54 protein-coding genes and 1 riboswitch (2 of these 55 cut by a window edge) are annotated in these 55,355 nt (G+C 72.4%); of the genes, 34 read left to right on the top strand and 20 right to left on the bottom strand.

Going from position 1 to position 55,355, the window contains the following annotated elements; translation table 11 throughout:
* Both HNR22_RS04785 and HNR22_RS04780 read left to right on the top strand, forming a co-directional pair.
* Window positions 1-163, top strand: partial view of an antibiotic biosynthesis monooxygenase family protein gene (locus HNR22_RS04785; RefSeq protein ID WP_088948353.1) — the 3' portion only. It extends 155 nt beyond the left edge of the window; the window shows 163 of its 318 coding nt (coding positions 156-318); the start codon falls outside the window, past its left edge; the stop codon is at window positions 161-163.
* Between the two features lie 454 nt (window positions 164-617).
* Entirely contained in the window at window positions 618-1,967 is a 1,350-nt protein-coding gene (locus HNR22_RS04780) for an AMP-binding protein (RefSeq protein ID WP_179779254.1), read from the top strand.
* Here HNR22_RS04780 and HNR22_RS04775 read toward each other — a convergent pair.
* On the bottom strand, window positions 1,862-2,617 hold the full coding sequence (locus HNR22_RS04775; protein WP_179779253.1) for a 4'-phosphopantetheinyl transferase superfamily protein: 756 nt from the start codon (window positions 2,615-2,617) through the stop codon (window positions 1,862-1,864). The genes HNR22_RS04780 and HNR22_RS04775 overlap by 106 nt on opposite strands.
* A gap of 15 nt (window positions 2,618-2,632) precedes the next feature.
* Between HNR22_RS04775 and HNR22_RS04770 the strand changes: the two genes are divergently transcribed.
* The 12 genes from HNR22_RS04770 (at window position 2,633) to HNR22_RS04715 (ending at window position 13,883) form a co-directional block, all read left to right on the top strand.
* Window positions 2,633-2,899: an acyl carrier protein gene (locus HNR22_RS04770; RefSeq protein ID WP_088948350.1), complete on the top strand. Its 267-nt coding sequence runs from the start codon at window positions 2,633-2,635 to the stop codon at window positions 2,897-2,899.
* The gene (locus HNR22_RS04765) at window positions 2,899-3,144 is read left to right on the top strand and encodes an acyl carrier protein (protein ID WP_179779252.1); all 246 of its coding nucleotides are present in this window, start codon (window positions 2,899-2,901) and stop codon (window positions 3,142-3,144) included. Before HNR22_RS04770 ends, HNR22_RS04765 begins: the two co-directional genes overlap by 1 nt.
* Window positions 3,137-4,246: a beta-ketoacyl-[acyl-carrier-protein] synthase family protein gene (locus HNR22_RS04760; protein ID WP_179779251.1), complete on the top strand. Its 1,110-nt coding sequence runs from the start codon at window positions 3,137-3,139 to the stop codon at window positions 4,244-4,246. The genes HNR22_RS04765 and HNR22_RS04760 overlap by 8 nt, the downstream gene beginning before the upstream one ends.
* 92 nt (window positions 4,247-4,338) lie before the next feature.
* Entirely contained in the window at window positions 4,339-4,830 is a 492-nt protein-coding gene (locus HNR22_RS04755; RefSeq protein ID WP_179779250.1) for a beta-ketoacyl synthase chain length factor, read from the top strand.
* Window positions 4,827-6,443 (top strand): class I adenylate-forming enzyme family protein, encoded by a 1,617-nt coding sequence (locus HNR22_RS04750; RefSeq protein WP_179779249.1) that lies wholly within the window; start codon window positions 4,827-4,829, stop codon window positions 6,441-6,443. The genes HNR22_RS04755 and HNR22_RS04750 overlap by 4 nt, the downstream gene beginning before the upstream one ends.
* Window positions 6,440-7,678, top strand: a complete 1,239-nt coding sequence (locus tag HNR22_RS04745) for a beta-ketoacyl-[acyl-carrier-protein] synthase family protein (RefSeq protein ID WP_179779248.1) — start codon at window positions 6,440-6,442, stop codon at window positions 7,676-7,678. The genes HNR22_RS04750 and HNR22_RS04745 overlap by 4 nt, the downstream gene beginning before the upstream one ends.
* Before the next feature lie 74 nt (window positions 7,679-7,752).
* Window positions 7,753-8,844 (top strand): 4-hydroxyphenylpyruvate dioxygenase, encoded by a 1,092-nt coding sequence (hppD, locus tag HNR22_RS04740; protein WP_179779247.1) that lies wholly within the window; start codon window positions 7,753-7,755, stop codon window positions 8,842-8,844.
* Complete coding sequence (locus tag HNR22_RS04735; RefSeq protein WP_179779246.1) at window positions 8,841-9,770, top strand: phytanoyl-CoA dioxygenase family protein; 930 nt, start codon at window positions 8,841-8,843, stop codon at window positions 9,768-9,770. The genes hppD and HNR22_RS04735 overlap by 4 nt, the downstream gene beginning before the upstream one ends.
* A 1-nt stretch (window position 9,771) precedes the next feature.
* Window positions 9,772-10,563, top strand: coding sequence for a DUF3050 domain-containing protein (locus tag HNR22_RS04730; protein ID WP_179779245.1), 792 nt, complete (start codon window positions 9,772-9,774; stop codon window positions 10,561-10,563).
* Complete coding sequence (locus HNR22_RS04725) at window positions 10,560-11,531, top strand: thiamine pyrophosphate-dependent enzyme (RefSeq protein ID WP_179779244.1); 972 nt, start codon at window positions 10,560-10,562, stop codon at window positions 11,529-11,531. Before HNR22_RS04730 ends, HNR22_RS04725 begins: the two co-directional genes overlap by 4 nt.
* Window positions 11,532-11,559: 28 nt before the next feature.
* A complete protein-coding gene (locus tag HNR22_RS04720; protein ID WP_179779243.1) occupies window positions 11,560-12,528 on the top strand; it encodes a transketolase C-terminal domain-containing protein in 969 nt (322 codons plus the stop codon).
* Entirely contained in the window at window positions 12,525-13,883 is a 1,359-nt protein-coding gene (locus HNR22_RS04715) for an ATP-grasp domain-containing protein (RefSeq protein WP_179779242.1), read from the top strand. The genes HNR22_RS04720 and HNR22_RS04715 overlap by 4 nt, the downstream gene beginning before the upstream one ends.
* Window positions 13,884-13,968: 85 nt before the next feature.
* Here the strand turns inward: HNR22_RS04715 and HNR22_RS04710 are convergent, their stop codons facing one another.
* From HNR22_RS04710 to HNR22_RS04690, 5 genes are all read right to left on the bottom strand, one after another.
* Window positions 13,969-15,504 carry a ricin-type beta-trefoil lectin domain protein gene (locus HNR22_RS04710; RefSeq protein WP_179779241.1) on the bottom strand — a complete coding sequence of 512 codons (1,536 nt, stop codon included), beginning with the start codon at window positions 15,502-15,504 and terminating at the stop codon, window positions 13,969-13,971.
* Between the two features lie 232 nt (window positions 15,505-15,736).
* Window positions 15,737-16,423 carry an SGNH/GDSL hydrolase family protein gene (locus HNR22_RS04705; protein WP_179779240.1) on the bottom strand — a complete coding sequence of 229 codons (687 nt, stop codon included), beginning with the start codon at window positions 16,421-16,423 and terminating at the stop codon, window positions 15,737-15,739.
* A 138-nt stretch (window positions 16,424-16,561) separates the two neighbouring features.
* The gene (locus HNR22_RS04700; protein WP_179779239.1) at window positions 16,562-16,966 is read right to left on the bottom strand and encodes an MmcQ/YjbR family DNA-binding protein; all 405 of its coding nucleotides are present in this window, start codon (window positions 16,964-16,966) and stop codon (window positions 16,562-16,564) included.
* 52 nt (window positions 16,967-17,018) lie between these two features.
* Window positions 17,019-18,242 carry an MFS transporter gene (locus HNR22_RS04695; protein WP_179779238.1) on the bottom strand — a complete coding sequence of 408 codons (1,224 nt, stop codon included), beginning with the start codon at window positions 18,240-18,242 and terminating at the stop codon, window positions 17,019-17,021.
* On the bottom strand, window positions 18,239-19,792 hold the full coding sequence (locus tag HNR22_RS04690) for a class I adenylate-forming enzyme family protein (RefSeq protein WP_179779237.1): 1,554 nt from the start codon (window positions 19,790-19,792) through the stop codon (window positions 18,239-18,241). The genes HNR22_RS04695 and HNR22_RS04690 overlap by 4 nt, the downstream gene beginning before the upstream one ends.
* Window positions 19,793-20,096: 304 nt before the next feature.
* On the opposite strand from HNR22_RS04690, the gene HNR22_RS04685 reads away from it, so the two are divergent.
* The 6 genes from HNR22_RS04685 (at window position 20,097) to HNR22_RS04660 (ending at window position 26,400) form a co-directional block, all read left to right on the top strand.
* On the top strand, window positions 20,097-21,374 hold the full coding sequence (locus HNR22_RS04685; protein ID WP_179783405.1) for a GDSL-type esterase/lipase family protein: 1,278 nt from the start codon (window positions 20,097-20,099) through the stop codon (window positions 21,372-21,374).
* 64 nt (window positions 21,375-21,438) lie between these two features.
* The gene (locus HNR22_RS04680; protein ID WP_179779236.1) at window positions 21,439-22,650 is read left to right on the top strand and encodes a cytochrome P450; all 1,212 of its coding nucleotides are present in this window, start codon (window positions 21,439-21,441) and stop codon (window positions 22,648-22,650) included.
* A gap of 7 nt (window positions 22,651-22,657) precedes the next feature.
* Complete coding sequence (locus HNR22_RS04675) at window positions 22,658-23,644, top strand: alpha/beta hydrolase (RefSeq protein ID WP_179779235.1); 987 nt, start codon at window positions 22,658-22,660, stop codon at window positions 23,642-23,644.
* Window positions 23,637-24,740, top strand: a complete 1,104-nt coding sequence (locus tag HNR22_RS04670; protein WP_343059682.1) for an alpha-hydroxy acid oxidase — start codon at window positions 23,637-23,639, stop codon at window positions 24,738-24,740. Before HNR22_RS04675 ends, HNR22_RS04670 begins: the two co-directional genes overlap by 8 nt.
* 3 nt (window positions 24,741-24,743) lie before the next feature.
* Entirely contained in the window at window positions 24,744-26,072 is a 1,329-nt protein-coding gene (locus HNR22_RS04665) for an aminotransferase class I/II-fold pyridoxal phosphate-dependent enzyme (protein ID WP_343059681.1), read from the top strand.
* 67 nt (window positions 26,073-26,139) lie between these two features.
* A complete protein-coding gene (locus HNR22_RS04660; RefSeq protein WP_088948331.1) occupies window positions 26,140-26,400 on the top strand; it encodes a hypothetical protein in 261 nt (86 codons plus the stop codon).
* Between the two features lie 156 nt (window positions 26,401-26,556).
* Here HNR22_RS04660 and HNR22_RS04655 read toward each other — a convergent pair whose 3' ends face one another.
* Window positions 26,557-27,993 (bottom strand): glycine hydroxymethyltransferase, encoded by a 1,437-nt coding sequence (locus HNR22_RS04655; protein ID WP_179779233.1) that lies wholly within the window; start codon window positions 27,991-27,993, stop codon window positions 26,557-26,559.
* A gap of 19 nt (window positions 27,994-28,012) precedes the next feature.
* Window positions 28,013-28,102, bottom strand: a riboswitch (ZMP/ZTP riboswitch).
* A gap of 146 nt (window positions 28,103-28,248) precedes the next feature.
* On the opposite strand from HNR22_RS04655, the gene HNR22_RS04650 reads away from it, so the two are divergent.
* On the top strand, window positions 28,249-29,055 hold the full coding sequence (locus HNR22_RS04650; protein ID WP_179779232.1) for an SDR family NAD(P)-dependent oxidoreductase: 807 nt from the start codon (window positions 28,249-28,251) through the stop codon (window positions 29,053-29,055).
* A gap of 60 nt (window positions 29,056-29,115) precedes the next feature.
* Here the strand turns inward: HNR22_RS04650 and HNR22_RS04645 are convergent, their stop codons facing one another.
* The 3 genes from HNR22_RS04645 to HNR22_RS04635 all read right to left on the bottom strand — a co-directional run bounded on the left by HNR22_RS04645 (window position 29,116) and on the right by HNR22_RS04635 (window position 31,280).
* The gene (locus HNR22_RS04645; protein WP_179779231.1) at window positions 29,116-29,616 is read right to left on the bottom strand and encodes a hemerythrin domain-containing protein; all 501 of its coding nucleotides are present in this window, start codon (window positions 29,614-29,616) and stop codon (window positions 29,116-29,118) included.
* A 79-nt stretch (window positions 29,617-29,695) separates the two neighbouring features.
* Window positions 29,696-30,565: an NAD(P)H-hydrate dehydratase gene (locus HNR22_RS04640; RefSeq protein WP_179779230.1), complete on the bottom strand. Its 870-nt coding sequence runs from the start codon at window positions 30,563-30,565 to the stop codon at window positions 29,696-29,698.
* On the bottom strand, window positions 30,549-31,280 hold the full coding sequence (locus HNR22_RS04635; RefSeq protein ID WP_179779229.1) for a histidine phosphatase family protein: 732 nt from the start codon (window positions 31,278-31,280) through the stop codon (window positions 30,549-30,551). Before HNR22_RS04635 ends, HNR22_RS04640 begins: the two co-directional genes overlap by 17 nt.
* A gap of 158 nt (window positions 31,281-31,438) precedes the next feature.
* On the opposite strand from HNR22_RS04635, the gene HNR22_RS04630 reads away from it, so the two are divergent.
* The gene (locus HNR22_RS04630; RefSeq protein WP_179779228.1) at window positions 31,439-31,765 is read left to right on the top strand and encodes a hypothetical protein; all 327 of its coding nucleotides are present in this window, start codon (window positions 31,439-31,441) and stop codon (window positions 31,763-31,765) included.
* 22 nt (window positions 31,766-31,787) lie between these two features.
* Entirely contained in the window at window positions 31,788-32,759 is a 972-nt protein-coding gene (locus HNR22_RS04625) for a non-homologous end-joining DNA ligase LigD (protein ID WP_179779227.1), read from the top strand.
* Between the two features lie 4 nt (window positions 32,760-32,763).
* Here the strand turns inward: HNR22_RS04625 and HNR22_RS04620 are convergent, their stop codons facing one another.
* Window positions 32,764-33,270, bottom strand: coding sequence for an Lrp/AsnC family transcriptional regulator (locus HNR22_RS04620; protein WP_179779226.1), 507 nt, complete (start codon window positions 33,268-33,270; stop codon window positions 32,764-32,766).
* A 105-nt stretch (window positions 33,271-33,375) separates the two neighbouring features.
* Between HNR22_RS04620 and pdhA the strand changes: the two genes are divergently transcribed.
* The 4 genes from pdhA to HNR22_RS04600 all read left to right on the top strand — a co-directional run bounded on the left by pdhA (window position 33,376) and on the right by HNR22_RS04600 (window position 38,819).
* The gene (gene pdhA, locus HNR22_RS04615) at window positions 33,376-34,542 is read left to right on the top strand and encodes a pyruvate dehydrogenase (acetyl-transferring) E1 component subunit alpha (RefSeq protein WP_425488039.1); all 1,167 of its coding nucleotides are present in this window, start codon (window positions 33,376-33,378) and stop codon (window positions 34,540-34,542) included.
* Window positions 34,539-35,555, top strand: coding sequence for an alpha-ketoacid dehydrogenase subunit beta (locus HNR22_RS04610; protein WP_179783402.1), 1,017 nt, complete (start codon window positions 34,539-34,541; stop codon window positions 35,553-35,555). The genes pdhA and HNR22_RS04610 overlap by 4 nt, the downstream gene beginning before the upstream one ends.
* The gene (locus HNR22_RS04605) at window positions 35,552-36,916 is read left to right on the top strand and encodes a dihydrolipoamide acetyltransferase family protein (protein WP_179779225.1); all 1,365 of its coding nucleotides are present in this window, start codon (window positions 35,552-35,554) and stop codon (window positions 36,914-36,916) included. The genes HNR22_RS04610 and HNR22_RS04605 overlap by 4 nt, the downstream gene beginning before the upstream one ends.
* A 223-nt stretch (window positions 36,917-37,139) precedes the next feature.
* On the top strand, window positions 37,140-38,819 hold the full coding sequence (locus HNR22_RS04600; RefSeq protein ID WP_343059679.1) for a right-handed parallel beta-helix repeat-containing protein: 1,680 nt from the start codon (window positions 37,140-37,142) through the stop codon (window positions 38,817-38,819).
* Between the two features lie 103 nt (window positions 38,820-38,922).
* Here HNR22_RS04600 and HNR22_RS04595 read toward each other — a convergent pair whose 3' ends face one another.
* Window positions 38,923-41,022, bottom strand: a complete 2,100-nt coding sequence (locus HNR22_RS04595; RefSeq protein WP_179779223.1) for a PQQ-dependent sugar dehydrogenase — start codon at window positions 41,020-41,022, stop codon at window positions 38,923-38,925.
* Between the two features lie 22 nt (window positions 41,023-41,044).
* Window positions 41,045-42,001: a sugar phosphate isomerase/epimerase family protein gene (locus HNR22_RS04590; protein WP_179779222.1), complete on the bottom strand. Its 957-nt coding sequence runs from the start codon at window positions 41,999-42,001 to the stop codon at window positions 41,045-41,047.
* 819 nt (window positions 42,002-42,820) lie between these two features.
* Between HNR22_RS04590 and HNR22_RS04585 the strand changes: the two genes are divergently transcribed.
* On the top strand, window positions 42,821-44,089 hold the full coding sequence (locus HNR22_RS04585) for a L,D-transpeptidase (RefSeq protein ID WP_179779221.1): 1,269 nt from the start codon (window positions 42,821-42,823) through the stop codon (window positions 44,087-44,089).
* A gap of 132 nt (window positions 44,090-44,221) precedes the next feature.
* Here the strand turns inward: HNR22_RS04585 and HNR22_RS04580 are convergent, their stop codons facing one another.
* Complete coding sequence (locus HNR22_RS04580) at window positions 44,222-45,238, bottom strand: SMP-30/gluconolactonase/LRE family protein (protein WP_179779220.1); 1,017 nt, start codon at window positions 45,236-45,238, stop codon at window positions 44,222-44,224.
* A gap of 184 nt (window positions 45,239-45,422) precedes the next feature.
* On the opposite strand from HNR22_RS04580, the gene HNR22_RS04575 reads away from it, so the two are divergent.
* The gene (locus HNR22_RS04575; protein ID WP_179779219.1) at window positions 45,423-45,809 is read left to right on the top strand and encodes an STAS domain-containing protein; all 387 of its coding nucleotides are present in this window, start codon (window positions 45,423-45,425) and stop codon (window positions 45,807-45,809) included.
* Window positions 45,810-45,864: 55 nt separating this feature from the next.
* Here the strand turns inward: HNR22_RS04575 and HNR22_RS04570 are convergent, their stop codons facing one another.
* On the bottom strand, window positions 45,865-46,257 hold the full coding sequence (locus HNR22_RS04570) for an FKBP-type peptidyl-prolyl cis-trans isomerase (RefSeq protein ID WP_088948315.1): 393 nt from the start codon (window positions 46,255-46,257) through the stop codon (window positions 45,865-45,867).
* 265 nt (window positions 46,258-46,522) lie between these two features.
* Between HNR22_RS04570 and HNR22_RS04565 the strand changes: the two genes are divergently transcribed.
* The gene (locus HNR22_RS04565) at window positions 46,523-47,482 is read left to right on the top strand and encodes a TerC family protein (protein WP_088948314.1); all 960 of its coding nucleotides are present in this window, start codon (window positions 46,523-46,525) and stop codon (window positions 47,480-47,482) included.
* 50 nt (window positions 47,483-47,532) lie between these two features.
* On the opposite strand, the gene HNR22_RS04560 is transcribed toward HNR22_RS04565, so the two are convergent.
* The 3 genes from HNR22_RS04560 to HNR22_RS04550 are packed head-to-tail and all read right to left on the bottom strand — an operon-like array spanning window position 47,533 to window position 49,657.
* Entirely contained in the window at window positions 47,533-48,297 is a 765-nt protein-coding gene (locus HNR22_RS04560; RefSeq protein WP_179779218.1) for a helical backbone metal receptor, read from the bottom strand.
* Window positions 48,294-48,878, bottom strand: coding sequence for a hypothetical protein (locus tag HNR22_RS04555; protein WP_179779217.1), 585 nt, complete (start codon window positions 48,876-48,878; stop codon window positions 48,294-48,296). Before HNR22_RS04555 ends, HNR22_RS04560 begins: the two co-directional genes overlap by 4 nt.
* Window positions 48,875-49,657, bottom strand: coding sequence for an Asp23/Gls24 family envelope stress response protein (locus tag HNR22_RS04550; RefSeq protein WP_179779216.1), 783 nt, complete (start codon window positions 49,655-49,657; stop codon window positions 48,875-48,877). Before HNR22_RS04550 ends, HNR22_RS04555 begins: the two co-directional genes overlap by 4 nt.
* Before the next feature lie 539 nt (window positions 49,658-50,196).
* Between HNR22_RS04550 and HNR22_RS04545 the strand changes: the two genes are divergently transcribed.
* From HNR22_RS04545 to HNR22_RS04535, 3 genes are all read left to right on the top strand, one after another.
* The gene (locus HNR22_RS04545) at window positions 50,197-51,069 is read left to right on the top strand and encodes a phytanoyl-CoA dioxygenase family protein (RefSeq protein ID WP_179779215.1); all 873 of its coding nucleotides are present in this window, start codon (window positions 50,197-50,199) and stop codon (window positions 51,067-51,069) included.
* Window positions 51,070-51,173: 104 nt separating this feature from the next.
* Window positions 51,174-52,052 carry a PDDEXK family nuclease gene (locus tag HNR22_RS04540; RefSeq protein WP_179779214.1) on the top strand — a complete coding sequence of 293 codons (879 nt, stop codon included), beginning with the start codon at window positions 51,174-51,176 and terminating at the stop codon, window positions 52,050-52,052.
* A 294-nt stretch (window positions 52,053-52,346) separates the two neighbouring features.
* Window positions 52,347-53,606, top strand: coding sequence for a hypothetical protein (locus tag HNR22_RS04535; RefSeq protein ID WP_179779213.1), 1,260 nt, complete (start codon window positions 52,347-52,349; stop codon window positions 53,604-53,606).
* 135 nt (window positions 53,607-53,741) lie between these two features.
* Here the strand turns inward: HNR22_RS04535 and HNR22_RS04530 are convergent, their stop codons facing one another.
* Window positions 53,742-54,089, bottom strand: coding sequence for a histone-like nucleoid-structuring protein Lsr2 (locus HNR22_RS04530; RefSeq protein ID WP_179779212.1), 348 nt, complete (start codon window positions 54,087-54,089; stop codon window positions 53,742-53,744).
* 145 nt (window positions 54,090-54,234) lie between these two features.
* On the bottom strand, window positions 54,235-54,858 hold the full coding sequence (locus HNR22_RS04525) for a response regulator (protein WP_246380672.1): 624 nt from the start codon (window positions 54,856-54,858) through the stop codon (window positions 54,235-54,237).
* Window positions 54,859-54,941: 83 nt separating this feature from the next.
* On the opposite strand from HNR22_RS04525, the gene HNR22_RS04520 reads away from it, so the two are divergent.
* On the top strand, window positions 54,942-55,355 hold the 5' portion of the coding sequence (locus HNR22_RS04520; protein ID WP_179779210.1) for a sensor histidine kinase. 318 nt of this gene lie beyond the right edge of the window; the window shows 414 of its 732 coding nt (coding positions 1-414); it begins with the start codon at window positions 54,942-54,944; its stop codon lies beyond the right edge, outside the window.

The following is a 55,355-nucleotide window of genomic DNA, read 5'->3' as shown; positions in this document are numbered from 1 at the left end:
GGAGCAGTGGTTGATCACCAGCGAGTGGGCGAGTCTGGCCGACTTCGAGAGCTGGGAACGCAGCCCGGAGCACCGGGACCTGGTGCGTCCGATGCGGGAGTGCTTCACCGACGCCCGCTCGCTGCGGTTCCACATCCACGCGCAGACGCCGGCGCTCGCCTGACGCTCCGTGGTCGCCGATGATCGCGTTCGATCCATGATGTAGTGGCCTCGCCCTCGGGTGGAGGCCACTATTTCGTGGTACGAGCACGATCTCTCTCGCGGCGGGTCGCCGCGTCGTGCTCCGGCACCAGCCCTCGTGGCCCGACCCGCCACCCTCATCGGTGGCACCATCGGCCGTCCGGCTCGGGCCGCACGACGGTTGTACGAGGGGTCACCCCACGGTGACGATCTGCCGAGGCGCGCGCCTGATCCTGCCCGTCGAACGGGCTGTCGGCAATCCGGCTGGCCGCCTCTTTTGATCCAGCCATTTGCATCTAGCAATGGCCGCGCGGGGCGTCGTATGGTTCCCCGCAGCACCCCGACAAGCGTACGTCCTGGGCATATTTGCCCTATTTCATGCTGGGCGGTGAACGGCAGTGACGACAGAAGATCCTACGGCGACCGACCCAGGATGGGTGGACGAAGTCCTGTTCGCCGGTCGCCCGACCGACATTTGTCTCCGTTTGCCCGAGCCGATCGACCGCGCCACCCTGCACCGGCTGGTAACCGCCGCGCAGGACCGTCTCGTCGCGGCCGGACTGCGCCCCGGTGGCGCTGCCGCGCTGCGGTTGCCGCCGTCGCTGGCGTACGTGGTGAACCTCCTGGCGACCTGGCGCGCCGGGGCGCAGGCGATCCTGCTCGACCACCGCCTGACCGACCACGAGGTGGACCGCGCACTGGTCCGGCTCAACCCGCAGGTGGTCGTCGCACCGGTCCGCAGCGGCGGCGGCGCGTTGCGGATCTTCGTCGACGTCACCGAGGGCGTCTCCCGTTACGCCGACGGCCCGGCGGTCAGTGGCCACGCCGTGATCCAGCTCAGCTCCGGCTCCACCGGACCGTCCAAGGTGATCGGTCGCACCGCCGCCGACCTGGTTGCCGAGGTGCACCGCTACACCCGGATCGACGGGGTGGCACTGCCCGGCGAGCGGATCATCCTGCTGCCCTCGATGGTGCACGTGCTCGGCCTGGTCGGCGGCCTGCTCTACGGCCTGCACGCCGGGGTCGAGCTGGTGCCGCCGGAGCGGCTCAGCGGCGACGCCGTGCTGGCCGCGATCAGCGCCAGCGCGACGCCCGCCACCGTGCTGGGCGTGCCGTTCCACATCGGACTGCTCGCCTCCACCCGACCAACCGGTCCGCTGCCGCAGCTCAAGCGGATGACCACCGGCGGCGAGCTGGTGCCGGCCGCGGTCGCACAGGCGTTCACCGACCGGTACGGCGTGCCGCTGGGCAACATGTACGGGATGACCGAGGTCGGGGTGATCGGCACCGACCTGCACGGATCACACCGACCGTCGATCGTCCCGGCGCCCGGCATCAAGGTCCGCGAGGCCGACGGCGAGCTGTGGGTGTCCTGCCCGGCGTCGCCGTACGTGGGGCTGAGCGACCCGACCCGCTGGGCCGACGGCTGGCTGCACACCCGCGACGCCGGCACCGTCGACCCCGCCACCGGCCTGGTCACCGTGCGAGGCCGCCTCGACTCGCAGGTCTCCGTGGGTGGGATGAAGGTCGACCTGACCGAGGTGGAGGCAACAGTCGCCGAGCTGCCCGGCGTCACCGCGGCGGTGGTCGTCTGGGACGACGGCATCACCGCGTACGTCCAACCCGACGGCCCGCTGTCGGAGGAGACGCTGGACAAGCTCCTCACCGAGCGGTTGGCCGGCTACAAACGGCCCCGGGTGCTGCACCTGCTCGAACGGTTGCCCCGCACCACCACCGGCAAGCTGGTCCGCTCGACCGACGCGCTGCGCACGGCGGCCACGCCGTGACCGGGCCGCTGCACCACCTCGGCGGCACCGTGACCGGGCCGCTGCACCACCTCGACGTCGACCTGCCCGGTGGTGTGCACCGCGACCGCCAGGACGAGATCACCGCCCAACGCCGGGTGGCCGACCCACAGGGCCTCGGCACCGGGCACCGGTCGCCACGGCAGCCCCGGGGGCGGCATCTCCCGGCGCAGTCCTCCGCCGCGCAGGCCCTGCCCGACCGCCTTGCCGACCGCCTCCTTCGCGGTCCACAGCCGCAGGAAGTCCACCGCCCGAGAAGCCTCGGGCCGATCGGCCAACCAGGTCAGCTCGGCGGGCGGGAACCAGCGGCGGGCCAGCGCGAGTGCGGGCAGCGGACGGACGCGCTCCACGTCCACCCCGATCGCGCCGGCACGGCGGGCGGCGACCACCACCAGCCCGGCGGTGCGGCTGACGCTGACCGGCAACCCGACCGACCCGGCCGGGTCATCGCTGGCCCGGACGACCGGCCGCCCACCCCGGCCGTGCGCCAGCACCAGCTCGGCCCTCGGGCGGTCGAGCAGCAGACGTCCCGCCCGGCACAGCAGCTCAGCGGCCGGATCCGGCTGACCGCCGGTATCCCGACCGACCCACACGTAGGCGGTGTCCCGACCGGACGCCGTCAGCTGACCCACGCAGAGAGGGTATCCATGAGAGCCGAGGTCCGCGCCTTCGTCGTCGAGCAGCTCGCCGACATGAACTACGACGTCGAGGGGCTCGACGACGACACCACGCTCGGCCCCGCCGGCGTCGATCTGGAGTCGCTCGCCCTGGCCGACCTGTCCGTCCGGGTCGAGGACCGGTACGGCGTGACGTTCGCCGACGACGAATCGGAGCAGTTGGCCCTGATGACGGTCGGCGAGTTCACCACCATGGTCGCCAACCGGGTCACCGAGGCGACGAGCGACAAAGCCTGATGGACGGTCAGCCCGACCTGGGGCGAGCTGACCTGCTGACCATGCTCGCCGAACTCACCACGAAACCGGCCGCCGAGGTACCCGACCGGATCGGCTCGATGGAGCTGGCCTGGCTGGTGCACCTCGTCGAGCAACGCTACGACCGTCAGCTCGACCTCACCGACGACGAGCTGGCCGGCATCCGCACCGTCGACGACGCCCTGGCGGTGTTCCGGGCGTCGCTGACCACCCCCGCAGATGGCTGAGCCGCGCGTCACCCAGCTCACCGGCGTACACGCGGTCAGTGCCCTTGGTCGGGGCGCCGAGGCGCAGCTCGCCGGCGTGCTGGCCGGGGTGCCGGCGTTCGGCGCGGTACGTCGCTTCGACACCGCCGCCCGCCGGGTCACCGTGGCGGCAACCCTGCCCGAGGTCGGTCCGCTCGGCGACGAGTTGGCCGCCGCGATCGAGGCTGCCTGCGGCTCGGCCGGCCTGGTCGGTGCGCAACGCGAGCAGTGCGCTCTGCTGCTCGCCGTGCACGGCGGACCGGCACCGGGAGTAGGCCCCACCCCGGGCGTTCTCGCCGTCCAACTCGCCGCGGCGTGTGGGCTCTCGGCGCACACCCGGGTCTACACCAGCGCCTGCGTGTCGGCCAGCACAGCGGTGGCCGACGCGGCGACCCTGATCGCCCGGGGTGACGTCGACCGGGTCGTGGTCGCCGCCGGGTACCTGGTGGAGCCGGACCAGTTCGCGTTGTTCGACGCCGGTCGGGCCCTCGCGGTCGACGGGGCGGTCCGCCCGTTCAGCGCCCACCGACGCGGGCTGCTGCTCGGCGACGGCGTGGCCGCGGTGGTGCTGGAATCCAGCGCCGGGCGGCGGCGGGGCGTCGAGCCACTGGCCACAGTGGTGGGCTGGGGGCGGGCCGGGGACGCGTTCCATCCGTGCCAGCCGGACCCGACCGGCGCTGGCCTGGCCCGTGCGGTCGACGCCGCGCTGCGCCGGGCCGGGCTGCCACCGCAGGCCGTCGGTTACGTCAACGCCAACGCCACCGGCACCCCACAGAGCGACGCCGCCGAGGCGGCAGCCCTGCGCCGGGCACTCGGCCCCTACGCCACGCAGGTCCCGGTCAGCTCCACGAAGTCGGTGCACGGGCATGCGCTGGAGGCGTCCGGGTTGCTCGAGCTGGTGGTCACCGTGCTCGCGCTGCGGCACGGCGAACTGCCGGTCAATGCCGGCTGGCTGGCCCCGGACGAGGCGTGCCCCCTGGACGTCATCACGGACCACCCCCGCCAGACGACCACGGCACACGCGCTGACCCTCAACGCGGCGTTCGGCGGCGCGAACACGGCACTCCTGGTCGGCGCGCCATGACCGCCCCCGGGTCCGGGCGGTCGTCCACCTTCTGCCCCGACGAACCCGGGACGGCACCCGTCGCCGCGGGGTCAGCGGAGCAGGGGACCAGGGTGTTGGCGCGGGCGCGGTGGCCCGAGGCGGGCGACGACGGGCCGGCGCCGGGCGTGCCCGGGTTCGTGTCCTCGCAGTTCGCGCCGGTGGTGGTGGCGGTGGCCCAGCGGTGTCTGGGGCGCGGGTACGGGGTTGCCGGCGTGCCCCCGGGGAGGCGGACCGCGATCGTGCTGGTCAGCGCCAGCGGCGATCGCACCAGCGCCGAGCACGTACGGGCGACAGTGGAGGCCGGCGGGCGGATCGGCCCGCTGTTCTTCTTCCAGTCGGTGCCCAACAGCGTCGCCGGGCACCTCGCGGCCCGCTGGGGCCTGCGCGGCCCGGTGGTCTGCCTGAGCCCGACCGGCGACCCGTACGCCGACGGCACCGCCGAGGCGGACCTGCTGCGGTACGACGGCGACGCCGACGAGGTGTTGCTGATCCTGATCGAACAGGCGCCCGACGCGTCGACCGAGGCGGTCGCGGTGCTGCTGGGGGGAGAAGGACGACCATGAGGACACGAGGACTGCGGGCCGCTTTGGCCGCCGACACGCAGGTGGGCGCGGGCAACGTCCTGGCCCGGGTGCTGGCGCACGGCGCCGACCCGGACGGCCCCGGGTTGACCTTCGACACGGCCGTCGACGGGCACCCGGCCGAGGAGCCGCTCACGCTGGGTCGGCTCGACGAGCGCGTCGCCGCTCGTGCCGCCTGGCTGCACGAGCGCGGGGTACGTCCCCGCGACCCGGTCGCCGTCTGGGCCACCGCCGCCGCCGACATGGTGCTCAGTTTCCTGGCGCTGGCCCGCCTCGGGGCGATTCCGGCGTTGATGAACGGCAAGCTCCGCCCGGAGATCGCCGCCGAGTACATCCGTCGGCTACGGGGCGTCGGTGTGCTCGCCGACGACGCGCACACCGCGCTGCTGGCCGGGCACGACCTGGGCGTACCCCTGCTCGGCACCCCCGCGCAGGCCGGGACGGGTGACCCGTCCGCCGCCCCGGCGCACTACCGGCACCACCCGGACGACCCGATCGTCATCACCCACACCTCCGGGACGACCGGGGTGCCCAAGGCGGTGCTGCACTCGCACGCCAGCCTCTTCGCGGCCACCCGGCACCTGCTCACCATGCCCCAGGCGCAGGGCACCACCCGGATCCTCAACGCGCTGCCCGCCCCGCACACCGCCACCGTGCTGATGGTCAACCAGGCGCTGGGCAACTCCGCGCAGATGCTGCTGCTGTCCGAACAGGACGGCGAGCGGGTGCTCGACGCGATCCAACGCTGGCACCCCGACGGCGTCTTCGGCTTCTCGGTCACCTGGGCCGAACTGGCCCGCTTCGACCTGTCCGGGTACGACCTGGACTCGGTGCGGCTGTGGTTCAACACCGGCGACTGCTCGCACGAGCCGCACATCCGGCGGCTGGTCGCGGTCGGCTCCCGGGACACGGTCACCCGCGACGGCGTGGTGCGGGTGCCCGGCTCGGTCTTCATCGACGGGCTGGGCTCCAGCGAGATGGGGCACTCGATGTTCCACATCACCCACCGCGCCGACACCGACCGGTACGGCCGCTGCATCGGCCGCCCGTACCAGTTCACCAAGGTCGCGGTGCTCGACGCCGACGGCGAACCGGTCCCGACCGGCGAGGTGGGTTTCCTGGGCGTCGACTCGCCGTCGCTGTTCCGTGGCTACTGGAACGACTCGGTCACCACCTACCGGTTCCGCCAGCGCGGCTGGTACCTCACCGGCGACCTGGTCCGCACCGACGCCGAGGGGCGCTACTACCACCTGGACCGGGCGGTGGACTCGGTCGACGCCGGTGACGGGCGACGCCTGTTCACCGCGTTGTCCGAGGAGCGCATCCTGGCCGCCTGCCCGGACGTCACCGACTGCACTGTGGTGATCGTCGCCGAGGCCGACGGTGTGGTCACCGACGTGCTGCTGGAGTTGGCCGCCGGCGCCGACGAGGCCGAGGACCGCACCGAACGGGTCCGCGCGGCACTGGGCGCGGACGTCGGCGGCACGCTGCGCCGGGTCGTGCCGGTGCGCTCCGCGGACATCCCGGTCACCGTGACCGGCAAGGTCCGCAAGGTGGTCCTTCGCGAGCGCTACCTCACCGAGGCGAGCTCATGACCGCTCTCATCACGGGGATGGGTCTGTTCACCCCGGTCGGGCGGGGCGTCGAGGAGACCTTTGAGGCGGTGACCACCGGTCGTTCCGGGCTGAGCCGCCCACCCGACGGGCACCCGGTGCGGGAGTCGCTGGACGTCGCCGGCCTGCTGCCCGACATCGACCCGCGCACCGTCGCGTCCGGACCGGAGACCCGGGTGCTGGACCGGATCGTGGTGCTCGCACTCCTCGCCGCCGCCGACGCGCTCGCCGACGCCGGCATCGTGGTCGGCCGTGACGTCGAACCCGACCGGGTCGGGGTGATCGTCGGCGGGGTCGGTGGGATGGCCACCCTGGAGTCGCAGGTGCTGGCCCGGGCCGCGCGGGGTCGGGCGGCGGTCAGCCCGTACCTGCTCACCGGGATCCTGCCGAACATGCCGGCGGCGCGGATCGCCATCGCGCACGGCATCCGTGGCTACAGCTCGTCGGTCGGCACCGCCTGCGCCTCCGGTGCGCAGGCGGTCGCCGACGCGGTCCGGCTGATCGCCACCGGGGAGGCCGACGTGGTGCTGTGCGGGGCCAGCGAGGCACCGCTGTTCCCGACCTTCGCCGACACCTTCGGCAACGCGCGCGCCCTGGCCAGAGCCGGCGACGACCCGGCCCGGGCGAGCCGGCCGTTCGACACCTCCCGCAGCGGTTTCGTGCTGGCCGAGGGTGCCGCACTGCTGGTGCTGGAACGGGCCGAGCACGCCGCGGCGCGCGGCGTCACCGCGTACGCCGAAGTGGCCGGCCACGGCGCGACCACTGACGCGTACCACCCGACCGCACCGCGCCCGGACGGTGCCGGCGCGGCCGCGTGCATCCGGCGCGCGCTGCGCAGCTCCGGTGTGCCCGCGGCGGCGGTCGGCTACGTCAACGCGCACGGCACCGCGACGAAGCTCGGTGACATCGCGGAGACCACCGCCCTAGCCGACGTGTTCGGCGTCGGCGGGGTGCCGGTCAGCTCCACCAAGGCGCTCAGCGGGCACCTGCTCGGCGCCTCCGGGGTCCTGGAGGCGGCGGTCACCGCGCTGGCGCTCGGTCGGGGGCTGCTGCCGCCGACGTACCACCTCGACGACCCGGACCCGGCCTGCCCGGCGGACCACATCCGTGGCACGCCCCGCAAGGCCGACCCGGAGTACGCGGTCACCAACTCGTTCGGGTTCGGCGGTCAGAACGTGAGCCTGCTGCTCGCGCGCGTCGCCGAGCCAAGGAGGTGATCGACGCGGCATCCCGGGCGGGTGCGCCCGGACGGCAACACGGGGGGAAGCGTGTGGGAGGGGTTTCAGGGGACATGGACATCCGTGGTATCGACCACATCGAACTCTACGTGGGGGACGCCCGACAGGCGGCCTTCTACTTCAGCACGGCCGTCGGCTTCGAGATCTGTGGCCAGGGCGGCCCGGAGACCGGGTTGGAAGGGCAGCGCTCGCTGCTGCTCTGCCACGGCGACATCCGACTGCTGCTCACCTCGGGGCTCAGCGCCGAGCATCCGGCGGCGAGATACGTCCAGCGCCACGGTGACGGCATCGCCGTCGTCGCGGTCGAGGTCGACGACGTCGCGTCCGCGTACGCCGAGTTGGTGGGCCGCGGCGCGACCGGGGTGACGCCGCCCACCACCGTCACCGGCGCGGACGCCGAGGTGGTGACCGCCGAGGTGGACGGCTTCGCCGACGTGCGGCACCGGCTGGTGCAGCGCCGCGGCGACCGGGCCGAGTTCCTGCCCGGCGTCATCACACCGGCGACATCCGGTGTGGAGGGTCATCCGCCGGTGCTCGCCGAGATCGACCACCTGGCGGTCTGCGTGCCACCCGGTCAGCTCGACGAGACGGTCCGGCACTTCGAGCAGCTGTTCGACTTCGCGGAGATCTTCGAGGAACACATCGAGGTCGACGGGCAGGGGATGAACTCCAAGGTGGTGCAGAGCCCGTCCGGGCGGGTCACCGTGGTGCTGCTGGAACCGGACCGGGCCCGGCGGCCGGGGCAGATCGACGCGTTCCTCGACCAGCACGCCGGCGGGGGAGTGCAGCATCTGGGGCTGCGCACCGACGACATCCTCACCGCCGTCGAGGCGTTGGGCCGGCGCGGGGTGCGCTTCGCCGGCACACCCGGCAGCTACTACGACTCCCTCGAAGCGCGGGTCGGTCGGGTGGACGCCCCACTGGACCGGCTGCGCGAGCTGGGCGTGCTGGTCGACTCCGACCACGACGGCCAGCTGTTGCAGATCTTCGCCGAGTCGATGCACGTACGCCGCACGCTCTTCCTGGAGCTGATCGAGCGGCGCGGCGCGCGGGGCTTCGGCAGCGGCAACATCAAGGCCCTCTACGAGGCCAAGGAACGGGAGCTGGCCGCGGTGGCGGCCACACCACAGGGGGTGGGGGCATGACCGCTACCGAGTTCGAACCCGCGCTGACCGCCGAGGAGCAGGCGCTGCTGCCGTCCGATGACGACGTGCGGCACTACGCCGAGCACGGCTGGTATCTGTCGAAGAAGGTGTTCACCGACGACGAGGTGGACGCCCTCGCCGCCGCCGCACAGCGCTACTACGACGGTGAGCGGGACCGGCGGTTGCCGGTGCGGCCCCCGAAGCTCGCCTACTGGGAGCCGTCGAAGGGGCCGGTGCAGCGGCACAACGACTACGTCCACCACGAGCACGACGGGCTCGGCGCGATCCTGCGCAAGCCGCTGATCGGGGCGGTGGCGGCCCGGCTCGCCCAGGCCGACGAGATCCGCGTCTTCCAGTCCACGCTGATCTACAAGCCGCCGATCTCCGGCGAGCCGAGCAACATCGTGCCCTGGCACTTCGACAAGCACTACTGGGCGTCCTCGTCGTCGGAGAAGATGCTCACCGCGTTCATCCCCTTCCACGACTGTGGGGAGGAGATGGGCACCATCACCATGGTCGACGGCTCGCACCGGTGGAAGGAGATCGGCGCCGACGACACGGTGGTGCGGCACTTCGCCGACCGGGACCGCAGCCAGCTGGAGGAGATGCTGGCCGAGAACGCCGCGTACAACGGCGCGAGGATCCGCAAGATCCCCATGGTGATCCCCAAGGGACACGTGAGCTTCCACCACTGCCGCACCTACCACGGCAGCGGCCCCAACGTCAGCGGTCGCCCCCGACAGGCGATCTCGCTGCACCTGCAGGACGGCGACAACGCCTGGCGGGAGTATCCGCTCTCCGACGGCACGCTCGCCGCGTACAACCACGACGTGCTGGTCCGCCGCACCCACGAGGGGCGGCCCGACTACGCGGACCCCGACTACTGCCCGGTCATCTGGCGCCACCGCGCCCAACAGGGAGGCTGACATGTCACGCTACGACTGGGGTAGGACCCACCCGGGCATCGAACGGCTGGAAAAGGCGGTGACCGACCGGCGTGACGTGGTGGTCAAGCACCCGCTCTACGCCAACCTCGACACCCACGAGGCGCTGGTCACCTTCATGCAGCACCACGTCTTCGCGGTCTGGGACTTCATGTCCCTGCTGAAGTCGTTGCAACGGCAGCTGACCTGCGTCACCGTGCCGTGGATCCCGACCGGCCCGACCGGCAGCCGCCGCCTCATCAACGACATCGTCATGGTCGAGGAGAGCGACGAGCTGGGCGGCGGTTACATCAGCCACTTCGAGCTGTACGTGCGGGGCATGGTCGAGGCCGGCGCGGACACCACGGCCGTGAACGCCCTGGTCGACCTGCTGCGCGCCGGCCGGCCGGTGACCGACGCGCTCACCGAGGCCGGCGTGCCGGCCGCGTCGGCGAGGTTCGCCGCCACCACCTGGCGGATCATCGAGTCGACCCCGGTGCACTGCCAGGCGGCGGCCTTCGCGTTCGGTCGGGAGGACCTGATCCCGGACATGTTCACGCAGGTCGTCTCGGTCAACGAGCGCAGCAACCGGCTGCACACGTTCGTCGACTACCTGGAGCGGCACATCGAGGTCGACGGCGAACAGCACACCCCGATGGCCATGCAGATGCTCGCCGACCTGTGCGGCGACGACGACACCAGGTGGCAGGAGTGCGCCGACACCGTCAACACCGCCCTCGCCGCCCGGGCCCGACTCTGGGACGACATCCTCGCCGCCATCAAGGGACCGGCGTGACCGACGCCGACCCGGTCCGGCTCTACCGCACGGTCCGGCTGATCCGCCGGTTCGAGGAACGGGCGGTCGAGCTGGCCCACGGCGGGCAGATCGTCGGCGGCATCCACCCGTACCTCGGTCAGGAGGGGATCGCCGCCGGCGTCTGCGCCGCCCTGGGTGCCGACGACGTGATCGCCGGCACCCATCGCGGACACGGGCACGTCCTGGCCCGGGGCGCGGACCCGGCCCGGATGCTCGCCGAGCTGTGCGGTCGGGTCACCGGCCTCAACGCCGGGCGGGGCGGTTCGATGCACGCCGCCGACCTCAGCCTCGGCGTGCTCGGCGCCAACGCCATCGTGGGGGCCTCCGGGGCGATCATCACGGGTGCGGTCTGGGCCCACCGCCGTCGGGGGCGCGACACCGTCGGGGTGAGCTTCTTCGGCGACGGGGCGGTCAACGAGGGGATGCTGCTGGAGGCGTTCAACCTGGCCGCGCTCTGGCGGGTGCCGGTGCTGTTCGTCTGCGAGAACAACGGCTACGCCACCACCATGCCGGTCACCGGCGCGGTCGCCGGCAGCATCACCGGTCGGGCCGCCGCCTTCGGCATCCCGGCCGTCGGCGTCGACGGCCAGGACCCCGAGACGGTACGCGTCGCCGCGGCCGCCGCCGTCGACCGGATGCGCGCCGGCGGCGGCCCCGAGCTGATCGAGGCCCGTACCTACCGCTTCGACGTCCACCACACCTTCGAACACGCGGTACGCCTCGACTACCGCCCGCCCGACGAGGTGACCCGGGGCCGGTCCCGGGATCCAGTGGACATCCAGGGTTCACGGCTCGCCGACACCGACCGCGCCGCCGTGGACGCCGAGGTCGAGGACACCCTCGACGCGGCCGTGCGCTTCGCCCTGGCCAGCCCGCAACCCGACCCGGCCGACGCCCTCGCGTACCTGTACGCCAGCGGCATGACCGCCCGCAACGGAGGTGGCTGAATGACCGCACGCACCGGAGGTGCTTGAGGTGCCCCGACTGTCGTACCGCCGGGCGCTGACCCGGGCACTCGCCGACGAGCTGACCCGCGACGAGGCGGTGTTCCTGCTCGGCGAGGACGTCCAGGTCGGGGCGTCGATGGTGACCACCGGCCTGGCCAAGCGCTTCGGCACCGAACGGGTCCGCGACACCCCGCTGTCGGAGCAGGCGTTCACCAGCTTCGCCACCGGCGCGGCGCTGGCCGGGCTGCGGCCGGTGATCGAGTTCCAGATCCCGTCGCTGCTGTTCCTGGTCTTCGAGCAGATCGTCAACCACGCGCACAAGTTCCCGCTGATGACCGGTGGGCAGTGCGTCGTCCCGGTCACCTACCTGGTCCCCGGCTCCGGCTCGCGCACCGGGTGGGCCGGGCAGCACTCCGACCACCCGTACAGCCTCTTCGCCCACGTCGGCGTGGTCACCGTCGTGCCAGCCACCCCGGCCGACGCGTACGGGTTGCTGGTCACCGCGATCCGCCACGACGACCCGGTGGTGGTGTTCGCCCCGGCCGGCGCGATGGACCTGCGCGACGACGTCGAGGACCTGACCCCGGTGCCGCTGGGCCGGGGCCGGATCCACCGCTTCGGCGACGACGTCACAGTGGTCGCGGTCGGGCACCTGGTGCACGACGCGCTCGCCGTGGCCGAGGAGCTGGCCGACCAGGTCTCGGTGGAGGTGTTCGACCCACGCACGCTGTACCCGTTCGACATCGACGGCCTCACCGAGTCGGTGGCGCGCACCGGACGGCTCGTGGTGGTCGACGACGCCAACCGCTCCTGCGGCATGGCTGCCGAGATCATCGCCTCGGTGGTGGAGCGCGTCCGACTGCTCGCCCCTCCCCGCCGGGTCACCCGCCCGGACGGGGCGGTGCTGCCGTTCGCACCGGCGTTGGACCAGGCCGTGCAACCGTCCCGGGACCAGCTCGCCACCGCCATCCACCTGACCATGAAGGACGAATCATGATCGACCCCAACTACGCGTGGCCGGCGGCCGACCGAGCCTGGACCGACCTGCCGGAGCCGGCCCGGCGAGCCATGGTGACCAGTGGGGCTGCGGCCTGGGAGCAGGTCTTCCACGGCCGGGCCACCTACAACAAGCAGTGGCGGCTGGCCCGCCCCCCGGTCCTGACTGCCGACGCCTGGCGGGAGCTGAACGAGGTCTGCGACCGGCTCGCCCAGTTGATCCTCGACGCCTGTCGTCGTCGGGCGGGCACCGCCGGAGAGCTGCGCCGGCTGCTCGGCGTACCGGCGGGGGAGACCCGCCTGCTGGACGAGTCGGAGCCGCTGAGCGAGGCACTGCTGGCCGCGTACCGGCCGGACGTGATCTTTTCGGCTGGGGTGCCGAAGTTCGTCGAGTACAACATCGACAGCAGCCTCGGTGGCGGCTTCGACGCCGACACCGTCATCCAACGGTTCGCGCGGCTCTACCAGGAGCAGGGCATCCTGGACGACCTGCCGGCGCGGGCCGCACCGTCACTGCTCGACCAGCGGTTCGTGGCGATCCGCGAGGAGCTTGGGCTCCCCGATGGCGCCCGGGTGGCACTGCTGATGGACTTCGACGCCGACTACCCCGGTCTGGACGACCCGCAGACGTTCATCCGAATCCTCGACCCACTGGCCGTACGGGCCCGGGACTTCGGCATCGACCTGGTCATCGCCCCGGTCTCCAGCGCCACCCTGGACGCCGACAGCCGCCTGGTGGTCGACGGCGCGCCGGTCGACGCGCTGTTCCGGCTGTTCGTGCCCAACCGGGTCACCCCGACCGCCGGCCTGGACGCGGTGGCCGGTGCCCTCGCGGCGGGCACGCTGCCGATGTTCGTCTCGGCGGCGGCCTGGCTGCTCGGCAACAAGACCACCTTCGCGTGGCTGTGGGAGGACGTGGACGGGCTACCCGCCGACGACCAGGCGCTGATCCGCCGGCACGTGCCGTACACGGTGCCGCTGACCGCCGCGGTGCTCGACCGGGCGATTGTCGACCAGGCGAAGCTGGTGGCCAAACCGGCCGACGGTTCCGCCGGGCACGGCGTGCTGCTCGGCCCCGAGCTGAGCCCGACGGACTGGGCCGACGGCGTACGGGCCGCCGTCGACCAGGGCGGCGCGATCCTTCAGGAATACCTGCCAACCGACCGGGTGTCGATGGACTTCGTGCAGATCGAGACGGGCGAGACGGTGACGGCGGAGGTGCCGTACTCGCTGGCCCCGTACCTGTTCGGCCGCCACGCCTCCGGCGGCCTGGCGCGGGTCGGCTACCCCGGCTGCGACGGAGTCCTCAACCTGGCCCACGGCGTCCTCCTGACCGGAGTCCTCCTGAAGGACTGACCCGCGCGACCGCTGCGGTGATCAAGAGGTTTCGGTCAGCGAGCACGGCGTGTCGTGACCGAAACCTCTTGATCACTGGAATTCGTCAGACGGCGGGGAGGCGCCACTTCTGGCCGTCGCAGGCGGCCATCGCGCCAATGTACGCAGCAGTCTCGTTGAGGTCCCAGCGGTAAGCCAGGCAGTTGCCGGAGCCCGGGTTCTTGAAGGTGCCATTGGGCAGGGCAACCCAGTCCTGGTCCTTCGCCCCCGTACAGGCGCTGATCGACACGGGAATGCCGCGGCGGGGGTCCGACGACGCCGTGCCGGCGGTCAGGCAGCCGGTGGCGGCGCGCAGCGTGAGCCCGCTCTGCGTCCACTCGTGCCCCGGGTTGGTGCAGGCGCCGAGCACAGGGCCGGGGCGGTACCCGATGGTGCTGGTGCCCAGGCACAACCCGAGGGCCTCGGCCTGCAGCGGACCGTACGCGCCGCCGCCGTTGCCCCGCTGCACCCAGTAGTGGTCATCGAAGTTTCCGCAGGTGTCCATGCGGACGTCGGTGGGGGTGGCGGAGGGCGACGCGATGCAGAGCCCGGAGCCGGCGTTCTTCAACTGGCTGCGCAGCGAACCGGTGGTGATCTGCCACTGTTGTGTGATCCCGGTGTCGCAGGTGTAGATCTTCACGTCGCCCAGCCGCGGTGTCTCCCCGTAGAGGCACTTGCCGGTCTTGGCGTCGCGCAGCTGGAAGGTGCCCGCCGCGTTCGGCACCATGGTCCACTGCTGCTCCGTCGCGGTCGCCGAGCAGGTGCCCGCGGCGACCGGGCTCTGGTTGGCGCTCGCGACCGACACCAGGCAGTTGCCGCTGAACCCGTTGGTGATCGGCAATGGCCGGCCGACCATCCAGTCGGGCGCGGCGTCGATGCTGGTCCTGACCCAGCCGCCCTGGTTGTCGAGCCGGGAGTCGACGGCGGTGCGCCGCGTCTCGGACTCGCCCAGGCAGCCGCCCTGGAAGGAGCGGTCGTGCACGGCGACCACCTCGACGGCGGTGCCGATGCGTCGGACCGACGGGCCACCGGCGTCGCCGCGGCACAGGCTGGCCCCGGTGGGACTGCCGTCGAGATCAACGGTGTTGCTACCCACCGAGGTGACCGTGAAGGCACCGGCGTGCAGCCGGTCCGGGACCCACTCGGTGGCGGTGCGGCCGTAGCCGAGCGCCTGCAACTGCTCGTCGACGGTCGGCGCGGCACCGATGCGGGCCGGTGCGTTGGTGGTGACCGGTTGGTCGAGTCGGAGCAGCGCCAGGTTGTCGGTGGGGTGCGGCACCACGGCGACAGCCGTACGCACCTGGCCTGCGGTGCCGGCCAGGTCGACCCGGCCGACGGTGACCGTGGTGGCCTGGGTCGGCGCGCCGGCCACCGGCGGCTGCCCGGTCTCACTCACGCAACTCGCGGCGGTGACGACCCAGTGCGGGTCGAGGAGTGTGCCCGTGCAGGAGCGCACTGCGGCTCCGAAGTCCACCTTGGCGATGAAGGCGTAGCTGTTGTCGGTGACCGCCTGGCCACCGCTGACCGCCTGCGCTGGTATGGATCCGGCGACCGCCAGCGCAAGTGCGCTGATCACCACTGTCAACGTGCGGGCACGCCGCATGTAGATCTCCGATCTGCCGTCGCCCGCCGCCGAAGCGGCCGCGATCGGCTCCCCCGTGGACGACGGACCGCCTGGGCCGCCGCATTCTCCCGATACTTGTCGACCACCGGCGTCGCTGCGGGTGATCTCGACGGACGTCACTATAGGAGAACAGTGGGTCGGGCGGTGCCCCGTGTGATTCCCGTCGACCGGCCCCGGAGCAGGGGCGGCTCGTGGTGCCGGTTCGGGGCCGTCAGCTCGCGGAGCGAGCCAGGTGGGTGTGCAGGCGACGGAGGGTTTCGGCTGTTGCGATGGCGTCGCTGCGGGCGCTGCCGTGCCGGCCGTCGGTGCTGTAGAGGCTCGGGTCGGCGGTCAGCGGGTGATCGGTCAGGTGCACGTGGACGGTGCCCAGGCGCTCGGCGAGCTTCGCGGTGCGCGCGGACAGGAGGCGCATCCGCTCCCGCAGGCCGGGGCGCAGGGCCTCAGGGACCGCCGGGCTGTACGAGACGTCGAACATCCCCACCGTGACCACGTCGGCGCCGACGTCCCGCAGCGCGTCGATCATCGCGGTCAGCTCGGCGTCGACCGCGTCCGCGTCGTACGCCGGGCGGAAGGCGTCGTTGCCACCGCAGACCACCAGCGCCAGATCCGGTGCGAAGGCCAGCGCCGGCGCGAGCTGCTCGGCCCGTACCTGGTGCGCGTGCAGCCCACTGCGGCCAAGATTCAGGTACGTCAGACCGGGGCGAACGGCGTCCAGTTCGCTGGCGATCCGATCGGCCCACTGCACGTCCGAGTATCCGGGCGTCGGCTGGCAGCTGCCCTCGACCACGCTGTCGCCCAGTGCCACGAACCGCCGCCACGGGTGCCCGCGAAGCAGCTCGGCGGCCTCGCCGGAACGCAGGCAGTACGGATCAGTCGATTCGGCCAACGTCGATGCCATTCCGGCACGCTAGCCGACCACCGCCCGCCCGGCCAGGCCCGCCCGACGCCCGCCCTGCCATCGGCCCGACGGTCGTCGAGCACCTCGCGGCGCTGTCGGATTGGCGTCGTCGGCGCGGTGGTGTCGGCGCGTACAGGTCTAGGCGTTCGTGGGCTCCTGATCGGCGCGGTGGGCGGCGGCGAGGCGTTTCGGGGCGCGGGCGTACCACGCCTCGGTGACCACCTCGGTCAACTCGGGCAGGTTGATCCGGTCGAGCCGGACCAGCACCGCCGCGTACCCGTCGAAGTGCGGGGTGGTGAGGTAGACCGACGGGTCGTCGGCGAGCAGGGCTTCCTTGACGCCGAGGTCGGCCACCCGTACGCCGAGCAGCGGGCCGTCGGGCGCGGCGTCACCGAGGGCGTCGAGGTCCGCGCGGCGCAGCGGCCGTTCCCACACGAACGGCTTGTCCCGGACCCGCCAGGCCGGCAACCCGTCGTACGACGGACGCTCGGTGGCCTCCGGCAGAGCGAGCGCGATCCGGCGGACGTCCTCCCAGCTCGGCATGTCCACACGGTACGCGCTCAGCGGGCCACCGTGTCCTCGTGCAAGCGTGGTGTCAGGGCGCGACGGCGGAGGTGGGCCGCCTCGGTGTCCTCGGCTCGGACGCCCGGGTCAGCAGCGGGTACGCGCTGACCAGCAGGCACGCCACCGCCATGGTCAGCAGCGCCGGGGTGAGACCCAGCGCGTCCACCGACCAGCCGCCGAGCAGCGCGCCGACCGGCAGACCGACGAAGGCCAGCGAACCGGCGATGCCGATCACCCGGGTCTGCAACTCCGCCGGCACGCGTTCGTAGAGCGCCACCCCGAGCAGGGGGTTGACCGCCGCGATGCCGATTCCGGACAGGAAGGTCACCACGAGCACCACCGGCAGCTCGTCACTGATCGCCAGTGCGACCAGTCGGGGTGTACCGGCGATCAGCGCCCCGACCAGGAACGTCAGCCGGCGGGGCAGCCTCGGCCCGAGCGCGGTGAAGACCACGTTGCCCAGCAGCGCACCCGCCGAGAACGCCGCCAGCACCAGACCGAGCCCGCTGGGGCCGTGCAGCTCCCGGGCGACCCAGACCGGGATGTAGACGGCCACGCTGGCGTTGGCCACCATGTTCAGGGCCGAGATGACCGCCAGCATGCTGAGCAGCGGCCGGTCCCGGCCCAGGTAGCCGAACCCTGCACGCAGCGCGCGTAGGTAGCTCTCCGGCTCGGCGGGCTTCGCCGCCGCGGCCGGTGGCCGGACCAGGACACCGATCAGCAGCGCGCAGACACCGAAGCTGGCCGCGTCGATGAGGATCGCCTCGGTCACCCCGAATGCGGCGATCAGCACGCCGCCCACGGCGGCGCCGAAGAGGGTCACCACCCGGCTCAGCCCGTCGTACGCCGAGGTCAGCCTGATCAGCGGCACCCCGGCGGCCTCGGCGACCGGCCGGAACATCACGTGCTTCACCCGGTCCCCGATGCCGCGCAGCGCGCCGGCCACGGCCACCAGCGCCACCAGCGGGCCGAAACCCAACCACGGGGTCAGCGCGACGACCACCATGGCCACCGCGCTGCCGGCGTCACAGAGGATGGACGTGCGGCGCAGGCCGACCCGGTCCGCCCAGGGCGTGCCCAGCGCGCTGGACAGCAGGTACGGCAGGGTCTCGGCGAACGCGACCAGGCCCATCTTGGTCGGGCTGCCGGTGGTGACCAGCACCAGCCACGGGATGGTCACCACCGAGATGCGGGTGCCCAGGTTGGAGATCAGGTCCGCGCCGACCAGGACGACCAGTTGCCGGCGGGGGGTCACGCCCCGACCGCCGCCGCCCGACGCGCCGCGTACCGCTCGCGCAGCGCCCGTTTGTCCACCTTGACCGACCGGTTCATCGGCAACCGGTCGACGAACTCCACCCCGGCCGGCGCCCACATCTCGTTGAGCTCCGCGGTCACCAGGTCGATCAGCTCGGCGCCGGTGACCGCGGCGTCCGGTGCGACCACGACGTACGCGTACGGGACCTCGCCGACCGTCTCGTCCGGTACGCCGATCACGGCGGCGGCCCGCACCTGGGGATGCCCGGCCAGCACGTCCTCGATCGGGCGGCAGAAGATCGCCCAGTTCCGCCGGTGCGTGACGATCATGTCGTGCGCGCGGTCGACCAGGTAGAGGTAACCGTCGTCGTCGAGGTGCCCGATGTCGCGGGTACGCACCCAACCGTCGACCAGCGTCTGCGCGGTCAGCTCGGGCTGGCCGTGGTAGCCGGCGAAGCTCAGCCGGGTCTGCACCCACACCTCGCCGTCACGCCCCGGCGGCAGCACCGTGCCGTCGTCGTCGCGGATCTCGATCCGCACGTCACCGTAGGGTCGACCGCAGGACCGCAACCGCTCCGGGTGCTCCGGGTCATCGGTCAACCCGGGCAGCGCGGTGATCACGACGGCTTCGCTGAGGCCGTACACGATGCGCAGCACCGGGCCGAACCGCGCGATGGCCTGGCGCAGCCGGGCGGGCGCGGCGGGCCCCGCGCCCACGTTGAACATGAACATGGCGCTGAAGTCCGCGCCGACCAGGGCCGGGTGGTCCAGCACCTCGTAGAGCATCGGCGGTGTGACGAAGGTGGAGTTGATCCGCTCCCGCTGCACGGTGTCCACGAAGGCCACCGGGTCCCAGTCGTCGCGCAGGAACAGCACCCCGCCGGTGAACAGGTTGAACAGGGTGGTGATCTGCCCGCTGGCCAACCACATCGGCGAGTGCGACAGGTGCCGCAGCAGCGGGAACCCGGCGGCGCGGAAGTCGGCGGCCAGGGTGAGGATCTGCGCGTAGAAGCTCTCCTGGTGGTGCACCAGCTTGGGGCTGCCGGTGGTGCCGCTGGTCTGCAGGAACGACTCCGGTGCCGGTACGGACGCCGGCAGTTCCGCCGGGTCGGCGTCGACGGTGAGGTCCGGGCCGGCGCCCTCCGGGCCGAGACAGCACACCGGCGTGCCGGGCAGCGCGGCGGCCAGGTCCGGGCCGAGACCGGCCGGGTCCCGGGCGTCGTAGACCAGGGCGTCCGGGCGGGCCAGGCGGATGAACTCGTCGACCTCGCGGCGCGCGGTCACCGGGGCGACCCACATGGTCCGGCAGCCGATGAGATGCAGCGCGAGCTGGAGCAACGGCCCCTCGACCGCGTTCGCCACTGTCACCAGCACCGCCGCACCGGGGCGTACGCCGTGCCGGGTCAGCGTCGCGGCCATCGTCCGCACCAGCGCGGCGGCCTCGGCGTAGCTGAGCCGGCGGTCCCCGCCGACCAGCGCCTCCCGGTCACCGAAGCCGGCGAAGAGATCCAGCACTCGGTCCACGTAGGTGTGCCCAGGTCCGTCAGTCATCCGACTGCCCCCATCCGAGAAAGCGGCGGTCCCCGGGCAGCGCCCGGTGACGACGCGACGGTGGCGCGCGCTCCGGTGAGCCCGCCGCCTGCGAGCCTAGGCCGGTAACGGCTGGTCGGAACCGTGCCGACGGGGCGATCCGACAGACCCGCCGGACATTTGATGGCGTCGATCAGGTTGATTGACGCCCGTCAGCGGCGACGGCTAGGTTTCTGGACCATCGTCCAGGCGGGCGCCGTCAGCGGACGGCCCTGGGCTGCCACACGATGGAGGTTCAATGTCGACCCCGAAGAGATGGCACGTCATCGCCGCCGCGGCCGTGCTGCTGGTCACGGGCACACCCGCTGTCGTCGCCAGCGCCGGCCCGTCCGGGACCGCCGCCGGCCGACCCGACCGGTCGGAGTGGGCGGGCAGCTGGGCCACCGCGGTCACCCGGGGCAACTCGGTCGGGCTGACCAACACCGGCCTGAACGACCAGAGCGTACGGATGATCGTGCACGTCTCGGTGGGCGGCCCGGCGCTGCGGGTCCGCCTGAGCAACCTCTACGGCGAGCAGGCGGTAGCGGTCGGTCGGGCCACCGTTGCCCGACCCAACACCACCACCGCCGACGACCTCTCCGACATCGATCCGGCCTCGTTGCGCCCGCTGACCTTCACCGGCAACGCCTCGGCGACCATGAACCGGGGCGCGGAGCTGCTCAGCGACCCGCTGACGTTCCCGGTCGCCGACGACAGCGACCTGGTGGTCACCCTGCACTTCCCGACGCCGACCGGCCCGACCACCTTCCACGGGCAGTCCCAGCAGGCCAACTTCATCGGCGCCGGCGACCTCACCGGGGCCGCCGAGGGCACCGGGTTCACCACCCGTCCCACCTGCTGCTGGTTCTTCCTCTCCGGGATCGACGTACAGCGCAAAGCCACCCCGGGTGCGCTGGTGGTGCTCAGTGACTCCATCGGTGACGGCAACGGCAGCACCGTCAACGCCAACCGACGCTGGCCCGACCTGCTCTCCGACCGGCTGCTCGCCGCCCGGCCGGACCCGCGCACCCCGGGCGTGCTCAACCTCAGCCTGGCCGGCAACCGCCTCAACCACGAGGGCACCGAGCCGGGCGACGGCAACTACCCCGGCTACTACCAGCTCGGCCCGAACGCGGCGGCTCGACTCAACGAGGACGTCTTTCCCCAGACCGGGGTGCGCACTGTCGTCACCCACCTGGGCATCAACGACATCTGGATGTCCAACGACTCACCCGAGGCGATCATCGCCACCCTGCGGCAGATCAACCAGCAGCTCCAGCAGCGGGGGCTGACCAGCCTGGTGGCCACGCTGACCCCGTACGAGGGGCACGGCGCGCCCGGCGTGTGGACTCCGCAGAAGGAGGCCACCCGGCAGGCGGTGAACACGTACCTGCGCGGCAGCCGGGAGTTCGACGGACTGCTCGACTTCGACCGGGTGCTGCGCGACCCGGCGCGACCCAGCCAGCTGCTGCCCGCGTACGACTCGGGTGACCACATCCACCCGAACGACGCCGGCAACCAGGCGCTCGCCGACGCCGTGCCGCTGCGGCTGCTCGGGTTGTGACACCGGCCGGGGCGGCGGGTGATCCCCGCCGCCCCGGCACCGACATCCTGGGGAGGAGCGCGTCGTGACGGCGCAGGAGTTGCTCACCGGCCTGTACAGCGAAGAAGGCCGACAGAACCCGTACCCGTGGTACGCCGGCCTGCACCAGCTCGGGCCGGTCAGCGCGGTGCCACCCCGCGCCGAACACAAGACGGTGGCGGCGGTGGCGGTCGGCTACGACCTCATCGACGGGTTGCTGCGCGATCCGGAGTGGACCAAACAGCCGCCGCCGGGCTGGCAGGAGCAGGAGATCCTGCGCACCTTCCAGACCTCGATGATGTTCGTGAACCCGCCCGATCACACCCGGATGCGGCACGTGTTCTCCCGCACCTTCACCCCGCGTCGGCTGGGCGCGTTGGAACCGGTGATCCTGCGGGTGGTCGACGAGCTGCTGGACCGGATGGCCGACGCCGGAAACGCCGTGGTGGACTTCGTGGCGGACTTCGCGTACCCGGTCCCGGCGCTGGTGATGGCCGAGTTCATCGGCATCCCGGCGGGGGAGTTGGCGTGGTACCGCGAGCGGGTGGAATGGATCGACGAGTTCCTGGACGTCGCCGGGAAGACCCCGGAGCGGCTGGCCGCCGCCAACACCGCGGCCGAGGAACTGCGGGTCTTCTACCGGGAGTTGCTGGCGCACCGCCGCAGGGTGCCCGGGGACGACCTGTTGAGCGGGCTGGTGGAGGCCCTCGACTCGGGCGAGGTGGAGCTGACCGAGGAGGAGCTGGTCAGCAACCTGATCGTGCTGTTCAACGCCAGCTTCGTCACCACCGTCTACATGTTCAGCAACGGGGTGCCGTTGCTGCTGGCCCACCCGGAGACGGTCGCGGCGATGCCCACCGACGACAAGCTGACCGTGGGCTGCGTCGACGAGGTGTTGCGGTTGGAGAGCCCGGTGCACTTCCTGGCCCGTGCCGCGCCAGCCGACACGGTGCTGGGTGATGTGCCGGTCGCCCGGGACGACAACGTGCTGATCATCATCGGGGCGGCCAACCGGGACCCGGCACGGTTCCCGGACCCGGACGTCTTCGACCCGACCCGACCCGGCCCGCCGTCGTTGGCCTTCGGGGTGGGCCTGCACTTCTGTCTCGGCGCGGCGGTGTCCCGGCTGGAGGGCCGCCTCGCGCTGCCCCGCCTGTTCGCCCGGTTCCCCGGGCTGACCGTCACCGAGACGCCGACGTACAGCGGCAGCCTGTTCCTGCGCGGCATCGACAAGCTGCTCGTCAGCACCGGCGGATAGGAGCGACATGGCCCCGCACCCGGAGGTGGCGGCGTACCGGGCGGCCCGCGCCGCGACCGGCACCCCGCCGCTGTACACACAGACGCTGACCGAGGCGCGCGCCGCGGACCTGGCCGCGATCCGCGCCGGTTCCGGCGCGGTCGAGCCGGTGTCCGAGGTACGCGACGAGCGGATGCCCGGCCCGGCCGGCGAGCTGCCGCTGCGGGTGTACCGGCCGGCCGGGTCGGGCCCGCTGCCCACCCTCCTGTACTTCTTCGGCGGCGGGTGGACGCTCGGCAGCATCGACACCGCCGACGGCATCTGCCGGCGACTGGCCAACGCCGTGCCCTGTCAGGTGATCACCGTCGGCTACCGGCTCGCTCCGGAACACCCCTTCCCGGCGGCGGTGCACGACTGCCACGCGGCCACCAGCTGGGTCGCCGGCCACGCCGACCGGCTGGGCGTTGACCCGGACCGGCTGGCGGTGGGTGGGGACAGCGCCGGCGGGAACCTGGCCGCCGCGGTCACCCTGCTCAGCCGCGCGGACGGGCCCACGCTCGCCGCGCAGCTGCTGGTCTATCCGAACACCGACCAGAGCGGCGAGCCGACCGGCCCGGCCGACGACGACCCGACGCTGTTCAACAGCCGTTCGGTGGCCTGGTACCGGACGCACTACCTGGCCGACGAGGCGCACGCCCGGGACCCGCTCGCGTCGCCGCTGCTCGCCGACGACCTGACCGGTCTGCCCCCGGCGTTGGTGGTCACCGCCGAGCTGGACCCGCTGTGCGCGCAGGGGCAGCGGTACGCCGAGCGACTGGCCGCCGCCGGCGTGCCCACCCGGGTGCGGCACTACCCAGGGATGATCCACGGGTTCTTCGCCATGCCGGGCGTCTTCACCGATGGCCGGCGGGCGCAGGCCGACGCGGCGGCGTTCCTGCGGGAACGGTTCGGCCTGCCGCCCGGGCGTGACGAGCCGGCGGACGACCCGACGGGCACGGCGGTGCGCGGTGGTTGAGCCGGTGCTGACCGACCTGCCGGCCGTGTCGCTCACCGACTACGCCGAGCGGGCCCGCACGGTGCTCTCAGAGGACGTGTGGGACTACGTCGACTGCGGCAGCGCGTCCGAGGTGACCCTGTCGGCCAACCGTCGCGCGTTGGACCGGGTCGCCGTGCTGCCCCGGATGCTGCGCGGGGTGGACACCGTCGACCTCGGCGCCCGGCTGCTCGGCCGCCCGTACGCCATGCCGGTCGGGGTGGCGCCGATGGCGTACCAGCGCCTGGTGCACCCGGACGGGGAGCTGGGCCTCGCCTCGGCGGCCGGCGCGGCCGGGATCCCGTACCTGGCGAGCACGCTGGGCAGCACACCTCTCGAACAGGTCACCCGGGTCGGTGCGGACGTCTGGTTCCAGCTCTACTGGCTGCGCGACCGGGCCCTCGTCCGTGATCTGCTGGCCCGGGTCGTCGCGGCCGGTTGCCGGGCACTGGTGGTCACCGTGGACGTCCCGGTGCTCGGCCGGCGTCCCCGGGACCTGCGCAACGCCTTCCGGCTGCCGGACCACGTGGTGGCCGCGAACCTGCCCGACGGGCGCGACGCCCTGGCGCACGCCGGCGGACCCGGGGTGTCCGCGCTCGCCGCGCACACCGCCTCGTCGTTCGCGCCGGCGCTGCGCTGGGCGGACCTGGCCTGGCTACGCGGCCAGATCGACCTGCCGCTGGTGGTCAAGGGAGTGCTGGACCCCCGCGACGCCGTCGAGGCGGTACGGGTGGGCGCGGACGCAGTGGTCGTGTCGAACCATGGCGGCCGGCAACTCGACGGCGCGCCAGCCAGCGTCACCATGTTGCCGGAGGTCGTCGACGCGGTCGGCGGCGATTGTCAGGTGCTGCTGGACAGCGGCATCCGCAGCGGCACCGACGTGCTGCGGGCGCTCGCGCTGGGCGCCGCCGGGGTGCTGGTCGGCCGGCCGTTGCTCTGGGCGCTGGCCGCCGGTGGCGAACGCGGCGCGCGGGACGCGCTGGAGCTGCTCGCCGCCGAGCTGACCGACGCGCTCACCCTGGCCGGCTGCGCCGACCCCGCGGCGGCCGCCGAGCTGCGGACGCTCAATGCTGGCTGAGCGGTGACTGCCACCGAGCCGGTCGACCTGACCGTCGCCGACCTGCACCCCGCGCTGGGCGATCCGGCGCTGACCTCGATGAACTTCCTCAACGAGGTGTCCGAGCGCTACCCGGCGGCGGTGTCCCTCGCCGCCGGCCGGCCGTACGAGGAGTTCTTCGACCTCGCGGCGGTGCACCGGCACCTGGACACGTTCCACCGGCACCTCACCGACGACCTGGGTCACTCGTCCGAGCAGGCCCGGCGGCTGCTGCTCCAGTACGGCCGGACCAAGGGCATCGTGCATCACCTGATCGCCCGCAACCTCGCGGTCGACGAGGGGATCACCGTCGACCCGGAGGCCGTCGTGGTGACCGTCGGCTGCCAGGAGGCGATGTTCCTGGTGCTGCGGGCGTTGCGGGCCGGGCCGGAGGATGTGCTGCTCGCGGTCGCCCCGACCTACGTCGGGCTGACCGGGGCGGCCCGGCTGGTCGACCTGCCGGTGTGGCCGGTGGCCGGCGGAACGTCCGGGGTGGACGTGGCCGACCTGTCGGTCCAGGTGCGGCGGGCCCGGGCGGCGGGGCTTCGGCCGCGTGCCTGTTACGTGATGCCGGACTTCGCCAACCCGTCCGGGGTCAGCGTCTCGGCGGAGGACCGGCGGCGGTTGCTCACGCTGGCCGCCGAGGAGGACCTGCTGCTTCTGGAGGACAACCCGTACGGGCTGTTCCACTCCGCCGACGGGCCGCGCCCGCCCACCCTCAAGGCGCTGGACACCGGGCGTCGGGTCGTCTACCTCGGCTCGTTCGCGAAGACCGTGCTGCCCGGGGCGCGAGTCGGTTACGTGATCGCCGACCAGCGAGTGGCCGGGCCGGACGGCCGGGTCGGCCCGCTCGCGGACCAGCTCGCCATGATCAAGAGCATGGTCACAGTGAACACGTCACCGATCGCGCAGGCGGTGATCGGCGGCCGGCTGCTGGAGAACGGATGCAGCCTGGTGGCCGCGAACACCCGGGAGCGTTCCGCGTACACCCGGAATCTGCGCCACCTGGTGACCGGGCTGCGCCGACGGTTCCCGGGCCGGGCGGGCGGCCCGGCGGCGGTGCGCTGGACGGTGCCGGCCGGCGGGTTCTTCGTGGTGGTGACAGTGCCGTTTCCGGTCGACGACGCGCTGCTGGACCGCTCGGCCCGCGACTACGGGGTGCTGTGGACGCCGATGGCGCACTTCTACGACGACACGGCGCCGGTGTGCGCGCTGCGGCTGTCGGTCAGCGCGGTGACACCCCCACAGATCGACCTGGGGCTGGACCGTCTGACCGCACTGATCACCGACGAGGTGGCCCGCCGGGCGGGTTGACACAGCGCGTTCATCGGATGGCAATGCGCGACGACCCGCGTGCCGTCGTCCTGGTTGGACGGTCATAATAGGCCGCATGGTTGCCTGGGAGTACGCCCTGCTCGTCCGCCGCTATCAGGGACAGGGCCGCAATTTCCATGTCTCGTTTGTCTGGTACGCGCCGGACGGGTCCCGTAAGGACATCACCGCCTTCGGTGACACCGCCATCGCGCATCTCAACCGCGCCGGCCGGGAGGGATGGGAGCTGGTCTCCGCTGCCGAGGACGTGAACAACGTCCAGGGAAGCACCGAGGTCCACCGCTACCACCTAAAACGCCCCATGAACTAACCCCCCCGCGCCCCGACCCCCCCGCGCCCCACCCGCGTCGTCGATCATGGAGTTGTGGTGGTGGACGAACGCCGTGCATCCGCCCGTTTCGGGCACCACAACTCCATGATCGACGCGGCCGGGGTCAGGGCCGCGGCCAGGCCGGGTCAGGTCAGGTCAGGTCAGGTCAATCCCGGGGTAGAGGGGGTGCGGGGCCAGCAGGTCGGTGGCCTGGCGGGCGACCTTGTCGGCCAGAGCGGCGTCGAGGGTGTACTTCGCCTTCGACGGGGTGCCGTCGGCGTTGGCGCCGGCCGTGGTCTGCGTCAGCACCGTGTGCATCAGCTCCGCGGTCTGGTCCATCTCGGCGGTGCCGAGCCCCCGGGTGGTCAGGGCGGGCGTGCCGACCCGGATGCCCGACGTGTACCAGGCCCCGTTCGGGTCCTGCGGGACCGAGTTGCGGTTGGTGACGATGCCCGAGTCCAGGAGAGCCTGCTCGGCCTGCCGGCCGGTGAGCCCGTAGCCGGACACGTCGATCAGCACCAGGTGGTTGTCGGTGCCACCGGTGACCAGCTTCGCGCCCCGCCGCAGCAGCCCTTCGGCGAGCGCCTGCGCGTTGTCCACGATCCGCTGGGCGTAGTCGGCGAAATCGGGCCGGCGGGCCTCCGCGAGGGCGACCGCCTTGGCGGCCATCACGTGCGGCAGCGGACCGCCGAGCACCATCGGGCAGCCCCGGTCCACCTGGTCGGCCAGCTCCGGCTGGCAGAGCACCATGCCGCCGCGCGGGCCGCGCAGCGACTTGTGGGTGGTGGTCGTGACGATGTGGGCGTGCGGCACCGGGTCGAAGTCGCCGGTGAAGACCTTGCCGGCGACCAGGCCGGCGAAGTGTGCCATGTCGACCATGAAGGTCGCCCCGACCGAGTCGGCGATCTCCCGCAGGATCCGGAAGTTCACTTTCCGCGGGTACGCCGAGTAGCCGCCGACCAGGATCAGCGGCTTGAACTCGCGGGCCGCCTCGGCCACCCGGTCGTAGTCGATCAGACCGGTTTCCGGGTCGGTGCCGTAGCTGCGCTGGTCGAACATCTTGCCGGAGATGTTCGGCCGGAACCCGTGGGTCAGGTGGCCGCCCGCGTCCAGCGACATGCCGAGCATCCGCTGGTTGCCCAGCTCACGGCGGAGCGCGAACCAGTCGGCCTCGGTGAGGTCGTTGACGTGGCGGACCTGCGCCTTCTTCAGGGCGGGGGACTCCACCCGGTCGGCCAGCACCGCCCAGAACGCCACCAGGTTGGCGTCGATGCCCGAGTGCGGCTGCACGTACGCGTGCGCGGCGCCGAACAGCTCCCGGGCGTGCTCGGCGGCGAGCGCCTCGACCGTGTCGACGTTCTGGCAGCCGGCGTAGAAGCGGCGGCCGACGGTGCCCTCGGCGTACTTGTCGCTGAACCAGTTGCCCATGGCCAGCAGGGTCGCCGGGGAGGCGTAGTTCTCGCTGGCGATGAGCTTGAGCGATTCCCGCTGGTCGGTCAGCTCGGCGCCGATGGCGTCGGCCACCCGCGGCTCGACAGCCCGGATCACCTCAAGGGCACTACGGAATGCGGTGGACTCGGCGTTGCGCGACATGCGACCTCCAACAGACGTGCGGGAAGGCCCAGGCGCTCGGCAAACGTCCTCATGACGGGGCCGCTCCCCGATGGTTGTCCATCCCCACGCGCCAGTAACGGCCCGGTCCGATCCTACCGGGCCGGCCGGGGCCGTCCCGGGCGACCTCCGCACGTCGCGCCCCGGAAGGGTTGGGCGGCCGACGTCGGGGCACACCGTAGGGAGCGGTTACCCCTGCCGGTACGACCGCCACCCGCACGAGAGGAGTCACCCATCATGACCACACCGTCCAGCGACCGGCCGCTCGCCGTGGTGACCGGGGCGTCCAGCGGAATCGGGTACGAACTGGCGGCGCAGTTCGCCGAGCACGGTTTCGACCTCATCGTGGTCGCCGAGGACGACGGCATCTCGTCGGCGGCCGAGAAGCTGCGCCGCGACGGAGGCCCGGAGGTCCAGCCCGTCCGTGTCGACCTGGCCCGTGAGCAGGGCGTGGAGGAATTGGCGTCCACGATCGCCGCCACCGGTCGCCCGGTGGACGCCCTGGCGCTCAACGCCGGCCGGGGCGCTGGCGGCGCCTTCGTCGGCGGTACCGAGCTGCGCGACGAGTTGGAGATCGTCGACCTCAACGTCCGCTCGACGGTGCACCTGGCGAAGCGGTTGCTGCCCGGCATGGTCGAGCGGGGCGCCGGCCGGGTGCTGTTCACCTCGTCGATCGCCTCGACCATGCCGGGGCCCTTCCAGGCGGTGTACAACGCCTCGAAGTCGTTCGTGCAGTCCTTCGCCGAGGCGCTGCGCAACGAGTTGAAGGACACCGGTGTCACGGTGACCTCGCTGATGCCCGGGCCGACCGACACCCAGTTCTTCGACCGGGCCGACATGGAGGACACCCGGGTCGGCTCGGGCTCCAAGGACGACCCGGCGAAGGTCGCCGCGCAGGGCTTCGAGGCGCTGATGAAGGGCGATCAGACGGTCACCGCGGGTTCGCTGATGAACAAGGTGCAGACCGCCGCCGGCAAGATCATCCCGGACAAGCTCAAGGCCGAACAGCACCGCCGGATGGCCGAGCCGGGTTCGGGCGACTGACCCCCGGTGCACGACGAAGGGCCCGGCAACGTGCCGGGCCCTTCGGTGTGAGCAGGCGCCTCAGGCGGTCACCGCGTCGATCGCCTTCTTGATCGCCTTCGGGTCACTGGGCGTACGAGGGGCGTCCGCCCGCAGCGCGATCATCCGCTCGCCGATCTCCTGCAGCTGCTTGCGACCCAGGGCGTCGCGGACCTTGGGGAACCACTCTTCTTCTTCCTCCTCGACGTGGTGCGTCACGTTCTCGATCAGCACCGTCGTCTTGGCGTTGAAGTGCTCGTGGTCCGCGTCCATGGCGGCCAGCTCGGCGCAGAGCACGTCGGCGACGTGGTGCTCCTCGTACGACTCGAGGATGTCGTCCTCCAGGTCGGGCAGTAGCCGGCGGACCTCCGGGTACATCACCTCGTTCTCGAGGTAGGTGTGCACGGTCAGGGCCTCGATGATCTGCCCGACCAGCTTCTGCCGCTTGCTCGCCGGCCCCTCCTCGGCATCCTGGAAGGCCTTGAACAGGCGGCGCATCTCCTTGTGGTCCTCTTTGAGCAGGACGATGGCATCGGTCGACACCGGTATGACCTCCCTGAAAAGTCTCGGCTGGTGGGGTTCCGGTACCCCCACGCCGAATGCGGAAACAGGTGAAACAGCCTCAGACCATTGCCAGGGTGCGGGGGATCTCGTCGAGCAACTCCCGAGCCAGAAAGCCGATCCGGCCGTACCGGGGGATCAGCCGCTGACCGCTCACCGCGTGCGCGAACGAGCCCCAGCAGGCGGCCTGCGCCGGGTCGGCTCCCCGGGACAGCAGCCCCGCCAGCAGCCCGGCGAGCACGTCCCCGCTGCCGGAGGTGCCCAGCCCGGCGTCGCCGCTCTCCTCCCGCCAGCCCCGCCCGTCCGGGGCGGCCACGTGCCCGTACAACGAGACGACCGCCTCGTAGCGGACGGCCAGCTCGGCCGCCTCGGCGTCCAGGTCGTCGCCCGGATCCCGCCCGAGCAGGTGCCCGGCCTCGGTGACGTTGGGCGTGAGCACCACGGGCCGGCCCGAGCCGACCAGCAGGTCCGGTGCGTGGCTGAGGGCACCGAGCGCGTACGCGTCGAGCACCAGTGACGTCTGCGGCCGGGCCGCGTCCAGGACCAGGCTCAGCAGGCGGTTGGTTTCGTCGATCGCCTTCAGGCCGGGGCCGAGGGCCACCACGTCGGCCTGCGCGACCAGCTCGCCGAGCTGGCCCTCCCGGTCGGCGGCGACCGCGCCGTCGGGGGTCTCCGGCAAACCGACCACCAGCGCCTCGGGCACCTCGATGCTCAGCGTGGCGGCGGTGGACTCGGCGGCGGCGAGCTGGAGCACCCCGGCCCCGGCGCGCAACGCGGCCACCCCGGCGAGGAGCACCGCGCCGGGGGTGAAACGGGAACCGCCGACGACCAGCACGGTGCCCCGACTCTCCTTGCCCCCGGCCGGCACCGGCAGCGCCCAGTCCCGCAGCAGCCCCGGCGTGATCACCTTCACCTCAGACCGGCTCGGCATGGATCTCGTCCTCCTTGGTTGGCCGGGCGCCCTGCTGACGCAGGTGCGCGACATCGTTGAAGGCGGTGAGCGCCAGGCGGTCCTCACCGTCCGCCGACCACTCGGTGATCGAACAGTTGGCGATGACGTCCTGCCGGGTGAGTGCCATCAGTTCGTCCTCGGTCAACCCCTCCACCAGATAGCGAAGCAGGAAGACCAGCGCGTCGTGGCCGAAGAGCAGCACCCGGCAACCCTCGTGGTCACGGCGCAGATCGCCCAGCAGCGTCCGCAGCCGCAACGCCACGTCCGTCCAGGACTCCCCGCCCGGCGGCCGGTAGTAGAACTTGCCCAACCGCTCCCGACGGTCGGCCTCGTCCGGGTACCGCCGGCGCACCCCGTGCCCGGTCAGCCCGTCGAGGATGCCCAGTTCCCGGTCACGCAGCCGCTCGTCGCGGTGGACGGGAATGTCGGTGCCGGCCAGCGCCAGCCGGGAGGTCTGCACCGCGCGCAGGTACGGCGACACCACCGCCACATCCGGGCGCTTCGCGTCCGGCAGCTCAGCCAGCCAGCGGCCGGTCGCCCTGGCCTGGTCCTCGCCGGTCGGGGAGAGTGGCACGTCGGCGTCACGGTGGGTGAGATCGATCAGCTCCGCGCCCGACGCCTCGGCATGTGTCGCCGCGACGTTCGCGGTGCTCTCGCCGTGCCGGACGATCCAGAGGGTTGCCAGTTCCGCCATGCCGACCCCCTACCCGGGCGCCGTCGACGGTAACCGCGCGCCCCGATGCCGTACCGGTCCGCGCCGGGTTGGTCCGCCGCCGGGCGGCGCTGTCAACTTCGGGGCAGCGGCGGGACGGGTAGACGGTCGACAATGTCCGCCTACGGGGGTGGTGGGCGATGACTGTCGTGCGGGGTCTGCGGGAAGCGTTGGTGTTGTTCGTGATCGCCGCACTTGTGGTCGCGGTCGCGGCGGCGCTCTGGGTGGCGGTCGCCGGCGGCGACTACACGAGTCGGTTCGGCATCGCGTTGATGGTGGCCGGGGCGCTGTCCGGCGTGACCGGTGACCTGACGCTGAGTCGGATGGGCATGCTCGACGCGCGCGCCACCTTCGGTGTCGCGCCGGAGCGCGAGGAGGCCGGCGGCGGGCGCGTGCTCACCGGGGTCGGCATCTTTCTCTTCGTCGGGCTGCCGCTGATCCTGGCCGGCGTGCTGTTGATCACCTGACCGGCGTCGTACCCTCAGGGGCGTGGCCACGGCGGCGGAGGAGATCCAGGTGGGGGAGCGGCTGGTCCGCGTCTCCAGCCCCGACAAGCCCTACTTCCCGGAACGTGGGCTGACCAAGCTGGACGTGGTCCACTACTTCCTGGCGGTCGGCGACGGCATCCTGCGCGCCCTGCGGGACCGGCCCACGATGCTGGAGCGCTGGCCGCGTGGCGTCTTCGAGGGCGCGACGATCGCGACCCGGCAGACCAACAAGGGCGACGCGTTCTACCAGAAACGACTGCCGGCCGGCGCGCCCGAGTGGGTGCGGACCGCGCACATCAGCTTCCCCAGTGGCCGCACCGCCGACGAGATCGCGCCGAGCGAGTTGGCCGTGGTGATCTGGGCGGCCAACATGGGCACATTGCGTTTCCACCCGTGGCCGGTCAGCGCCTCCGACGTGGAACGCCCCGACCAGCTGCGCATCGACCTCGACCCGATGCCCGGCGTCGGCTTCGAGCAGGTGGTGCCGGTGGCCCGCGAGGTCAACGCGTTCCTCGCCGAGCTGGGGATGACCGGCTACCCGAAGACCACCGGCGGGCGGGGCCTGCACGTCTACCTGTCGGTCGAGCCGCGGTGGAGCTTCGGCGAGTGTCGCCGGGCTGTGCTCGCCCTGGGCCGCGAGATGCAACGCCGGTTGCCGGAGCTGGTCACCACCACCTGGTGGCGCGACCAACGCGACCGGCCGGTCTTCATCGACTACAACCAGATGGCCCGCGACCACACGGTGACGTCGGCGTACTCGATCCGGCCGACACCGCAGGCCCTGGTGTCGGCGCCGCTGGAGTGGGCGGAGCTGGACGACGCCCGACCGGAGGACTTCGACGTGCTCAGCATGCCGGCCCGCTTCGCCGAGCGCGGCGACCCGCACGCAGGCCTGGACGGCGACCGGCACTCGCTGGAGCCGCTGCTGGAGCTGGCCGACCGGGACGGCCTGGAGGCCCCACCGGAGCGCTGAACGCTCAGGCCCAGGGGCTGCCGGCGCCGTCGAACTCCTCGAACACCAACCAGGTGCGGGTGGACAGCACCCCCGGGATGCTCTGCACCCGGCCCAGCACCACATCCCGCAGTGCGGCGTTGTCCGGCGCGCGGACCAGCGCGAGCACGTCGTGGTCGCCACCGAGCAGCGCGGCGTGCTCGATGTAGCGCACCCGGGCCAGCTCGGCCGACACCTCCCGCCAGGTGTTCTGCTCGATCGTCAACGCGACGTACGCCGAGGTGCCCAGCCCGGCCGCCTCGGGTGCCACCTGGGCCCGAAACCCGGTGATCACCCCGTCGCGCAGCAGCCGCTCCACCCTGGCGTACGCGTTGGTGCGGGAAATGTGGATCCGCTCGGCGAGGGTGCGCACCGACGTCCGACCGTCCCGGACCAGCTCGTCGAGGATCCGCCGGTCGACCTCGTCCAGGGCTCGGGCCGATCGTCCCGATCCCGCCGCCCGGCCCGTGCCGTCTGCGGTCTCCTGGCTCACCGCCGGTCCCTCCACATGCCAACCGTCCCGCCTTCTACGTGGATCTTGAGTCAATCATCCAACAGGCGAAGCATAGGCTCACCACACGTCCCAGGAGGTTCCGCCGTGACGACCACTCCCCAGGCGGTCCGCAGGGCATCCCCGCGCACCCGTCGGGCGGCCACCCCGCCCGACCCGGCGCGCCCGCTGCTGCCGAACACCGAACCCGTCCGCCTGCTCGACCCGACCGGCACGCCGCTGCCGGCCCGCACCGACTATCCGGAGCCGCCCGTCGAGGTGCTGCGCGAGCTGTACCGCCGGATGGTGCTCGGCCGCCGCTTCGACACCCAGGCGACCGCCCTGACCAAGCAGGGCCGGCTGGCCGTCTACCCGTCCTCGCGGGGCCAGGAGGCGTGCCAGGTCGGCGCGGTTCTCGCGGTCCGCGACACCGACTGGGTCTTCCCCACCTACCGCGAGTCGATGGCGCTGGTTGCCCGGGGCATCGACCCGGTCGAGGTGCTCACCCTGCTGCGCGGCGACTGGCACTGCGGCTACGACCCCACCGAGGTGCACACCGCGCCGCAGTGCACCCCACTCGCCACCCAGTGCGTGCACGCCGCCGGCCTCGCGCACGGCGAGGCGTACCAGGGGCGCGACACGGTGGCGCTGGCGTTCATCGGTGACGGCGCGACCAGCGAGGGTGACTTCCACGAGGGGATCAACTTCGCGGCCGTGTTCAAGGCACCGGTGGTCTTCTTCGTGCAGAACAACCGGTACGCGATCAGCGTCCCATTGTCCCGGCAGACCGCTGCGCCGTCGCTGGCCTACAAGGGCGTCGGCTACGGCGTACCCAGTGAGCAGGTCGACGGCAACGACCCGGTCGCCGTGCTCGCCGTGCTCACCCGCGCGGTCGCGCACGCCCGTGCCGGCAACGGGCCGTTCCTGGTCGAGGCGCACACCTACCGGATGGAGGCGCACACCAACGCCGACGACGCCAGCCGCTACCGCGACGGCGCCGAGGTCGACGCCTGGCGGGACCGGGACCCGGTCGCCCGCCTGGAGACCTACCTGCGCGCCCGTGGTGTGCTCGACGACGCGGCGGTCGCCGAGGTCACCGAGCAGGCCGAGGCGTACGCGGCGGACCTGCGGACCCGGATGAACGAGCAGCCCACCGTGGACCCGATGAGCCTCTTCGACCACGTCTACGCCGAACCCACCCCGCAGCTGATCGAACAGCGCGAACAGGTCCGCGCCGAGCTGGCCGCCGCCCGCGACGAGGAGGGTGACGCCTGATGCCCACCACCATGGCGAAGGCGCTCAACACCGCGCTCGCCGACGCCCTCGCCGCCGACGACCGGGTCGTCGTCTTCGGTGAGGACGTCGGCCAACTCGGTGGCGTCTTCCGGATCACCGACGGCCTCCAGGCCCGCTTCGGCGAGAACCGCTGCTTCGACACCCCCCTCGCCGAGGCCGGCATCGTCGGCTTCGCGGTGGGCCTGGCCATGTCCGGGCTGCGGCCGGTCGTCGAGATGCAGTTCGACGCGTTCGCCTATCCGGCGTTCGAGCAGATCGCCTCGCACGTGGCGAAGCTGCGCAACCGCACCCGGGGCAAGCTCAGCGTGCCCATCGTCATCCGGGTGCCGTACGCCGGCGGCATCGGCGGGGTCGAGCACCACTGCGACTCGTCCGAGGCGTACTACGCGCACACCCCCGGGCTGAAGGTGGTCACCCCGGCCACCGTCGAGGACGCGTACTCGCTGCTGCGCGAGGCGATCGACGACCCCGACCCGGTGGTCTTCATGGAGCCCAAGAAGCTCTACTTCGGCAGCGCCGAGGCGCAGTTGCCGACGCGTACCGAGCCGTTCGGTAAGGCCGTCGTGCGGCGGGCCGGACGCGACGCCACCCTCGTGGCGTACGGGCCGGCGGTGCCGGTCGCGCTCGAGGCCGCCGAGGCCGCCCGCGAGGAGGGCTGGGACCTGGAGGTCGTCGACGTCCGCACCATCGTGCCCTTCGACGACGAGACCATCGCCGCCTCGGTCCGACGGACCGGCCGCTGCGTGGTGATCCAGGAGGCGCAGGGCTTCGCGGGTGTCGGCGCGGAGATCGCGGCCCGGGTGCAGGAGCGGTGCTTCCACGCGCTGCACGCCCCGGTGCTGCGGGTGGCCGGGCTGGACATCCCGTACCCGGCGCCGATGCTGGAGCACACCCACCTGCCCGGCGTGGACCGGGTGCTCGACGCGGTGGCCCGGTTGCAGTGGGACGACCAGCCGGACCCGCGCTGGGCGGCGCAGGGCAGCGCGGCATGACCACCGTCGAGCGGACGCAGGTCTTCCTCCTGCCGGACCTGGGTGAAGGGCTGAGCGAGGCCGAGATCGTCGAGTGGCGGGTCGCCGTGGGCGACATCGTCACTGTCGACCAGAGCGTGGTCGAGGTGGAGACAGCCAAGGCGGTCGTGGACGTGCCCTGCCCGTACGCCGGCCGGGTCGTCACCCTGCACGGCGCGGCCGGTGAGGTACGGCCGGTCGGCCAGCCGCTGATCACCATCGCGCCCCTGGACGGCGACGACGAGCCGGCCGGGCACGCCACCTACCGCGAGGAGGAGCGGGCCGGCTCCGGCAACGTGCTGATCGGCTACGGCACCGGGCACGGCGGTGCCACCCGGCGTCGGCGTCGACCCCGCCTGGCGCTGGCGCCCGAACCGGCCGCGGCCGGTCCCGCTCGCGGGTCCGACGTGGTTGGCGACATCGGTCCGACCGCGGTCGGTCACCCCGGCGCAGCCGCGGCGACCGCCCTGGTCATCTCGCCGATCGTGCGGCGGCTGGCCCGCGAGCACGGCCTCGACCTGGCCACTGTGCGGGGCAGCGGGCCGGGCGGGGTGATCCGCCGCGCCGACGTGGAGGCGGCGCTGGCCGTGCCCGCCGCCCGCCTCACCGCCGTGCCGGACCCGCACGTCGCGCTGGCCCCGGCCGGGGACGGCGACGTCATCGTCCCGCTCACCGGCGTACGCAAGGTCATCGCCGACAAGCTCTCCCGCAGCCGGCGGGAGATCCCCGAGGTGACCATCTGGGTCGACGTGGACGCCACCGGCCTGCTGGAGACCCGCGCGGCGATCAACGCGGCGACTCCCGACGCGCCGGTGAGCATCCTGGCCCTGCTGGCCCGGATCTGCCTCAGCGGGCTACGCCGGTTCCCGCAGCTCAACGCCCGGGTCGACACCGAGGCGCAGCGGATCGTCCAGTCCGCCGGCGTGCATCTCGGCATCGCCGCGCAGACCGACCGGGGTCTGCTGGTGCCGGTGCTGCGCGACGCCCAGCGGCTCACCACCGCCGAGTTGGCCGCCGAACTGGCGGTGACCACCGCCGCCGCGCGGGCCGGCAGCCTGCCGCCGGCCCGGCTGACCGGAGGCACGTTCACGCTGAACAACTACGGGGTGTTCGGCGTCGACGGCTCCACCCCGATCATCAACCACCCCGAGGCCGCCCTGCTCGGGGTCGGGCGGATCGTGGACAAGCCATGGGTGGTCGACGGGCAACTCGCCGTGCGCAAGGTGACCCAGCTCAGCCTCACCTTCGACCACCGGGTCTGCGACGGCGGGGTGGCCGGTGGCTTCCTGCGTCACGTCGCCGACTGCGTGGAGCGCCCGGCGTTGCTGATCGCCGCCGTCTGACGGCGTACACCTCCCGGCCCCGGCGCCGCCCGTGCGGCGCCGGGGCCGGTCCATGTCCGGGGGTTTGCCGGCGTGCGTTCTCGGGCCGGGGCCTTCCCGGCGTGCGTCGCCGGGCCGGGGTTTCCCGGCGTGGGTCCTCGGGCCGGGGTTTCCCGGTCGTGTCATCGGGAAAGCGGCCCCGCCGGAACGCACCGCACGCGTCGAAGGGAGCCAGCCTGTGGCCGTGGCGAACGAGCTGCTACTGAACTCGGTCCGGGTACGACGACCCGCCTCTGCGGGCGCGCCCCTCTACTGCGACGCGCTGGAGTACGGGCTGACCGGTGACGGCGCGACCAATGACCAGCCCGCGCTGGCCGCCCTCGTGGACCGTCTCGGCGCCGGTTACGCCTCGGACGGGCGGGCCCGCGTCATCTACTGCCCGCCGGGCATCTACTCGATCCGCGACGCCGGGACGGTGTGGCGCAGCGGTGTCTCGCTGATCGGGGCCGGTCCGGCGGCGACCCGGTTCATGTTGAGCAACGAGGGCAACCGGGCCGACCCGACCCCGTTGGCGTTCTGGACGACGCTGCAGCACGGCGCCGGTCGGGACCGGCACATCGCCGACTGCACGTTCGCCGACTTCCAGATCGACGGCTCGGGCGTGGCGATGGCCGAGTACAACTACCTGGCCAAGGGCCTCGGCCTGCAGTACATGGTGCGGGGCGTGTTCCGTAACCTCTACATCCACCACACCGCGGCCAGCGGGCTGGGCTGCGACTTCCTCCAGGACTCCCTCATCGACGGCGTCGTGGTGGTCGGATGCGGCCGGCTGGACAACGGTGAGCAGATGGGCGGAGCCGGCATCGGTATCGGCGTCGGCGGGTGGGGTCCGGAGGAGCGGCTCACCATCGCCAACTGCACCGCCCTGGCCAACGGCACCAACGGGATCTTCCTGGAGTTGCAGAAGGACTACTGGGAGCCGCCCCGCGGCTACCGCATCATCGGCTGCCACAGCCAGGGCAACCGCTTCGGCATCTCCGACTGGGGCACCGACGGGCTGATCGTGTCCGCCTGCACGATGACCGGCAACCTGGAGGCAGGCTTCGACGTGTCGTCGCAGGGCACCTCGACCGTGGCCGGCCGGGGCGGGCTGCTCACCGACTGCGTCATCGACGGCAACCTGCGCGACGGGGTCAGCATCGGCAACACCCCCGGCCCGTACACCGTCCGGGGCAACCGGATCAGCGGCAACGGCCAGCACGGCTATCACACGCGGAACCTCAGGCGCGGCTACCAGGGCGCGATCCGGGACGTGGTGATCGAGAGCAACGAGTTCTGGGGAAACGGGCTGGACGCCGTCCGCATCGACCACCAGATGACCGACGCCGTGGTGCTCAACAACCGGATCCGCAACAACGGGCGACAGTACGCCGAAGGCACCGGCGGGACGGGCGAGGCCGTCCGCTACAGCGAGCGGAGCCTGGTGGACCGGACCGCCGACTGGCCGCACGACGGGCACCGGGGCAAGATCCTGCGGGTCGGCCGGTCCGTGGCCACGGTGGCCGCCAACAGCGGTGACGAACTCACCCTGGCCCCGGTCCGCCCGGACGCGTTCAGCGCGTGGAGCGGGGACGTGCCGCCGCCGGGCTGCGCGTACGAACTGGCTGCCGCGCCGGAGCGGCGGGCCGGCATCACCATCGACGCGCCGTTCGACTCGGCCACCATCCGCGGCAACCGGATCTGGGACAACCACGACCACCAGACGCAGACACACGGGCTGTGGATCACCGACCGGGGCAGTTGCGTGGGCAGCCGGGTCGAGGACAACGACCTCGCCGGCAACGCCGACGAGGGCATGCGGCTGGACACCCCGCCGGTGGGCGGACGCTGGCGGGACAACCACGTCGACAGCGACTGGACCTGAACGATCAGCCGCGCAGCGGCCCTCGGGCGGCGGCGGTCGGTGGTGGAACGAGGCGCGGCGGCGACCGGATCACTCCGGTCGCCGCCGCGTCATCGTGAGCTGATCAGCCGGCCAGACCCGCCACCGGGTCCGGGTCCAGCACGACAGTGGCCGAGGCCGACTGCGGCGGCACACCCGGCTCGGTCGGCGCGTCGGTGTACTCGGCGACGAACACCGCGGTCAGGTTGTCCGCGCCGCTGTGCCCACCGTCCACGAAGGTGGGGATCGTCCCGGAGCACCCGGTCGCCGTGGAGAGCGGGTGCCCGTGCTCGTCGTGCCCGAGCACGTAGGTGACCTTCACCCGTGAGCAGTCCACCGGCAGGTCGTCGGTGACCTTCACCTCGTACGCGACGGTCTGCCCGAACTGGAAGGGCTGCCCGGCCACCGGGGCGACGAACTCGATGATCGGCGCGGTCGGCCCGACCACCAGCGGCAGGGTCGCCGAGGCGGAGCGCCCGGTGCGGTCGGTCACCTTCAACGTCGGGGTGTACGAGCCGTTCTCCTGGAACGTCCACGTCGGGTTGGCGTCGGTGCTGTCCACCGAACCGTCCGCGTTGAAGTCCCACGCGTAGCTCAGCTTGTCACCGTCCGGGTCGGTGGTGCCGGCGCTGGAGAACGCGACGGTCAGCGGGGCCTGCCCGACCGTCGGGGTGCCACTGATCTTCGGGATCGGCGTCCGGTTGCCCCGGACGAAGTCGATCCGGGACAGCTGGGCGTCCGGGTTCTCCGCGAAGTAGCCGTCGCCGTACTCCAGCACGTAGAGCGCGCCGTCCGGGCCGAACTCCATGTCCATCGGGTTGTCCACGACCAGCGATGGCACCACCGGCCGGATGTCCTTGACGTCCCCGTCCTCGTCGAGGCGGAACTCCTTGATGTAGTCGCGGGTCCACTCGTAGAACAGCGGCACCCCGTCGTAGTAGGCCGGCCAGCGGGTACGCGACGTGCTGGTCCCGTCGTAGTCGTACGCCGGGCCACCCATCGGGCCGATGCCGCCGGAACCCAGCTGCGGGAACTCCCCGGAGGCGGCGGAGGGGTACCAGACCTCCGGCTGCTCCACCGGCGGCAGGATCCGCTTGCCGGTGTTGTGGGGTGAGTCGTTGACCGGGCGCTTGCAGTTGAACTTGGCACCGGACTGACCGGTGGCGAAGTCGTAGTCGCGGTAGGCGATCGTCGGCGTGACGCAGTACGGCCAGCCGTAGTTCGCCGGCTTGTCGATCCGCATCCAGCGGCCGTGCCCGGCCGGCCCGCGCTCCGGGTTCGGGTTGGAGGCGTCGGGCGAGTAGTCGCCCAGGTACACGTCGTCGGTACGCCGGTCGACGGCGAACCGGAACGCGTTGCGAAGCCCCATCGCGTAGATCTCCGGGCGGGTCTTCGCCGTGCCCGGCTTGAACAGGTTGCCGGCCGGCACCGTGTAACCACCACCGGCCTTCACCTTGATGCGCAGCAGCTTGCCACGAAGGTCGTTGGTGTTGGCCGAGGTGCGCTGGGCGTCGTACGCCGGGTTGCGGTCGGCCCGCTCGTCGATCGGGATGTAGCCGTCGGAGGCGAACGGGTTGGTGTCGTCACCGGTCGACAGGTACAGGTTGCCCAAGCTGTCGAAGTCGATCTGGCCGCCGACGTGGCAGCAGATGCCCCGGTCGGTGGGCACGTCGATGATCTGCTGCTCGCTGGCGAGGTTGAGCTTCATCCCGTCCAGCTTGAACCGGGACAGCCGCAGCGCGCCCTTGAACCGCTGCCAGTCCGCCTCCGTGCCGACCTCCGGCGCGTCCCCCTCGTTGACGCCGGGGGTCGCCGGGTCGTCCACCGGCGTGTTCATCGGCGGCGAGTAGTAGAGGTAGACCCACTTGTTCTGGGCGAAGTTCGGGTCGATGGCGACCCCCTGCAGCCCCTCCTCGTCGTGCTCGTACACGGGGATGTCGGCGGCGAGGGTGTTCAGCCCGGTGCGCGGGTCGTGGATGCGGACCTCGCCGGTGCGGGAGGTGTGCAGCACCCGCAGGTCGGGCAGGACGGCGAGGCTCATCGGCTCGCCCGGGAAGTCGTTCAGTGTCACTTTCTGGAAGCTGCTGTCCGGCGGCGCGGCCGGTGCGGCGGCCGCGGCTGACGGTGGTACGACCAGGCCGGTCGTCACCAGCAGCAGGGCGGACACGAATGCGGTCCTGTTCATCAAATGGTCCCCCGAGGTGCTTTCAGTACCGGAGTGAAGCGAGATAGTCGAAGCCGACCCGGGCGGTGTCCAGGGCGTCGGCGGGGGAGCGTGGCGGCGTGCCTGCGTCGTCGCGTTCCACGATGTACTCCTCGATGCCGGCCTCGCGCTCGTGGGCGAAGATCCGACCGAAGTCGATGAGGCCGTCGCCGAGGTCGGCGAAACCGCCCTCGACGTCGAGGTCCTTGACGTGGACCTGACGGATCCGGCCGCGGTTGGCCCGGATCACGTCGACCGGGTCGTGCGCGCCCCGCCAGGTCCAGTAGAGGTCGAGCTCGAAGTGGACCAGGCGGGGATCGGTCTGCCCGGTGAGGATGTCGAACCCGGTCGAGCCGTCGGTCAACGGCACGAACTCCAGTTGGTGGTTGTGATAGCCGAAGTCGAGCCCGGCCCGTTCGGCCATCCGGCCGGCCTTGTTCAGGTCGCGCGCCAGGGCCCGGTAGACGTTGGGGTCCCGGATCGCCTGGCCGCTCGCGTCCCGACCGAAGTACGGGTGGACGATCTTCTTGCACCCCACGACGTTCGCGTCGGCGAGGGCTTGTTCCCAGGTGGCGGCGTCGAACGGCTGCGGGATGCCGGTGTGCCCGGAGGTGGCGCGCAGCCCGGCCTCGTCGAGCGCCGCCCGGAACTGCGCGGCGGTGCGTCCGACGAAACCGGCGTGCTCCACTCGGCGGTAGCCGATCCGGCGCAGCGCGTCCAGGGTGCCGGGCAGGTCGGCGGCGAGTTGATCGCGCAGCGTGTAGAGCTGGATGCTGATCCGGTCCACCGGCACCCGACGCCGGCCGTGGGACTGTGCGGCGGGCGCCGCCGCGGCCGGACCGGCGAACATACCGGCAGCGCCGACGGCAGCGGCGGAAACGGTCGCGGCGCGCAGAACTGCACGCCGGCTGACCGGCTCGGACACCGCTGTCGGCTCCGGTTGGTTGATCTGTTGATCCATGGTGGTGGTCCCTTCCTGACGGCTGGCATGCCGTCTACGGCAGTCGACCTGGCTGCCGTCGCCCGGACGCGCCGAACCGGCCGGAGGCTGGCTCCGGCTGGACGGTGAGGGACGGTGCTCGGGCGCGGCCCGGACCCCTCGGGGGCGGAACGCGGCGACCCGGCAGGGTGGCGGCGAGCTGATCGACGAATGGGCAACCCTCTATCTGGATCGTGACCCTACCCTTGCCTCCGGACGAAGGCAAAGCTTCGTCGTGATCGGCAGAAGTTTCGCTCCAACTGACAAAAGTCCGCTCCCGAGGTGCGGCGCCTGGTGTGACCTTCTACTTCCACGCCCCGCCGGGCGGTGCCGGGCCGCGGGGGCGGCGCCGTGCCGCGCCGGGGCGCGCCGTGCCGTGCCGTGCCGCGCCGTGCCGTGCCGCGCCGGGCGGCGCCGGGGGCGTGATCCACTCGCGCTCATGGAAGTCGCGGTATCCGGGACGTCCCGATACCCCGATATTCATGAAAGGCGAGTCGATCATGAACGGGCGCGACCATCGCACGCCTCGTTCGCGCCGCTTCCGCCAGGGCCGCTTCCGCCCAGGCGGGGCCACGCGGGGCCAGGCGGAGACAGAGGCCCTCTTCCGGACAGCCGGTGTGGCGGTCGCTCAAGCAGAGCAAAGGGCGTGACACGGGTCGCTTGAACGCCGCATCCGCCAAGCGGAACATTGGCGGAAAATGCGCCGATAAATGCACCTCCGATTATTTGCGAATGCCGTGGACGCCCCTGTCGAAGAAGCGAGAATGTGACAGAGGGAAGTCAAAAACGGGGGGACTGAACATGACGTCTAGGCGGCGATTGACGATGTTGGCGGTAACCATCGCAGCCGCACCACTCGTCCTGGGTGGGTGCACCGCCAACCGGGAGTCGGCGACCGGTTCGGCCAAGGGGCACGCCGCCCCGCCGGAGCTCGCCGTGACACCGGGGGACAAGGCCCGCGACGTGCCGGTCAGCGCCGAGGTGGGCACCGTGGTCAAGGGCGGCCGGGTCACTGGCGTACGCCTCACCGACGACAAGGGCAAGCAGGTCAACGCCGAGCCGCGCGAGGATGGCTCCGGCTGGGTGCCGAGCGCGCCGCTGCAACCGCGACGGACCTACACCGCCGAGGTGACCGCCACCGGCGACTCCGGTGCCACCACCACTCGCAGCACCACGTTCACCACGATGGCGAAATCCACCAAACCGCAGATCACCAGCACCCTCTATTTCGTCGGCAATCGGACGTACGGCACGGCGATGCCGGTAACCGTCGCGTTCGACCCGGGAATTCCGAAAGAGGCCAGAGCGGATGTCCAGCGGCGGTTGTTCGTGAAGACCAATCCTCCGCAGCCGGGCACCTGGTCGTGGCTCGAGGACGGAAGCCAGGTCTATTACCGGGCACCCGATTTCTGGAAGCCGGGGACCACGATCAGCGTCCGGGCCGGCCTGGAGGGTCTGCCGATCGGGAAGGACCGGGTCGGCGACTCCGAACGGACCGCGACCTCCAAGATCGGACGCCAGGTCTCGCTGGAGATCGACAACGCCACCAAGCAGATGACGGTGATGCGCGACGGCAAGCAGGTCCGCCGGATCCCGGTCAGCCTGGGTAAGCCGAGCACCCCGAGCTCCAGCGGCAAGATGGTGATCATGGAGAAGCACGAACGCACCACCTTCGACACCCGGGGTGAGCCCAACGGCGGGTACGTGGTGGACGTCGACGACGCCCAGCGCTACACCTGGGGTGGCGAGTTCATCCACTCCGCGCCGTGGTCGGAGGGGGACCAGGGCAACACCAACGTCTCGCACGGCTGCGCCAACGTGTCCGCCACCGCGGCCGACTGGTTGATGGGGGTGACCCAGGTCGGTGACCTGGTCACCGTCAAGGGCACCGAGGTGGAGTTGCAGCCGGGCAACGGCTGGACCGCGTGGAACGTGAGCTGGGACGAGTTCGTCCGGGGCAGCGCCCTGCCGGTGCCGCCCGGGCTCAAGCCCGCGCCGGTCGCCCCGGCACACCCGGGAGCGGTGGCCGGCGGGTCGCCCGCCCCGGCGCCCTCGGTCAGCGGTCGCTGAGTCGCCAGCCGTCGGGGCGTCACCGCCCCGCCAGCCTTCGGGGCCGGCCCGCCACCGCGGCGGGCCGGCCCCCGTCGTCGCCTTGACGTTGTCGAGGCAAGGGTCGCGCGCCGACGAGGGGCGCAGGAGCGGTCACCCCAGGGGTACGCGGGCCACCCCGGTCCCGATCAGGCTGCCCAGCCAGAGGTGGTCGTCGTGCTGGCGTACCCCGGTGATCATTCGGTAGTGCCCGTTCGGGCCGTGCAGCGTCCGGCGGACCCCGCCGTCGCCGTCGACCAGCGCGACCAGCCCGTAGCGGCGTGGCTGCGGCTGCATCGCGTCCGGCAGCAGTGCGGCGATCTGGCGCAGTCGCGGATGCGGCAGCAACCGTTCGGCGATCGGCACCCGTGGGCTGGGCAGCGCGATCCAGTACGTCCCGTCGCCCACGGCGGCGAGATTGTCCGGGTACGCGGGCAGGTCCGCCAGGACCCGCACACCGCCGCCCAACTCCACGCGGAGCAGACGGTGGGTGCTGGTCTCGACCAGCATCAGGGCCGACTCGTCCGGGGTCAGCGCGACCCCGTTGGGGAAGTACAACCCGTCGGCTACCACCTCGGTGCGACGGCTGCCCGGGTGGTAGGCCAGCACCCGGCCGTTGGGGCGGTGCTCCAGCAGGTCCCGTTTCCAGTGCGACACCGGAAACCGGTTGGAGCTGTCGGTGAAGTAGATGGTGCCGTCGCGGCCCACCGTCGCGTTGTTGGCCAGGTGCACCGGCGATGTGGTCCCGGTCAGTTCGCGCACCGTGCCGTCGGGCGTGACCCGCAGCAACCCCCGGTACGCGTCGCAGACCACCAGGGCCTCGCCGGACGGGTCCAGCTCGATGCCGAGCGGCCGGCCACCGGTCTCGGCCAGCAGCCGGGGTCGGGTGCCGGCCGGCGCGTCGACCGGCCACCACCAGAGTCGACCCTCCTCGTCGCCGCTGATGACCCGCCCGGTGCGGTCGATGAGCACGTCCTCCGGCCCGACGGCGCCCTCGGGGAGGGGCAGCACCTCGGCCTGGTCGAGCCGGCGGTCGGTGGGTGCCCACGCCCCGGTCAGCGCCGGAGGCACGGTCGCCGGCTCGCGGACGGGACGGATCAGCCGGGGCGGCCGGGGCCGGGGGATCAGCATTCGCCTATTCTCCACCGCCGCTGTCGGCCGTCCCCGGATCACCGCTCGCGCGGCGTGCCGACGGTCCGGCCCGGGGCTCCACCCTGAGGGTGATGGGCAGCACCTCGGGGTATGACCCTGGGCGTACCCGGAATCACTCCGCGGAGGGGCGAAACTGTCGGGGGTGGCGGCTAGATTTCAGGGCATGGAAGAGCACAGCGACCGGCTCGACGTGCAGGTCAGCGTGGGTGACCAGATGGTCCTCGTGCGGGTGGCCGGCGAGGTCGACATCGCCACGGTCGCCGCGTTCCGTTCCGCGCTGTGGTCCGCGCCGCCTCGTCCGGTGCTCCAGCTTGACCTGTCCGAGCTGCGGCTGCTCTCCGCCGCCGGCATCCGCACCCTGCTCGCCGCGCATCTGCGCGTGCGGGCCCGCGGCGGCGAGCTGGTCCTGGTCGACCCGAGCCCGGTGGTGGCGCGGGTGCTGCGCGCAACCGGTCTGCACCGCGTGATGCCGATCCTGGAGCCGGCCCGGGTGGTCGAGGCGGCGCGCCGCCCGCTTCCCGCGACCGCGCACCTGCAGCTGGTCGCCTGACCCGAGGCGCGGCGCGAGGGCCGCCGGCGTGAGCCGGCGACCCCCGGACAATCGGTCAGCGCACGCCGAGCAGGTCGACGATGAAGATCAGCGTCTCGCCCGGCGCGATGACGCCGGCCGCGCCCCGGTCGCCGTACCCGAGGTGCGGCGGGATGGTCAGGCGGCGGCGGCCGCCGACACGCATGCCCACGACGCCCCGGTCCCAACCGGCGATGACCTGACCGCCGCCGAGCGGAAACTCGAACGCCTCACCCCGGTTCCAGGACGAGTCGAACTCGCCGCCGGTGGAGTGCGACACCCCGACGTAGTGCACGCTGACCAGCTGGCCAGCCTCGGCTTGCGGGCCGTCGCCCACGGTGATGTCCTCGATCACGAGGTCGGCCGGCGGTGCTCCCTCGATCGGACCCACCTCGGGCTTGCCCGATCGGGCGCCTGCTGCCTGGTTCATGCGGGGATCTCCTGCCGTGTTGGGTGATGTGCCCGGTCACCGTCGATCCTGCCGGATCGCCCCCCACCGATGTGCGGCGGACCCGCCACCTGCTCGATCGCCCGCCGCACCGCGCCGCCGGCGGCAGGGCCGACGGCCACGACGACCCCCTCGCCGGTACGACCCGAGGCCCCGCGGACTTCGCCCGACCGCCGATGTCGGGCCGGCCGTTCGCCTAGGCTCGGGAGCAGCCGGCCGGCGGGGTGCGGGCGGTGCACCGTGGTCGATGCGGAGGGCGTCGGTGGCTGAGGCGACGGTCACGGTCCCGCTGTGGGCCTGGGCGGCGGTCAGCGCGGTGATCGCCGTGATGCTCGCCGTGGACGTGCTCCTGCACCGGGACAACCACGTCATCGAGCTGCGCGAGGCGATCCTGTGGAGCGCCGTCTGGATTGGCGCGGGCCTGCTGTTCGGGTTGGTCGTGTGGTGGGGCCTCGGCGGCGACCCGGCCATCGCCTACTTCTCCGGTTACCTGTTGGAGAAGGCGCTCTCGGTGGACAACGTCTTCGTCTTCGCCCTGCTCTTCGGCTACTTCCAGGTGCCACCCGGCTACCAGCACAAGGTGCTGTTCTGGGGCGTCGTGGGGGCGCTCCTCTTCCGCCTGCTGTTCATCTTCGCCGGTGCCGAGCTGCTGGACCGGCTCGCCTGGGCCGGGTTCGTGCTGGGCGCCTTCCTGATCTGGACCGGCTGGCGGCTGGCCGTACGCGGAAAGCCGGACGTCGACCCGGACCGCAACGTCGTGGTCCGGTTGTTCCGTCGGTTGGTGCCCACCGACGCCCGCTACCACGGCGACCGGTTCACGGCCCGGGTAGCCGGCCGGCGGGTGGCGACGCTGCTGCTGGTGGCCCTCGTCGCGATCGAGGCCACCGACGTGGTCTTCGCCATCGACTCGGTGGCGGCGATCCTCGCCATCACCACCAACACGTTCCTGGTCTGGACGGCCACCGCGTTCGCCGTCCTGGGTCTGCGCAGCCTCTACTTCTGCCTCGCCGGTCTGCTGCGACACTTCGGCTACCTGCGGTACGGGCTCGCGCTGCTGCTGGCCTTCGCGGGGCTGAAGCTCATCCTCGCCGAGACGCCGGTGGGCAAACTGCCGGTCTGGTTGACCCTCGCGGTGGTGGTGCTGACCCTGGCGGTCTCCATCGGCGCCAGCATCCCGGCCGCGCGGCGTCCCGGAAACGGCCGCTGAGGCGCCAGGCCGCCCGGAGCCGGCGGGGGAGCCGCCAGGCGGCGGTCGGGTCAGCCGACCACGACCGGGCGGGTCAGCTGCTCGGCCAGCAGGGCGGGCGCCTCGGCCAGCGAGGGGCCGTACCAGGTGAGGTGCCGACCGGAGAGCAGGGCGCACGGTACGCCGGGGAACGCCTCGGGCCCGTCGTCGGCCGTGAACCGGTACGGCTCGTCGGGCAGCACCACCAGCTCGGGCTCCCGCTCTCGCAGCTCGGCGAGGGTGGGACGGGGATAGCGCTCGGGATGCTCGTCGTAGGCGTTGACCACACCGAGCCGACGCAGCACGTCACCGGCGAACGTGTCGCCGCCGAGCACCACCCACGGCCGGCGCCACACCGGCACCACCGCCCGGCGGGGCGGGGCCAGCCGGGGCGGTTCGGCCCACGCCCGCCGGGCGTCGCGCAGCCAGGCCGGCTCCGTCGGCGCCCCCAGCTCGGCGAGCAGCTCGTTCAGCTCGGTCAGCGCGCCCGCGACGGTACGCGGATAGGTGACCCGCACCGGCACGCCGGCCACCCGCAGCGCTTCCGCATCCTCGCGGCGGTTCTCCTCCACGTTCAGCAGCACCAGATCCGGCCGCAGGGCGCGTACCCGGTCCAGGTCCGGGTACTTGCTGCCGCCGACCCGGGCGACGTCGAGCCCCGCCGGGTGGCTGCACCAGTCCGTTGCCCCGACCAGAACTCCCGGCAGGGTCACCGCCACCGCCTCGGTCAGTGACGGCACCAACGACACCACCGCACCCGCGTACCTCCGTCCGTCACCGGTCCCGGCACCGATCATGCCCGTCGTGGCAACCCCGGTCCGGGCCGGCCGGGCTCGACGCGGGCGGTCACGTCGAGGTGCGCGGGTGTGCAGCCGGCGGTCGTCGCGAACCGGCGGACCGCGGCGTCGACGTGCTCGCGTACCGCGTCGGCCCGGGCATCGGCCGCCAGATCCACCCGGATCCACACGTCGGGACGTCCCGGTGTGCCGGTGAGCACCACCCGGGCGTGGCGCACCCCGGGGTCGCCGGTCAGGTCGCGCTCCAGTGCGTCGACGAGCACGTCGGTAGCCAGGCGGGTGCGTCCCGGGTGGCGTCCGCGGTGGCTCAGCATGCCGTGCAGCGCTTGGCGGGGCCGGCGCAGCTCACGGCCCAACAGACGCTGCCCGGTGAGGGCGGTCAGCACTCCGGCGACCGCCGCGGCCAGGGTGCTCCACGGCGCGGCCACTCGCCACGCGTCCAGCAACCCGGCGCCGAGCAGTGCCGCACCCGGTTCGCTGCCGGGCAGCGAGCCGAGGCTGGCCCCCAGCGCTGTCGCTCCGAGCACCACCAGCAGCAGCGCGAGAACGGTCCACAGCAGCCGGTGCGCGGCGTCCGTCATGCCGGCCGCCGGCGGGGCAGCAGCCGGATCTCGATCCGGCCGGCACGGGGCGAGGCGAGCTGCCGCAACTCCTGGCGTACCGCGAACTCGACCTCCGCACGGGCCGCCGGGTCGCCGGTGGCTCGCACCCGGGGGCGCCACTGGTCGCCGTGCCGCCGGACGCGTACCCGCGCCTGGCGTACACCCGGCACCGTCGCGGCGGCCTCGGTCAACCGGCGTTCCAGGCATCGCCGCCGTAGGTGCCAGCCGTTCCGCTCGTCGATCCGCAGCCGGACCGGTGTCCAGCGGCGCAGCTGGGCCGTCAGGATCACCAGGCCCAGCAGTACGGCTCCGCCGGCCACGGCGCGAACCTCCGGGTCGTGCCACCGGGTGCTGGTCAGTGCGTCGTACCAGCCGGTGCGCGCGAGCAGCGACGCCGGGCGACCCAGCGCGACCAGCAGCGCCTGTACGGCCAGCAGCACGCCACCGGCGAGGAGGGCGACGGCCAGCAGCACCGTGGCGGCCCGGTTGATCGTCGGCATGTCGGCCTCCGGCCGCCGGACGGGTCGTCTCGCCCCAGCGCTGTCCACACCGGGGACGAGCAGGTCGTCGACCGTGATGGTCACCGCGGCCACGCCGACGCCGGTTTCGGCGGCCACCCGCTCGGAGACCGCCACCCGGACTGCCTCGGCGAGGGCGGGCACGCTGTGGCCGTACGAGGTGGCCAGGTGCAGGTCGAGTCCCACGGACCCGCCGCCCAGACGCACGGCGGCCGGGTGGGCGCGGGTTACGCCGGACACCCGGCAGGCCGCTTCAACCGCGATCCGCGCGACGTCCGCCGCCGTGACGGTGCTCGGTGCACGGCGGCCCGGCCCGGTGCCGGCGCGACGTCGACTGGTCGGATGCCGGCCCGCGTCGGCAGGCGTGGTGGGGCTGCTGGTCCGGATGGCGCGCGTGGTCCGGGGGGTGCCGACGGTCGGGCGGATGGCGACGGGCCGCGAAGGAACCCGGTGGTGTCGCCCGGCGCGATCGGCGCGAGGGCGCCGGCGGATGGTCGGGTCACCGGCCAGTCGGGGCCGGCGGACGCGACGCGGGTCATCCTGAGGCTGGCCAACGGCCAGACCGCTACCGGCGGGGGTGCCGAGCTGTTGTCGCGACATGCTGACCTCCCGGCCGGTCTGCTACCGGCGACCCGGCTGAATACACCGGCGTGCACCCGTGGAACACGACTCGGACGTGACCTGCGTCACAGGTTCGCCTCGAGTGCTGGCAGCGCTTGGTGGTTCTTGGCACGCTTCTACAACGTTGTAATCCACGCTTCGACCCCCAGGAGCCCTCGATGCGCGTTTCTCCGACCCGACCAGAGGCGTCGCCCGCCCACCCCACGCCCGCCGATCCGGACGAGGTGCCGGTCGAGGCGCTCGGCGACCTCTACCGCGACGGCGTCACGGCCTGCCGGGGCGCCTTCGACGTGGCGTGGGTGGACCAGGTCGGCGAGGATGTCGCCGCCGCGTTCGACGAGGCGCGCTCCCGGCCCGACGGTGCCGTCGGACGAGGCCCGCAGCGCTGGTACGTGGAGATTCATCCGGAGCAGCTGCGGGGTTTCGTCGAACTGGTCACCCAGCCCTGGGTGGTGTCGGTCTGCCAGGCGGTGCTGGGCCCGGATTACGAGATCGTCGAGCTGGGCTTCGACATCCCCTTCCCCGGCGCCGCCATGCAACCGTGGCACCGGGACTTCCCGATGCCGGAGGAGACACGCAGGCAGCGGCGGCTCACCTCGTTGGCGTTCAACCTGACCACCGTCGACACAGTGGAGGAGATGGGGCCGTTCGAGATCGCCCCGGGCACCCAGTGGGACCACGGCGCCGACTTCGACCACGAGATGTTCCCGCCACGGGAGCGCTACCCGCGCTACCAGCAGCGGGCGGTGCGCAAGTACCCGCAGCGCGGGGACATCTCAGCCCGCTCGGCGCTGACCATCCACCGCGGCACCCCGAACGTCTCCCGGTCGGCCCGCCCCGTGCTGGTGCTCGGCGTCGACGCCCCGGGAGCGGGAAACGCCGCCCACCACGACATGGCCGTCACCCGCGGCTACTGGGAGGGCCTGCCGCCGTTGGTCCGGGAGCACCTGCCCTGCCCGGTGGTGGACCGGCTTGAGCCGATCCGGCAGAAGCACACCATCGAGGGCCTGGTGATGGGCGCCGCCGAGTAACGGTGCGGCCGGGTACGCCGGACCGGCCGCACCGCCGAGGCGCAGGTCATGATCTACCACCTAGACTCGGCCCGGCTCGACCGACCGGCGGATGGATCAGGCAGATGACGAGCATCGGCAGCGATGACCGCGGCTGGCTGCGGGCGGTGCCCGCCGAGGATGGGCGCGACCCGCTGCTCACCCGCGCCGGCCACCGGGTCTATCCGGCGCGCCGGCTCAGTGACCTGGTCCAGGGTCGCCCGCCCGGTGTCACCGGCAGCCAGTGGAGTTCGGCCAGCCGCGCCAGTTTCGACTTCGTGGTCTGCGCGGCCGACACCGGCCGGGCCGTCGTCGCCGTGGAGATCGGCCCCGTCGCGCCCGCCGGCTCGGCCGAGCAGCGCCTCGAGCGGCTGAAGGACGCGGTGAGCGCTGCCGTCGGCCTGCCGGTGCTGCGGATCGGGTCGCCGACGTTGCGGGCGGCCGAGCATGGCCGCCGCCTGGTGGAGTACGTGATCGACGCGCGCGCCTACGCCGCGGGCGGCACCGGGGTGACCGCCGCCGGGGACCCGGCCCCGGTGGGTTTCCGGGACATCCTCGGTCGGCTGCCCGACGGCCGTACCGGACCGGTCAACGACCTCGGCGCGCTGACCCGGGCCGCGGCGGTCGAGGCGTACGTGGCCGGGCGGGTGGCCGACCCGATCGTGCGAGGGCTGCACGTGCGCTGGGTGGATGGGCCGGCGCAGGGGTGGAGTTGGGTGCAGGTCCGCCCGGACGCGTGCCTCGTCGAGCGGGTCTCGGTGACCGAGCACCGCTTCTCCTGCGGCATCGACGCGGCCCGGCTGGCCGAGGACCTCGCCACGGTCGCCGTCGGGGAACGGCTGCGGGAGAACGTCGCCTCGGACCTGTTGCCGCGCGCCGAGTTGATCGCGCAGATCGTCGCGCTGAGCGACCGCCGCCACGAGCTGGTGGGTGGGTTCGCCTTCGACCACCTCTGCGCCGACTGATCGGCACCCGTTTCACCTGCTGATTTCCCGCTCCGCGTCGGCTCGATGTCGGGTCGCGGCAATTTCCTGTGCGCCGGTTGAACCTTCCCGGTCGCCCACCCGTACTCCTGCGCGAATGAACAGGATCTCCCATCCGCGTCGTCGGGACCCGGGGGACGGTGTGGAAAGGGCATCGTCGGCCATCGACGCATTACCCGGTAGGTCACGGTGCTCGCCGCCGTGGCGTGCCATCTGACATCCGTCGGTCCGCCGAGGCCAGGAATCCACTACCGGATCGAGAAGGAGAACAATTCGATGCGCAGGTCCACACGGGCGAGCCGGTCATCCGGCAACGCGCGGAGCAAGCGTCTGCTGGCCGTTGTCGGCACGCTCGCGGTCTTCGGCGGAGTCGTCGCCGTGACCCAGATTTCGTCGGCCCAGGACCGGCGGACAAATAAGCCGCGCCCGGCTGCTGGGCAGTGCGTGGAACCGAGCCCCGGCGCGACAGCGCCGACGGGCGGCGGTTCGACCAGCCGCACCTGGCAGAACGGTCGGTGGGTGCGTAATCACTGGGGTGACGGACAGCAGTCGGTCCCCGAGTGTGAGGACGGTAAGGACGGCACGGTGGGCACCGGCACGGCCATTGCCTGCCCGGACGTGACGGCCAAGCTGCCGCAGGTGCCGGACCGGGCGCGGGCCGAGGTGGACCGCAACCTCGCCCAGTTGCAGGCCCAGATCGCCGAGGCGGACCGCCGGTTGGCCGCCGAGGGCAACAAGGGTGAGGCGTTCATCCGCAGCGCGATCCTCCAGCCGCTGGCCGGCAAGCGGCGCGCGGTGCTGGACCGGATCACGACGGCCATCGACCGGGTCGGTCCCCGGCCCCAGGGTCTCGCGCAGCTCGCCGAGTGCCAGGTGCAGCCGACCAACAACTCCGGCGGCAACAACGGTGGCAGCACCCCCACCACCACCCCCACCACCACGCCCGGTGGCAACAACGGCGGGAACAACGGTGGCACCGCCCCCGGCGCCGGGCTCGGCGTGCTGGCCAACGACTGTGACGAGAGCCGGCTCCAGCCGCACGACGGCTTCCAGAACGGCAATCGCTGCGTGAGCACCGAGTTCGGTGAGGTCGGCGCCGCCGCGAACAACCCGTCGCTGCTGATCACCCAGTTCCCCCAGCAGGTCGGCCAGAACCAGGCCTTCACCCTGCGGGTCAGCACCCGCAACCTGGTCCGGGACCGCTTCCTCGCCGCGGGCCAGGGTGGTTACTACGTGGAGAGCTCGCTGCTCAACGCCCAGGGCCTGGTCCGGGGCCACTTCCACACCGCCTGCCGGATGCTGGACAGCCTGACCGCTCCGCCGGAGCCGCAGGAGGTGCCCGCGTTCTTCGTCGCGACCGAGGACGGCCGCGGTGGCGCCCAGCCTGACGAGGTGACCATCCAGATTCCGGGCCTGCCGGAGTCGGGTACGGCACAGTGCTCCGTCTGGGCCGGCGACGGTTCGCACCGCCTCCCGATGATGGAGCGGGCCAACCAGACGCCCGCGTTCGACTCGGTGCGGATCACCGTCAACTGATTCAGCGCGACCGACGGCGGCCGGTCACCCGGGGCGACAATCCCCTCGGGTGACCGGCCGCCGCGTCGTTTCGGTGCCCGGACAAACCGATGGGGCCACGCCGTTTCCGGCGTGGCCCCATCGTCAACTCGTGCGTCAGCGGCTCTTGTACGCCTCGACGACCTCGACCGGGATCCGGCCTCGTTCGGAAATCTTGTAGCCGTTCTTGACGGCCCATTCCCGGATGGCCCGGTTCTGCTCCCGATCCATTCCCGCGCCGGCGGGTCGCCCCGACCGCCGGACCGTGCGGGCACTCTCCACCGGGCCACGCCCGATCCGCCGACCCGCATTGATGTACGGGTCCAGTGCCTTGCGCAGGACACCGGCATTCTCGTCCGAGACGTCGATCGTGTAGGCCACGCCGTCGAGACTGAACTCGACCGTCCGGTCGGCCTTCCCACCGTCGAGGTCGTCGGTCAGGACCGTGATTACTTTTCTCGCCATTGCCGATTACTCCCTGTGTGCGGCGGGATGTGTCCAAAGTCTGACCTATCACCCCGGTAATCCGCAACAATATGCGTCCCATTCATTCGGCGCGTCGCGATTCCGTTACCAAGCAAAACCGTGAATCGCACGCGATGAAGCGGTCTCATTCGTCGAGGAGGCCGGCGTGCCCGGCGAGGGCGGCTGCCTCCGCCCGGTTGGACACCCGCAACTTGCGCAGCAACGCGGCGGTCATCCGTTTCACCGTCCGCTCCGAGACGTGCAGTTCGTCGGCGATCTCGATGGTGTTGCGGCCGGCGGCTATCGCCCGCAGCAGCCGACGTTCCTCGCCGTCCAGGTCGACCGGCGCGGTGCGGGTGGGCCGCAGCATGGCGTGCAGCAGTTCGGCCGGCAGCACCGCCCACCCCTCCAGGACGGCCAGCAGCGGGGGCAGCAACTCCTCCGGTTCACTGGTCTTCGGCAGGAACCCCTCGGCGCCGGCCCGCAAGGCCTCCAGCGCCGGCGCCGGGTCAGCGGAACCGGACATCGCGACCACCCGTACCCGTGGGGTGGTCCGCCGGATCGCGCCCACCGCCCGGATGCCACCCGGTGGGGGCATGTGCAGGTCGACCAGGGCCAGGTCGGGGTGCCACTGGCTGACCAGCGCCGCGGCGGCTGCGGCGTCGCCGGTCGAGGCGACCACCTCGGCGCGACCGTCGGTGGTGATGGGGAGCAGCAGTTCGAGGCCGCGGACGAAGAGAGGGTGATCGTCCACGACGACAAGTCGCATGGTGGAGGCTCCCGGCATGTCTGCGCCGTTCCCCAGCGGGTACCGATCATGCGGGTACGCACCGAACGAGGGGAGTCGGGTGGATGCGCGCACGCCACGGTTTGCAGGGCCTGCTGCGAGGGTTGCGCCGGATCGAACCGGCTCCGGGTGAGATGCGACCACCGATGGCGGATTCGGAGTTGCTGCTGCGGGTGTTGTGCCACGAGTTCCGTACGCCGATCAGCACCCTGACCTCGCTGACCCGCGCGCTGGCCGACGAGCAGCGGGAACTCAGCGGCGCCGACCGGCGGGCGATCACCGAGTTGGCCCGCGATCAGGCCGTCCACCTGCAGAGCCTGCTGCGCGACGCGACCGCCGGCACCGGCGCGCTGGCGCTGGTGCCACAGCCGGAGCCGGCCGTCCCGCTGGCGGGCATCCTGCGTGAGGCCGCCGCGCTGGTGCCGGCCGGTCGACGGCGTGCGCGGGCCACCCGGCGGGCGGGCGCGTGCCCGGTGCCG

The organism is Micromonospora jinlongensis (assembly GCF_013410645.1).
Taxonomy (GTDB): Bacteria; Actinomycetota; Actinomycetes; order Mycobacteriales; family Micromonosporaceae; genus Micromonospora; species Micromonospora zamorensis.
Note: the sequence above shows the minus strand (reverse complement) of the source record. Positions and strands in the feature narration are given on the sequence as shown.

What these genes read in the sequence shown, in the direction of transcription:
- HNR22_RS04770 (WP_088948350.1), top strand. Translation starts at nt 2,633, where the DNA reads ATGAGAGCCGAGGTCCGCGCCTTCGTCGTCGAGCAGCTCGCCGACATG.
- HNR22_RS04765 (WP_179779252.1), top strand. Translation starts at nt 2,899, where the DNA reads ATGGACGGTCAGCCCGACCTGGGGCGAGCTGACCTGCTGACCATGCTC.
- HNR22_RS04760 (WP_179779251.1), top strand. Translation starts at nt 3,137, where the DNA reads ATGGCTGAGCCGCGCGTCACCCAGCTCACCGGCGTACACGCGGTCAGT.
- HNR22_RS04750 (WP_179779249.1), top strand. Translation starts at nt 4,827, where the DNA reads ATGAGGACACGAGGACTGCGGGCCGCTTTGGCCGCCGACACGCAGGTG.
- HNR22_RS04745 (WP_179779248.1), top strand. Translation starts at nt 6,440, where the DNA reads ATGACCGCTCTCATCACGGGGATGGGTCTGTTCACCCCGGTCGGGCGG.
- hppD (WP_179779247.1), top strand. Translation starts at nt 7,753, where the DNA reads ATGGACATCCGTGGTATCGACCACATCGAACTCTACGTGGGGGACGCC.
- HNR22_RS04735 (WP_179779246.1), top strand. Translation starts at nt 8,841, where the DNA reads ATGACCGCTACCGAGTTCGAACCCGCGCTGACCGCCGAGGAGCAGGCG.
- HNR22_RS04730 (WP_179779245.1), top strand. Translation starts at nt 9,772, where the DNA reads ATGTCACGCTACGACTGGGGTAGGACCCACCCGGGCATCGAACGGCTG.
- HNR22_RS04715 (WP_179779242.1), top strand. Translation starts at nt 12,525, where the DNA reads ATGATCGACCCCAACTACGCGTGGCCGGCGGCCGACCGAGCCTGGACC.
- HNR22_RS04710 (WP_179779241.1), bottom strand. Translation starts at nt 15,504, where the DNA reads ATGCGGCGTGCCCGCACGTTGACAGTGGTGATCAGCGCACTTGCGCTG.
- HNR22_RS04705 (WP_179779240.1), bottom strand. Translation starts at nt 16,423, where the DNA reads ATGGCATCGACGTTGGCCGAATCGACTGATCCGTACTGCCTGCGTTCC.
- HNR22_RS04700 (WP_179779239.1), bottom strand. Translation starts at nt 16,966, where the DNA reads ATGCCGAGCTGGGAGGACGTCCGCCGGATCGCGCTCGCTCTGCCGGAG.
- HNR22_RS04690 (WP_179779237.1), bottom strand. Translation starts at nt 19,792, where the DNA reads ATGACTGACGGACCTGGGCACACCTACGTGGACCGAGTGCTGGATCTC.
- HNR22_RS04675 (WP_179779235.1), top strand. Translation starts at nt 22,658, where the DNA reads ATGGCCCCGCACCCGGAGGTGGCGGCGTACCGGGCGGCCCGCGCCGCG.
- HNR22_RS04655 (WP_179779233.1), bottom strand. Translation starts at nt 27,993, where the DNA reads ATGTCGCGCAACGCCGAGTCCACCGCATTCCGTAGTGCCCTTGAGGTG.
- HNR22_RS04650 (WP_179779232.1), top strand. Translation starts at nt 28,249, where the DNA reads ATGACCACACCGTCCAGCGACCGGCCGCTCGCCGTGGTGACCGGGGCG.
- HNR22_RS04640 (WP_179779230.1), bottom strand. Translation starts at nt 30,565, where the DNA reads ATGCCGAGCCGGTCTGAGGTGAAGGTGATCACGCCGGGGCTGCTGCGG.
- HNR22_RS04635 (WP_179779229.1), bottom strand. Translation starts at nt 31,280, where the DNA reads ATGGCGGAACTGGCAACCCTCTGGATCGTCCGGCACGGCGAGAGCACC.
- HNR22_RS04630 (WP_179779228.1), top strand. Translation starts at nt 31,439, where the DNA reads ATGACTGTCGTGCGGGGTCTGCGGGAAGCGTTGGTGTTGTTCGTGATC.
- HNR22_RS04605 (WP_179779225.1), top strand. Translation starts at nt 35,552, where the DNA reads ATGACCACCGTCGAGCGGACGCAGGTCTTCCTCCTGCCGGACCTGGGT.
- HNR22_RS04595 (WP_179779223.1), bottom strand. Translation starts at nt 41,022, where the DNA reads ATGAACAGGACCGCATTCGTGTCCGCCCTGCTGCTGGTGACGACCGGC.
- HNR22_RS04590 (WP_179779222.1), bottom strand. Translation starts at nt 42,001, where the DNA reads ATGGATCAACAGATCAACCAACCGGAGCCGACAGCGGTGTCCGAGCCG.
- HNR22_RS04585 (WP_179779221.1), top strand. Translation starts at nt 42,821, where the DNA reads ATGACGTCTAGGCGGCGATTGACGATGTTGGCGGTAACCATCGCAGCC.
- HNR22_RS04580 (WP_179779220.1), bottom strand. Translation starts at nt 45,238, where the DNA reads ATGCTGATCCCCCGGCCCCGGCCGCCCCGGCTGATCCGTCCCGTCCGC.
- HNR22_RS04575 (WP_179779219.1), top strand. Translation starts at nt 45,423, where the DNA reads ATGGAAGAGCACAGCGACCGGCTCGACGTGCAGGTCAGCGTGGGTGAC.
- HNR22_RS04570 (WP_088948315.1), bottom strand. Translation starts at nt 46,257, where the DNA reads ATGAACCAGGCAGCAGGCGCCCGATCGGGCAAGCCCGAGGTGGGTCCG.
- HNR22_RS04565 (WP_088948314.1), top strand. Translation starts at nt 46,523, where the DNA reads ATGCGGAGGGCGTCGGTGGCTGAGGCGACGGTCACGGTCCCGCTGTGG.
- HNR22_RS04560 (WP_179779218.1), bottom strand. Translation starts at nt 48,297, where the DNA reads ATGATCGGTGCCGGGACCGGTGACGGACGGAGGTACGCGGGTGCGGTG.
- HNR22_RS04555 (WP_179779217.1), bottom strand. Translation starts at nt 48,878, where the DNA reads ATGACGGACGCCGCGCACCGGCTGCTGTGGACCGTTCTCGCGCTGCTG.
- HNR22_RS04545 (WP_179779215.1), top strand. Translation starts at nt 50,197, where the DNA reads ATGCGCGTTTCTCCGACCCGACCAGAGGCGTCGCCCGCCCACCCCACG.
- HNR22_RS04540 (WP_179779214.1), top strand. Translation starts at nt 51,174, where the DNA reads ATGACGAGCATCGGCAGCGATGACCGCGGCTGGCTGCGGGCGGTGCCC.
- HNR22_RS04535 (WP_179779213.1), top strand. Translation starts at nt 52,347, where the DNA reads ATGCGCAGGTCCACACGGGCGAGCCGGTCATCCGGCAACGCGCGGAGC.
- HNR22_RS04530 (WP_179779212.1), bottom strand. Translation starts at nt 54,089, where the DNA reads ATGGCGAGAAAAGTAATCACGGTCCTGACCGACGACCTCGACGGTGGG.
- HNR22_RS04525 (WP_246380672.1), bottom strand. Translation starts at nt 54,858, where the DNA reads ATGCGACTTGTCGTCGTGGACGATCACCCTCTCTTCGTCCGCGGCCTC.